The sequence below is a fragment of the Streptomyces sp. NPDC127084 genome (genome assembly GCF_042724175.1).
Taxonomy (GTDB): domain Bacteria; phylum Actinomycetota; class Actinomycetes; order Streptomycetales; family Streptomycetaceae; genus Streptomyces.
The window spans coordinates 1-44,082 of record NZ_JBHXFA010000049.1; the positions used below are offsets into that span (position 1 = coordinate 1).

The window sequence follows — 44,082 nt, forward strand, 5'->3', positions numbered from 1 at the left end:
GCACACAGATCGTGTGCGGCAGCCCGCGGCTTCGGTTCGTACGTGCCCCGTACGTGGTGATGCGTGCGCGTGCGCGGAAGTCCTCAGGCGGACTTCCGGCTGTCACGCGGGTGCACCGCGATGTTCATAGCCCCGGAGCGCAGGACCGCCAGCCGCTCGGCCAGCACCTCCTCCAGCTCCTCACGTGTACGCCGCTCCATCAGCATGTCCCAGTGCGTACGCGCGGGCTTGCCCTTCTTCTCCTCGGGGCCTTCCCCGTCCACCAGGAGTGCCTGGGCGCCACACGCCTTGCACTCCCACTCCGGCGGAATCTCCGCCTCAACCGAGAACGGCATCTCGAAACGATGTCCGTTCTGGCATGCGTACTCCACCGCCTGGCGCGGGGCCAGATCGATGCCGCGGTCGGTCTCGTAGCTGGTCACCACGAGGCGCGTGCCGCGAAGAGCTCGCTCACTCATGAATCGTGCCTCCCGGGCTTGTCGCCCACAGGACAGGTGTCGCTGTCGTCGTCATCCGGTCAACGTCCGGTCGGCGGTAAAGATTCCCGCGCATGTCCGTTCCGGTCCATGCATCGTTGCCCGTCGTGCCGCCCCTTGTTGTACCCACCAGTGCCCGGTTTGTCACATCTGGCAGAAAGTGTCACCCAGCGTTCTGGGGAATTCAGCGCGCAGTAACGGTCCGCCTGGCAGGCCAAAGGCGTACACTACCGGCCTTTCACTTCAACGTCTAAATCCGCTTCGGAACCGGGTTCCCCGCTTCGGCCACGGCGCGGCGCACCGGCACCCGCGCGAGCACGATGAATCCGAGCGCGAAGAAGATCACCAACGAGATGATCGAGTCGCGGTAGCTGCCCGTGATATGGAACGTCAGGCCGAACACCAGCGGCCCCAGCCAGCTCAGCCCCCGGTCGCTCATCTCGTACGCCGAGAAGTACTCGGCCTCCTTGCCGCGCGGCACCAGATGTGAGAACAGCGAGCGCGACAGCGCCTGTGTGCCGCCGAGTACCAGCCCGATCGCCGCCCCGAGCACGTAGAACCAGCCTGGGGTCCGCGCCGGCAGGAAGTAGCCGAGCCCGAGGATCAGCACCCAGACCACCAGCGAGGCGAGGATGGTGCGCTTGGCCCCATACGTCCTGGCGAGCCGCCCCATGCCCAGCGCCCCGACCACCGCCAGCACCTGCACCAGCAGTACTGCCGTGATCAGCGTCGTCTGGTCCAGGCGCAGCTCCTCGGAGCCGTAGATCGACGCCTGGGAGATCACGGTCTGCACACCGTCGTTGTAGAGGAGGTACGCGAGCAGGAACGCCAGAGTCAGCGGATGCCGGCGCATATCGCGCAGGGTCGCGATCAGCTGCCGCCAGCCGGAGCCCACCGCGCCTTCGGCCGGAGCGTCCCCCTCGGAGGGTGCCAGCGCCCGGTCCCGCAGCCGACGCAGCGGAATGACGGTGAACGCGCCCCACCACAGCCCCGCCGTGGCGAGGCAGACGCGCACCGCCTCCGACTCCGAGAGGCCGAACGACTCGTGCCCCGTGAACAGAGCCAGGTCCGCGACAAGGACGAACGCACCGGACGTGTAGCCGAAGGCCCAGCCGCGGGATGACACCGTGTCACGTTCGTCGGGCTCGGCGATCTGCGGCAGATATGCGTTGTAGAGCACCATCGAGACCGAGAGCGAGGCGTTGGCCACGATCAGCAGGACGGTACCCAGGAGATAGCGGTCGCCGTCCAGGAAGAACATCCCCGCCGTGGCCGTCGCGCCTATGTACGCGCAGGCGGCGAGCAGCGGCTTCTTGCGTCCCGTGCGGTCGGCGAGCGCACCGACCAGCGGCATGAGCAGCACGGAGATCACCACCGACGCCGAGATGGCGTAGGCGAAGAGCGATCCGGCCGGGACCGGGATGCCCAGCGGGTGGACACGGCCCTCCGCGTCCGCCGCAGCCTTGGCCACCGCGGTGAGGTAGGGGCCCAGGAAGACCGTCACCACGCTCGTCGAATAGACGGAGCAGGCGAAGTCGTAGAAGTACCACCCGCGCTGCTCGTACCGGCGGTCGCCGTTGCCTCTTCCGGCGGTCGGGTCCTCTGTCTCAAGGGCCACTGGGCACCTCCACGCTTGTGCTGACGGAGATGCGCCACAGCCCACGGCCGCTCAGTGCCAGACTCCTCGGTCGCTGAGCACCGTACGCAGGGTCTCCAGATCGTCGGTCATGATGCCATCCACTCCTGTGTCCAGAAGGGTGGCCATCCGGCCGGCGTCATTGACCGTCCAGACATGCACCTGGAGCCCGCGCGCATGGGCTTCCCTGACGAAGCGCCGGTCCACGATCCTTACACCGCTCTGCACTTCGGGGACCTGGACGCAGACCGCGCCGGTACGGACCGCGGCCGGGATCCCCAGGGAGCGCAGCCGCAGGCCCAGCACCCCTCGTACCCCGTACGAAGTCGCCAGCCGCGGTCCCGCGAGCCGGTACGCCAGAGCCACCCGGCGCTCCGAGAACGAACCGACGCAGATCCGGTCCCAGGCGTCCCTGCGGCGGACCAGCTCGATCAGCGGCTCCAGGGCTCCCTCGGCCTTGATGTCCACGTTCCAGCGGGCCTGGGGGAACTCGTCCAGCAGGTCCTCGAAGAGCGGCAGCGGCTCCTTGCCCGCGACCCTGGCCCGGCTCACCTCGCTCCAGGGCAGCTCCGCGATCCGGCCCCGGGTGTCCGTGACGCGGTCCAGTGTCGCGTCGTGGAAGGCCACCAGCTTTCCGTCGGCGGTCGTGTGCACATCCGTCTCGAAGTAGCGGTAGCCGGTCGCCGCGGCCCGGCGGAACGCGGCGGCGGTGTTCTCCAACCCGTCGGCGGTTCCGCCGCGATGCGCGAACGGAATGGGGGAGGGATGGTCCAGATACGGGTGCCCGGGCTGCTGTACGCGTGTCACCTGGGCAGTATGACCTGCTCAGCGACGTCCGCCGATGTCGTCTTGGCCACTACCCGGCCGGTCCTCCGTCCGCCGCTTCCCGCACCCGGTATCGCGAACACCCTCAGGAAGAACTGAGCGAGCGGTCCGATGGCCAGGGCGTAGACCAGGGTGCCGGCACCGACCGTTCCGCCGAGCAGGAAGCCGGTGCCGACCACCGTGATCTCGATGGCCGTGCGGACAAGGCGGATCGACCGGCCGGTGAGCCGGTGCAGACCGGTCATCAGCCCGTCGCGTGGTCCCGGCCCGAAGCGGGCGGAGATGTAGAGACCCGTCGCGGCACCGTTGAGGACGATCCCGGCGGCCGTCACCGGGACCCGCACCGCGAGCCCGTGCGCGTCGGGGACGACCGCCAGGGCGGCGTCCATGGCGATCCCGATGACGAAGACGTTGGAGACCGTGCCGAGTCCGGGCTTCTGGCGCATCGGGATCCACAGAAGCAGCACTACGGCCCCGAGGATGATCGTGACGACCCCGATGGTGAGCCCGGTCCGCTCGGCCACTCCCTGGTGCAGCACACCCCAGGGCTCCAGTCCCAAACCGCCCCGGATGAGCAGTGCGGAGCTCACGCCGTACAGCGTGAGCCCGGTGTAGAGCTGGATCAGCCGTCGCGGAATGCGCCGGGTGCCCGTGCTGCTGGTCGACATTTCCGTCCCTGGGTGGTGAGAGTGGACTGGCTCATGACACTCTGTGGCTGGGTATCCCAGGCCATCCATGGCCAATCGACGGAAGGTGGACTGACTTCCATGGCCCAGTGGACTTCGGCTGTAGGCGCGGCGCAGTTGGCTCGGCAGCTCAACGCGCAGCAGTCGCGCCCGACGGGCCCCGGCGCCCGAAAGCCGCCCGCCTATCGCGCGCTCGCTGACGGCATCCGGCTGCTGGTGCTCGAAGGCCGGGTGCCCGTGGCGGCCCGGCTCCCCGCCGAACGCGAGCTCGCGCTGTCGCTCGCCGTGAGCCGTACGACGGTGGCGGCGGCGTACGAGGAGCTGCGGACCGAGGGGTTCCTCGAATCCCGCAGGGGCGCGGGGAGCTGGACGGCCGTCCCCGCGGGCAACCCGCTGCCCGCACGAGGCCTGGAACCGCTGCCGCCCGAGTCGCTCGGATCGATGATCGACCTGGGCTGCGCCGCCCTGCCCGCGCCCGAGCCCTGGCTCACCCGGAGCGTCCAGGGGGCGCTGGAGGAACTGCCGCCGTACGCGCACACCCACGGTGACTATCCGGCGGGTCTGCCCGTGCTGCGTCAGACCATCGCGGACCGCTACACCGCAAGCGGTATCCCGACGATGCCCGAGCAGATCATGGTCACAACGGGTGCGATGGGCGCCATGGACGCGATCTGCCATCTGTTCGCGGGCCGCGGGGAGCGCGTCGCCGTCGAGTCACCCTCCTACGCCAACATCCTCCAGCTGATGCGCGAGGCCGGGGCCCGGCTGGTACCGGTCGCCATGGGCGAGGGCCTGGCAGGCTGGGACATGGCCCGCTGGCGCCAGGTGCTGCGGGACGCGGCACCACGGCTCGCCTACGTGGTCGCCGACTTCCACAACCCGACGGGGGCACTGGCCGACGAGGACCAGCGGCGCCGACTCGTGGACGCGGCGCGGTCGGCGGGGACGGTGCTGGTCGTGGACGAGACCATGGCCGAGCTCCGCCTCGACGCGGAGCTTGAACTGCCGAGGCCGGTCTGCGCCTTCGACGCGGCGGGTTCCACGGTGATCACGGTGGGCTCGGCCAGCAAGGCCTTCTGGGCGGGGATGCGCATCGGCTGGGTCCGGGCGGCTCCCGAGGTCATCCGCTCGCTGGTGGCGGCGCGCGCCTACGCTGACCTCGGCACCCCGGTACTGGAGCAGCTCGGCGTCAACTGGCTGATGCGGACCGGGGGCTGGGAGTCGGCGGTGGCGATCCGCCGCGCCCAGGCCAGGGAGAACCGCGACGCGCTGGTGGCCGCGGTGCGACGGGAGCTGCCGCACTGGGAGTTCGAGGTCCCCCGGGGCGGGCTGACCCTCTGGGCGCGCGCGGGCGGCCTGTCCGGCTCCAGGCTGGCGGAGGTCGGCGAACGTGTGGGTATCCGTGTGCCTTCGGGCCCGCGGTTCGGTGTCGACGGCGCCTTCGAGGGCTATGTCCGCCTCCCCTTCACGGTCGCCGGCCCTCTCGCCGACGAGGCGGCGGCACGCCTCGCGGCAGCCGCCCATCTGGTCGAAACGGGAGCCTCGGCCGGCACGGAGACCCCGAGGACGTTCGTGGCGTGAGGCCCCGTCGCACGGGGCACGGGGTGCCGGGGTGTCGCCCGCGCCCCGGAGAGTCCCGTTGCCCGGGGGGTGCCGGGGTGTCGCGGTGTTCCGCACCCCGTGCGGTGGGCCGGAGTGTCCGGCTTCAAACGCCGGCCGGGCTGGGTGGTCGGGGTTGCCCGTGCCGGGTGCGGAACACCGCGACACCTGGCCACCCCGTGCAACGCGGCACCACCGGGTGCGGCAACCCCGATCACCCAGCACCGGGCACCTCAGCGGGGTGCGGAACACCGGACACGCCGCGCCCAGTGCAACAGGGCACCACCGGGTGCCCGCACCCCGTGAAACGGGGCCTACCCTTGCGCGGTCTCCACGGCCGGGACGGGCACCTCGGGGGGCTCGGGGAGCCCGGGCTCCCCGGCCGCGGAGCCCTCGCGCTCCGGGAGCAAGGCGCGCACCGCCCGCCGCTCCCCCTCCCTCGCGGACTCGTCGAACGGATCCGGTGTCGCCGGTACCTGAAGCCGCAGTACCCCGCCCGTGCCCAGCCGGGCGTACCCCCGCCCCGGCGGCACCGAGTCGGTCGGAGTCGTATGCGCGGGCGCACCGAGCACGGATTCGATGAGCGCGGGTGCCATGGGTCCCAGGGCCACCCTGGCCCTGGTGTGACCGAGCACCGGTTCCGACAGGGCGCCGAGACCGCCGTCGGACTGCTCGGCCACCACCACAGTCACCGACGCCGCCCGCCCGTGCCGCAGCGGCACCTCAAGGAGTTGCTGGGGGTCCTGCCGCCCGTCCGCCGCCGCGAGATGGCCGAAGGCGCTCGGCCGGTCGACCAGGATCCACAGCGGCCTGCGGGTGTCCTCGGGGGCCTGGTGCCCCGACTGGCGGGCCCGGTTCGCGGAGATGAGCCGGCGCTCCGTCTCGTGCGCGGCCCACTCCAGGCTCGCCAGCGCCCCCGACAGCCCGCATTCGACGGCCAGTACGCCCCTGCGCCCGGCCAGGCAGGTGTATTCGCCGGTGCCGCTGCCGTCGACGATCAGCACGTCGCCGTGCGGCAGCGCTTGGAGCGCGATGGACCGCAGCAGTGTGGATGTGCCGCTGCCGGGCAGGCCGACGGCGAGCAGGTGGGGCTCCGTCGAGCGCGGTCCGGTGCGCCACACCACCGGCGGTGCGTTCCTCCGCCCGTCGCCGGTGGCGTCGCCGCCGGCGCCCGGTTCGGCTCCCGCGTCCACCACCGGCACCGTCCGCGGTACGGCGCCCGGGTCGGTGAAGCCCAGCACCGTCTCACCGGGTGCGGTGACGAAAGGCTGGGCGGCGATGGTGGTGGGGAGCGGCGGCAGCACGCTCATCACGAGGTGGTTGTTCTCCTCGTCCCAGACGAAGAGGTACTCGCGACCGCGCCCCGACTTGGCGTGCAGCAGCTGCTCGATCCGTTCGCGCGCCGCGGGCTCGCCATCGGGGAAATAGGCCGGGTAGCGCACCTTGAGCCGGGTCAGCCGACCGTTGGCGTCGAAGGCGTGGTCGCTGAACGCCTTCGACCACTCACCGCCGTGGGCGAACAGGGGGCTGGGGTCCTCCGGGACCGCGAAGTGCGGAACGAGTGCCTCGTAGAGCGCCTTCAGGCGCCCCAGCTCCGCCTCGTCCGGACCGGTCTTCACCGGGACGCGCTGACGTCCTGTCCACCCCGCCACGCCCATCACCGTGATCAGGCCGAGCAGGGGGCCGTAGGGGAGGAGCACCACCACGAGCAGGCAGGCCGCCGCCAGGAACAGGGTGGGGCCACGCCGGTCCTTGGGCGTGCCGGCCCACTTGCGCCGCCCGGCGACGGCCAGCAGCCGCAGACCGCGGCTGATCGTGATGAGGGGGTGGAGGACGTCGGTGGCGTTGTCGGCGGCCGTCCTCGCGAACTCTCGACTGCGGGCGATCCGATCGGCGCCGCCGAGTGGGATGCGGGGGAGTGGTCGCCGGGCCACGTGATTCTCCTGCTTCTTGAGCTGTCGGTGCGGTCGTGCGGGGAGGTCAGAACTTGATCCCGCCCAGGAGGCCGGCGAGGCTGGCGCCGCCCGCCGTGATGCTCGGCGCGATGGCCGTGCCCGCGAGATAGAAGCCGAAGAGTGCGGAAACCAGCATGTGGGACGCCTTCAGCCCGTCCTTCTTGAAGAAGAGGAAGACGATGATTCCCAGCAGTACGACGCCTGAGATGGAAAGGATCATGAGGTGCTCTCCTGGATGATGGGGACGGTCACCATGAGTTCTTCCAGCCTCACAGGAAGTATGCATGTGATAAAAGCTGCAAATGGGTGAAATCGAGCTTTTTTCACCCGAGTGGCTTACGCCGGGTGGTTGCCCGCAGCCTGTTGATCTTTGCCGTGCACGAGTGCAGCCATGCCGCGCCACGGGCAGTACCCTGACGATTCACTCGTTCGGAGACGATCCGGAGGCAGGAAGTCCGCCCATCGCGGTTACCGCGCGGAAGTTGGGGAAGAGAGCCTCATCGGAACCGTTCTCCGTCCGGTGAACAGGTACGGAAGCCCAGGTGAGAGCGTTGCCGTAAATGTGGTCGCGGTGGCGGAACGGCTGGGTCATCATGACGTCGGGCCCGCTGGGGGCCACCGACGAGAGGCAGAGGAAGATGGACTTCATCAAGCGGAAGACGACGGGTAGCCGATCATGTTGCCGCGCGGCCTAGGCGAACACACCCCCGGTTGCGTCGACAGCTTGATGTGAGGCACTTTCCCATGTTCGAACCAGTCATAGCGCCGAGCGGCACCCTCCTCGGCCTGCTCCAGAGAGGTCGCGGCGACGGCACACTGCACGCCCTCGCCGCGCCCCGCGCCGAGGCCCTCAAGGCCCTGAACCACTGTGTGCTGAGCGACCCCCGCCACGACTGGCAGGTGGAGAACCGCTCCCTGTACTACGCGCGCCTCTACCTGGACCTGGACGGCGGTCTCGAAGCCATCGAGGCCCATCTGCTCCAGGTGGACGACCACCTCGACACGGACGAGACGAGGACCGGGCTGGCCCTCGCGGTGCTCGGGCACCTGGCCTCGTACGGCCGGGACGACGCGCTGGACCTGCTGCGGCGCTATGCCGTATCGGGCTCCAACTGGGCCTGGGCGCTCGATGAGCTCGCCCTGCGCGACGACGACAGCGGACTGCGCTCGCTCGCCCTACCGGTCCTGGCTCGCTTCCCCGCCACTCCGGAGGGTGATGCCGAGCTGGCAGCCGCCGTGCGGGACGCCTTCGAGCCCCGTCCCTGGCGGTTGTGGGCGGAGGACCCGAGGGACGCCGTCGGCGCCCGGGTGAGGGCCGCGCGAGAACGTGGATCCTTCGACCGCTGGCAGCGCCAGCTCAGGCCCTCCGGACCGCGCCCCGGCTGGAGCGTGCAAGCCGTCTTCGAGTATGCCGAACAGGGCCTGGAGCGCGGGGTCCAACTGTTCCTGCCCGCGTCCCGCTGTCTTGGTGCGGTCGCCGGTTCCGAGGACCGCGATGTGATCATCGAGGCGGCGCGCAGCGGACCCGACGGGGCACGCTGCACCGCACTGCACTACCTGGCCGAGTCACGGGATCCCGCCGTGCTGGACCTTGTCGAGGCCGCGGCGGCTGATCCGTCCCGTACCGTCGCCGAGGCAGCCCTGCACGCCTTCGAGCGGATGTGCGGCGAGGCCGCCGTCGACCGTGCGCGCCGCTGGGTCCAACGGCCAGACGCGCTCGGAGACACAGCCGCAGGCGTGCTGGCTTGCCGCGGCGGCGCTCAGGATGCCGGGCTCGTCCTCGGCGCGCTCCGTGAAACGGTTCGCGCCCAGGGGCCCGACGCGCGTCTGCTCTGGACACTCGTCGACGGCGCCGGGCGGCTGGGCATCGACGCCGCGGCCCCCGTGCTGCGCCATGTCTACCGCGAGACCGCCTCATCCCATCTTCGCGGCCAGACGGCACGCGCCCTCGCCGCGACCGACCCCTCCTTCGCCACAGGCTTCGCCGTCGAATGCCTCTGGGACTGCGAGGAGACCACCAGGGAGATCGCCGCCCTGCACGCCGAGACCGGCGACGCCCGGGTCGCGGAGCGACTGCGCAGGCTTGCCGCGGATCCCGCGGAGGAGGCCGAAGTGCAGACCGCGGTCCGCAGCCGGATCGGGGACACCCCGCTGCTGTAGTGGCCCTAGTGCTGTGACCGGATAGGTTCACCGGCTCGCGACGTCCTGCACGGCACCTCGCTGCGTTGTCGAATCACCCGAGTACATCCAGTACGAGGGCGATCTCCCCCTGCCTTCGGCGGGGGGACCCCCACCGCCTTGCGATATACCGCACCGGACGCCGCGAGCTTCCCGGCAAACCTATCCGGCCACAGCACTGGGTGTATTGCTCACGAGTGTCAACAACGCTCGTGATCAATACACCTAGTGCCAGGCCGCAACGGGCGCGGACGGGCGAGCGGGCAGTCCGGGGCGGCCCGCCGGTCCGTCAGGCCGCCGGGCAGGGAACCTCGCGGGGAGGTCGCCGGCGCGTCCCACGGACGGCCTGCCTTCCGGGCGTGGCACAAAAGCTCATAGGACGTTCCCCGCACGGCAACATCCACGTTGGCCGCACCACCCCCGGTGCGACGACAACACCCTTATGCGTGTCGTCATCGTGACCGAATCCTTCCCGCCCGACGTCAACGGTGTGGCGCACTGCGCCCTGCAGACCGCCCGGCACCTCGCCGACCGCGGTCATGATCCCCTCGTCATCGCCCCGGCCGTCGCCGGGCCCGGCACCGACGCCCCGTGCCCGGTGGTGCGCGTGCCCTCCCTGCCGCTGCCCGGCTATCCGCAGGTCCGCGTGGCCCTGCCCAGCCGACGGCTGGCCGCCGCCCTCACCGCGCACAGGGCCGATGTCGTCCATCTCGCCAGCCCCTTCGTGCTCGGAGTCCGCGGAATGGGCGTGGCGGCGAGGCTCGGACTGCCCGCAGTCGCGGTCTACCAGACGGACCTCGCCGGCTACGCGCGCACATACATGGGTGCCGGCGAGAGCACCGCGTGGCGGCGCATCCGCACCGTGCACACCGCCGCCGACCGCACCCTCGCCCCGTCCACGGCCGCGCTGCGCGACCTGGAAGAGCACGGAGTTCCCCGCGTACGGCTGTGGCCGCGCGGGGTGGACACCGTGCGGTTCCGGCCCGAGCTGCGTGACGAGGCACTGCGCCGGGAAATCGCCCCGAACGGCGAGACCATCGTCGGATACGTCGGCCGTCTCGCCCCGGAGAAGTGCGTCGAACTTCTCGCCGGTACCTGCGGGCTGCCGGGAGTGCGCGTCGTGGTGGTCGGCGACGGCCCGAGTGGGCCTTCGCTGCGCGAAGCCCTCCCGGGCGCCCTGTTCATGGGCCGGCGCACCGGAGCCGACCTGGCGCGCATCTTCGCCTCCTTCGACGTGTTCGCACACACGGGACCGTACGAGACCTTCTGCCAGACCGTGCAGGAGGCCATGGCCAGCGGGGTGCCGGTGATCGCCCCGGCTGCCGGAGGACCCCTGGACCTGGTCGACCACGGCCGTACCGGGCTGCTCGTGCCGCCGCGCGACACGGGGGCGATGACCCGGGCGGTGGCGGTACTCGCCGCCGAGCCCGCGCGGCGGGAGGCCTACGGGCACGTCGCCAGGGCCGCCGTCGCAGGCCGCACCTGGGCCGCGGTCGGTGACCAGCTCATCGGGCATTACGACGAGGTGCTGCGCGAACGGACGGCGGTGGCGGCATGAGTGGAAGCAGACGCGCGGACGGCGTCGAGGGCCTGCGTATCGTCCGGCTCGCGAACTTCGTGACCCCCACCTCGGGCGGACTGCGGACCGCGCTCCGTGAGCTCGGCAGGGGCTATCTGGCCGCCGGGCACGAGCCCGTGCTCGTCATGCCCGGCGAGGCGCCGAGCGACACCATGACCTCGCAGGGCCGGGTCATCACGCTCCCCGGCCCTGAACTGCCCGGCACCGGCGGCTATCGCGTACTCGCGGGCCGCGCCCGACTCAGCGCCCTCCTGGACGAGCTCGCGCCCGACCGTCTTGAGGTCTCCGACCGGACCACCCTGCGGTGGACCGGGGAGTGGGCGCGCCGCCGCCGTATCCCGTCGGTGATGGTCTCCCACGAGACCGCCGACGGTGTGCTGCGCACCTGGGGCGTCCCGGGTGCGTTCGCCGTGCGGGCCGCGGACCGGCTCAACCGCCGCAGCGCCTGGTCGTACGCGCGGATCGTGTGCACGACCGAGTGGGCGGAGCGGGAGTTCGTCCGCGTCGGCGCCCGCAATGTGGTGCGCGCTCCGCTCGGTGTGGATCTGGACCGCTGCCGCCCGGCCCGGCACAGCGAGGTGCTGCGCGCACGTTACGCGGAGGGCGCCGGCGTCCTGCTGCTGATGTGCTCCCGACTGTCCGTCGAGAAGTGCCCGGGGCTGGCGCTGGACACCCTGGCCGCGCTGCGCGGACACGGGGTGCGGGCGGCACTGGTCGTGGCGGGGGAGGGGCCGCTGCGCGGCAGTCTGACCCGGCGCGCCGAGGAGTCACGGCTTCCGGTCCGCTTCCTGGGCCATGTCTCCGACCCGGAGGAGCTGGCCGATCTCCAGGCGGCTGCGGACATCTGCCTGGCCCCAGGGCCGGCCGAGACCTTCGGCCTGTCCGCCCTGGAGGCCCTGGCCTGCGGGACGCCGGTGGTCGCCAGTGCGTCCTCCGCCCTCCCCGAGGTCGTCGGCGACGCGGGCGCAGCGGCACCCGACACGGCCCGGGCCTTCGCCGGAGCGGTACGAGAGGTGCTGTCGCGCCCGGAGCCGACCCGTCGCGAGGCGGCCCGCGCCCGGGCGGAACTCTTCGGCTGGGATCGCGCGGTGACCGCGTTCCTGGAGGCCCATGACGCCCGCGCCACACCCATACCCGGTCATCCGGAGGTGGCGGTATGACCAGGCAGCCGCTGCGCCCGTCCCGCTTCGCCGCCCTCGGCGACTCGCTCACCGAGGGTGTCGGCGACCGGGTCGACGGGGCCTGGCGGGGCTGGGCCGCACTGCTGGCTCAGGGGCTCGGAGAGCCCGGCCGAACCGCCGAGTTCCACAACTTCGCCGTCAGCGGGGCCCTGACCCGCGATGTCGACGAACACCAGACACCCGTGGCTCTCGCCTGCGCGCCCGATATCGCCTCCGTCGTCGTCGGAGTCAACGACACCCTGCGCCACACCTTCGACATCCACGACATCGCCATGCGCTACGACAGGGTCTGCGCCGCGATCAGCGCACACGGCACCCGGATCCTGACGGCCTGTCTGCCGGATCCCGGGACGATGCTCGCACTGCCCGTCCCCCTCGCCCGCCCGCTCGCCCGGCGCCAGTGGGCCGTGAACGCCGTCGTGCACGCCCTTTCGGACCGCTACGGCGCCATACACCTCCATATCGCCGACAGCGCCTGGGTCGAGGACCGCACCCTGTGGAGCGCGGACCGGATACACCCCGGCGAACGCGGCCACCGGATGATCGCCCGCCGCTTCCACGAGCTGCTGGCAGCCGAGGGACTCGCCCTCGGCGCCCCGCCCGGAGCCGAGCCCGAGCAGCCCGCCCCCGGCGCCGCCGCCAAGGTCCTGTGGCTCGCCACAGCGGGCACCGCGTGGGTGGCACGCCGGTGCACCGACCTGCTGCCCGAGCTCCTGGGCCTGGCAGGTGCGGAGATGCGCCACTGGGCACGTGGCACCAGCGTCCGGCTCGACCAAGTCGCGGAAACGGCCCTGAGCTCGGCCCTCGCCTCCCTGTCCCCGGGCCCGCCGCTTGTCAGAATGAGGGAATGAGCGGGCGCTGGGAGTTCTGGGTCGACCGTGGCGGGACGTTCACCGACATCGTGGGCAAGCGGCCCGACGGGCATCTCGTCACCCGCAAGCTGCTCTCCCACAACCCCGGGCAGTACCGCGACGCCGCCGTGGCGGGCATCCGGATACTCCTCGGGCTCGGACCCGGCGACCCCGTACCCGCCGACCGCGTCAGCTCCGTCAAGATGGGCACCACCGTCGCCACCAACGCCCTGCTGGAGCGGCGCGGTGAGCCGACCGTACTCCTCGTCACCGAGGGCTTCCGGGACGCGCTGCGTATCGCGTACCAGAACCGCCCCCGGATCTTCGACCGCCGCATCCAGCTCCCCGAAGCGGTGTACGACCGGGTCATCGAGGTCCCCGAACGGATCGACGCACGCGGAAGCGTCGTGACACCGCTGAGCCTGGACCCGGTCGTCCGGGAGCTCGAAGCGGCCCGCCGTGATGGATTCACCAGTGCCGCAGTGGTCCTCATGCACGGCTACCGCAACCCCGTCCACGAGTCCGCCCTCGCCGACGCCGCCCACCGTGTCGGCTTCACCCAGGTCAGCTGCTCGCATGAGGTGAGCCCGCTCATCAAGCTGGTGCCGCGTGGTGACACCACCGTCGTGGACGCCTACCTCTCCCCGATCCTGCGGCGTTACATCGAGGAGGTCGCCACCGAACTCCGCGATGTCCGCCTGATGTTCATGCAGTCCAACGGCGGATTGCGCCAGGCGGCGCACTTCCGCGGCAAGGACGCCGTGCTGTCCGGACCCGCGGGCGGTGTCGTCGGTATGGCGCGCACCTCCGAACAGGCCGGATCCGGGCGGGTCATCGGCTTCGACATGGGGGGCACGTCCACCGATGTGTCGCACTACGCGGGGGAGTTCGAGCGCGAGCTCGGCACCCAGGTCGCCGGGGTGCGGATGCGGTCGCCGATGATGAGCATCCACACCGTCGCGGCGGGCGGCGGCTCGGTCCTCCACTTCGACGGCCGGCGCTACCGGGTCGGCCCCGACTCGGCGGGCGCCGTCCCCGGTCCCGCCTGCTACCGGCGCGGCGGGCCGCTCACCGTCACGGACGCCAATGTGATGCTCGGGCGTATCCAACCCGCCCACTTCCCCGCCGTGTTCGGCCCCGGTGGCGACCTGCCGCTGGACGAGCGGGTGGTCCGGGAGCGCTTCACCGCCCTGGCAGCCGAGGTATCCGAGGCCACCGGTACCGAGCGGACCGCCGAGGAGGTCGCTGCCGGATTCCTGGAGATCGCCGTACTCAACATGGCGAACGCCGTCAAGAAGATCTCCGTACAGCGCGGCCACGACGTCACCCGCTACGCCCTCACCAGCTTCGGTGGCGCCGGCGGCCAGCACGCCTGTGCTGTGGCCGACGCCCTGGGCATGGACACGGTGATCGTGCCGCCGCTGGCCGGGGTGCTGTCCGCGTACGGCATCGGCCTCGCAGACGCGACCGCCATGCGCGAGCAGTCCGTCGAAGCCCCGCTGGACGAGACCACCACCGGCCGTGTCACACGGCTGTGCGAGGAACTCGCCGACCGTACGAGGGCCGAGTTGCGCGCCGACGCCATCCCGGACGACGCGATCACCACCCGCGCCCGTGTACTGGTCCGCTACGCCGGAACGGACGCGGCTCTGCCCGTGCCGCTCGACACCGGCGCCGCGATGCGCGAGGCCTTCGAGTCGGGGCACCGGGCGCGCTACGCCTTCACCATGGACAAGCCGCTCGTCGTGGAAGCGGTGTCGGTGGAGGCGGTGGGCAGGGTAGGGCCCCATGGCACGGTGCTCGCCGACGAGGCGGCCGGTACCGGCGCGGAACCCGGGGCCACTGTGCGCATGTTCGCGGCGGGCCGCCACACCGGCACGCCGTTGTACCGCAGGGAGGACCTGGCTCCCGGGGACACCGTCGAAGGGCCCGCGATCATCGCCGAGGCCGACGCCACCACGGTCCTCGACCCCGGATGGGGGGCGGGCGTGGGCGAGCTCGGGCATCTGCTGCTCACCCGGGTGCGGCCCAGGACCGCCCGTACCGCGGTCGGCACCGATGTGGACCCGGTGCTGCTTGAGGTCTTCAACAACCTCTTCATGGCCATCGCCGAACAGATGGGCGTGCGGCTGGAGAACACCGCCCACTCCGTCAACATCAAGGAGCGCCTCGACTTCTCCTGCGCGCTCTTCGACGCCGAGGGCAACCTCATCGCCAACGCCCCGCACATCCCGGTCCACCTGGGCTCGATGGGGGAGTCCATCAAGGAGGTGCTGCGGCGCAACGAGGGCGCGCTCCGGCCGGGCGACGTGTACGCGATCAACGACCCGTATCACGGGGGCACCCATCTGCCCGATGTGACGGTGGTGACCCCGGTGTTCTCGGACCGTGGCGGCTCCGGCGGGCAGCAGCCCCCCGAACTGCTCTTCCTGGTGGCGTCCCGGGGCCACCACGCCGAGATCGGCGGGATCAGCCCCGGCTCCATGCCCGCCTTCAGCCGGACTATCGCCGAAGAGGGCGTCCTCTTCGACAACTGGCTCCTCGTACGCGACGGAGGGCTGCGCGAGACCGAGACCAGGGAACTGCTCACCGGCGCCGCCCATCCCTCCCGCGACCCGGAAACCAACCTCGCCGACCTGCGGGCCCAGATCGCCGCCAACGAGAAGGGCATCAGCGAACTCGGCCGCATGGTCGCCGAGTTCGGACTCGACGTGGTCCAGGCCTACATGCGGCACGTTCGGGACAACGCAGAGGAGTCGGTGCGCCGGATCGTCGCCGGGCTGAGTGACGGCTCGTACCGCTATGAGACCGACGCGGGAGCGGTCATCGAGGTCGCGCTGACCGTTGACCGCCGGGCCCGCAGCGCGGTCGTCGACTTCACCGGCACCTCACCCCAGCAGCCCGGTAACTTCAACGCCCCCACCTCCGTGGTGATGGCCGCCGTGCTGTACGTGTTCCGCACCCTCGTCGCCGACGACATCCCGTTGAACAGCGGCTGCCTCGAACCAATCGAAGTGCGGGTCCCTGAGGGCTCGATGCTCGCCCCGGTGTATCCGGCCGCGACCGTGGCCGGGAACGTCGAGACCTCACAGGCCGTCACCGGGGCGCTCTACGCCGCACTCGGAGTGCAGGCGGAGGGCTCGGGCACCATGAACAACGTCACTTTCGGCAACGACCGTGTGCAGTACTACGAGACCGTCGCGAGCGGTTCCGGCGCCGGCGACGGCTTCGACGGCGCCGACGCCGTCCAGACCCATATGACCAACTCCCGTCTCACCGACCCCGAGGTGCTGGAGTGGCGCTACCCGGTGCGCGTCGATGCCTTCGCGGTGCGCGAGGGCAGCGGCGGCGCGGGGCGCCGGCACGGTGGCTGCGGAGTGGTGCGGCGCATCCGCTTCCTGGAACCGATGACGGTGACGCTGCTGACCGGCCACCGCCGTGTCGCGCCGTACGGGATGGCTGGCGGTGAACCGGGGGAGCGGGGCGCGAACGCCGTGGAACGCGCCGACGGCACCGTGGAAGAGCTGCGCGGAGTGGACTCGGTCGAGGTCGGAGCCGGTGACGTGCTGGTGGTGCGGACACCGGGCGGTGGCGGCTACGGGACGCCCTGACCGCCCGCAAACCGTGCGAGTGACCCGGCAAGCCGGATGCGAGTAACAGGCGCGATGGGCGTCAGGGCGTGACGGATGCGATGAACCGGACCGGTGTGCCGGGCAGGGCCTGTGCCGCCGCCCCCAGATCCGCCTCATGGACCACCGCGACCGCCGGATAGCCACCGGTCGTCGGATGATCGGCGAGGAACACGACAGGGCGCCCGTCCGGCGGCACCTGGACCGCCCCCAAAACCATGCCCTCACTGGGCAGTTCGCCCGGGACGGCCCGATCGAGCGACGGACCGTCGGTCCGCAGCCCGATCCGGTTGCTCAAGGCCGACACCCGGTACGCGCGGCGCGTCAGCGTACGCAGCGCCGATGGGGTGAACCAGTCATCGCGGGGCCCGAACCGCACGCGCAGCACCAGCTCCGAAGGCGGACAGGGCCAAGGGGCGGCGTCCACCCGGCCCGGTGGCCCCGCCGGCGTCCCCAGCGGCAGCACCATGCCGTCCGCCAGCGGCGCCGGACCCAGGCCCGACAGCAGATCGGTCGCGCGGCTGCCCAGCACCGGAGGCACCGCGACACCCCCGGCGAACGCCACATAGCCGCGCACACCTCGTGCCGCGGCGCCCACCTCCAGCAGCGCGCCCGCCCCGACCCGTACCGGATTACCCCAGGCGACGGGCCGTCCGTCCACGCTGACCGGGCAGGGCGCGCCACCGACGGCCACGGTCACCGCGAGGCTCGGACGCACGGCACACCCGGTGAGCGTGGTCTCCAGAGCCGCCGACTGCTCAGGGTTGCCCACCAGCCGGTTCGCCAGCCGCAGCGCGGCCTGGTCAAGGGCACCCGAGCGCGGCACCCCGAGGTGCGCGTACCCGGGCCGCCCCAAGTCCTGCACGGTGGTCAGGGCGCCGGCCCGTACGACCGCGAGCGTCCCGCCGCTCATCGCGCGGCCCCGCCGGCCACAGGCACGAAACGCACTCGGGCCCCCGGGGACAGCAGGGCCGCAGGCTGACGTTCCGGGTCCCACAGGGTGAGCTCGGTCATCCCCACGATCTGCCAGCCGCCGGGCGAGGAACGCGGATACACCCCGGTGTACGCCCCAGCCAGCGCCACCGAGCCCGCGGGCACCGAGGTGCGCGGCGTCGTCCTGCGCGGCACCGTGAACCGCTCCCCGAGACCGGTCAGATAGCCGAAGCCCGGGGCGAACCCGCAGAACGCCACATGGAACTCGGTCCCCGAATGGATCGCCGCCACCTCGCGCACATCCACGCCCCACACCGACGCGACCTCGGCCAGGTCCGGCCCGTCATAGCGCACCGGGATCTCGACCACGGCGCCGGCCCCCGCGGTGAGCGGCCCGACGGCCCACCCGGGCAGCTCGGCGGCCAGCCGGTCCCGCGCGTCGCCGGCGCCGTCGCTCCCGCCGATACCGTCGATGAGCACCGTCCGCGCCGCGGGCACGATCTCCCGTACGACGGGCAGAGTGCCCGGGGGGGGGGGCCCCGCCCCGGCCCCCCCCCCCCCCCCCCGCCCCGCCCCCCCCCCCCCCCGCGCGCCGGGCCGCCCGCCCCCCCCCCCGCCGCCGCAGCAGTTCGGCGTGCAGAGCCGCCGCCTCGGTGCCGTCGTCCAACTCCACGAGCAGCGCCCGCTCGCCGACGGGAAGCAGCCTCATACGAAGGCCTCCACACGGACCCCGGACGCCTCAAGCGCCTCGCGCACCCGGCGGGCCAGGGCCACGGCCCCCGGAGTGTCGCCGTGCAGACACAGCGACCTGGCGCGGACTCCGACCGGCGCGCCGCACATCGAAGTGACCACCCCTGACCCGGCCATGGCGACGGATTGCGCCACCACGGTCTCCGGGTCGGTCAGCACGGCGCCCTCCTGGCCCCGTGGCACGAGGGTGCCCTCCGCCGTGTACGCCCGGTCCGCGAACGCCTCGGTGACCACCGGGAGTCCGGACCGCTCGGCCGCCGTGTGCAGCCGCGACCCGGGGAGCCCCAGCACGGGCAGCCGCTCACCGGTGAGCAGGATGCCCCCCACGACCGCCCCGGCCTGGCCCTCGTCGTGCACGACCCGGTTGTAGAGCGCCCCGTGCGGCTTGACGTACGAGACGCACCCACCGGCCGCCCGTGCGAACACCTGCAACGCGCCTATCTGGTAGGCGACCTCGGCGGTGAGCTCATCGGCGGGGACATCCATCGAGCGCCTGCCGAAACCGGCCAGGTCGCGATAGGAGACCTGCGCGCCGATCCGTACCCCGCGCTCGACCGCCAGCGCGCAGACCCGCCGCATGGTGGCCGCGTCGCCGGCGTGGAAGCCGCAGGCCACATTGGCGCTGGTGACGACAGAGAGCAACTGCTCGTCCTCGGTGAGCCGCCAGTGGCCGAAACCCTCGCCCAGGTCGGCGTTCAGGTCGATCGAGGCCCGGCTCATACAGCTGTCCGTGTTGTCTGCGCTATCGGCGATATCGGCTTTATGTGCTCTGTTCGCTTTGTTCTCATTCGTTCCTCGGGGCGGGGAGAGGGCGGCGGCGTGGGGATTGTCGAACGATCCACGGGCGCCCGTCCACCGCCGCCACGCTGTGGGCCGCCGTGAGGTGGCGGGGGCGTGGGCCGGGCCGGGCCACGGGTGCCGTCTGCGCTGTTTCGACCGTTGTCAGTGTGAGGACCTAGTCTGTGCACCGTGACTTCGCCTGCCTCGACGGAATTCGTTCCGCCCCAGCTCAGCGCGGGGCCGCGGCCCGCACTGGGCCCGGCCGCCGACGAAGGGCTGGCGCGGCGGCTCCGCGCGCTCGCGTGCACCGCGCCGCTGCACGACCTCGACGTCCGCAAGGCGAATCTGGCGGGGGAGTACTCGGTCTACGCGATGGCCGAAGTGGCCCTCGCCGCCATCGACCTCGTCACCCTCCACATGGACTTCGACACCGGTGCCGACCACGAGCAGATAGTGGCCAGACTGCTCCCGCGTATCGCCGCACAGGCTCCGGGGCGCCCCCCGGCGGAGCACGAACGGGTCGCGCGCTGGGTGCTGGAGAACCTGGTCAACGTCGGCAGCGTCGACCGGGGCTTCCGCGCCGTTTACGGCACTTTCGGCACTGACGGTGTCTACGTCAGGCGGGATTACGACTTCAAGCTCATCGAGGAAGTCCCCGGGTACGGCGGCAGCGTCTACCTCCGCACGACCGACGAAGCGGTCAACGTGCTCGTCGGTGCCCTGGACACGGACGTGACCAGCGCGCAGATCGCGGCCGAGGTGAAGCTGGAGGTCCTGATCAGCCGGGGCCGTCTGGCCGACGCCCAGCTCGCGGCCGAGCAGGCGCGCTACCGCACGGTGCAGTACGCCGAGACGCTCCGCCGGACCCTCGAGGCGACCCGGCGCAATGTGCGCGCGGTCGACTGGCTCAACGACGTCCCGGACATGATCGCCGAGGCGCTCGACCATGTCGCCGACCGGTACCGCCACGAGAACGCGATCCTGACGAACATCCGCAAGGCACGGGACGAAGCCGAGGACTCCGAGCACAAGCGCCGGGCGGCCGAGCTCGTCGACATCGTCAAGGACTGCATCCGCCGCCACACGCAGCTCCAGTCCCGGTTGCTGGAAGCGGGGCCGCTGTTCCGCGCCGAGCAGGACCGCCAGGCCTTCGCGACCCCCGCCGCACGGGCCGGGATCGATCTGTACGGGCATCTGGTGGCCCCGCTGCTCCCGCTGCCTGTCGCGCAGGCGGCCCGGGTCACCGACATGTTCTTCGCCCATGGCACCGGACTGCGCACCCCGGCGTCGGTGCGCGTCGGCGACCTTGTCGAGATGCTCCTCACCCCTCCGGTGGAGCGCGAGCACCTCGGCGCGGAGATGCCCGAACCCGATCTGATCGCCACCCCCGACGACAGCCGGTTCAGCGAGGAGCAGCTCGCCGGCGCGATGGAGCTGCTCGACCTGGAACATGACGCACCCCGCAGGCTGTCCGGTCTGCTCGCGGAGGCACGCCGCCGCGACCCCGACCTCCCCTATCTGGTCGCCCTCCTCGCCGTGCACGCGGCGAGCCCCCCGGTCGGCACCGCTTACCGCCAGGGCGAACAGCGGCTGCTGTTCGCCGTCGATGACGGCACCGAGCTGGACGACCCCGAATTCGGCGGCGCCGACCTGATAGTGGGCACGGCCCTGCTGGACGCCGCCGGAATGGCCGCGGACCGTTCGGAGGCGGCATGAGAGCCGCCGTCCACCCGGCGGGCTTCGCGCTGCCGGCGGACAGCGCCGTCTCCGGAACGAGCCCCGGGCCGGTGCACACCGAGGACCCGCGCCACTTCACCACACACGAGAGCAGCAAGGAGCGCCAGTCGTGAGCGACCAGCACGCGGGGCACACCACCGCGTGGAGCGAGCCGGGAGGAGCGCCGCAGGGCCCGCCGGCCGGGCCCATGTCGGCGGGCCCAGGAGTCACGCCCGCGGACGCGGCGGACGCGGCACGCCTCGTCTCCTTCGGCCTCCAGCCCAAACTGGTGCCCGCACGCGACGCCGAATACGCCGACCTGCTGCGCCGCTACCGCGAAGAACCCGCCTTCGGGCGCCTCGCCGACGCCATCGCCACCGGGCTCGGGCTCGTCGTCCTCGAAGTGTCCCCGCGCGCCGGCATGGCCGTGACCGCGGGCGAGGACTCCGTCTTCGCCGTCCGTATGGGCGACTACGCCCGCCGTGCCTCCACCGACTCCGCCGACCGCTTCCTGCACGGCCTCGCCCACCTCGCCGTCGCCGCCATGGCGTTCCCCCGCCCCGAGGACCTGGCCGACGACGGCTACATCGGCCGGATCACCGTCAACGGCGTCGACGCCTTCGTCCGCCAGGCGTGCCGCCGCCTGGAAGAGCGAGCCGAAGCACAGGGCGAGAACACCGACCCCGCCTCGGACGCCCCAGGGCTGGAAGCCGCCTGGCGGATCTATGCCCGCCGCAGCGCCACCGGGGCCACCAAGGACGCACGACGGCTCGCCGGGTCCACCACCGGGATCATCGGCAAGGCCGTCGCCTTCCTCACCGACTCCGGTTTCCTCCAGCGCACCGGTGACGACGCCGGCGGCGCGTACCGCACCACCGCCCGCTACCAGCTACAGGTCCGCGACATGGCGGGCAGCGCCGCCATGGCCGAGCTGCTGGACCTCGGCGTGGTCCCCGTCACCGACGGCACCGCCACGCTCGTGCCCGCGCCCGACGCCGACGACCTGGCGCTCGCCGCCGACGCCGGCCTGCCCTTCCACGCCTGACCGACACATCACCGGCGCCCGTGGGCGCCCGACCGACTCCCTGAGCACTCCGAGCATTCCGAGAAACGACGAGAGCCCTCCGCCATGTACGAGCTGTCCCGGGTACGCCTCTACTCCATCGGGCCTGCCGGTGCTCGCTACGCCGACACCGTGCTGGACCTGCGAGGGGTCGGCGAGCCGGTGCCCGACCCGGCCCCCACCCAGGCCGAGTTCTTCGAAGAGGAGCCGGTCGGCCCGCCGCGCCGACCCGCGCCGGCGGGCGTCCTCTTCCTGGAGAACGGCGGCGGCAAGTCCGTACTGCTCAAACTGATCTTCTCGGTGATGCTGCCCGGCCACCGCAACACCCTGGGCGGCGCCAGCTCCGGCGTGCTGCGCAAGTTCCTGCTCGCAGACGACTGCGGCCATGTCGCCCTGGAGTGGCAGCACACCCTCACCGGCGAGCTGGTCGTTGTCGGCAAGGTCAGCGAGTGGCGCGGACGCCAGGTCTCCAACGACCCCCGCAAGTTCGCCGAGGCCTGGTACTCCTTCCGGCCGGGGCCCGGCCTCAGCCTGGACTCCCTGCCCGTGGCCGAGGCCGGCACGGTCCGCCCGGTGGCCGAGGGAGCCTCGGGCGCCCGAGGCCGCCGCCGCACCATGAAGGGCTTCCGGGACGCGATCACCGACGCGGCCAAGGCGTACCCGAACCTCGACGTGTACTGGGAGGAGATCCACGACCGCTGGAACGAGCACCTGGGGGACATCGGGCTCGACCCGGAGCTCTTCCGCTACCAGCGCGAGATGAACGCCGACGAAGGCGAGGCGGCCGGTCTCTTCGCGGTGAAGAAGGACTCCGACTTCACGGATCTGCTGCTGCGCGCCGTCACCGACACCCGCGACACCGACGGGCTCGCCGACCTGGTGAGCGGCTTCGGCAACAAGCTGGGACGGCGTGCCGAGCTGACCGCCGAGCGCGACTTCACGGCGGGCTCCGTGGACCTGCTCGGACGGATCGTGGAGGCGGCCGAGGTCCGGGCCCGGGCCCGGGACATCCACACGGGCGCCGAGCGCCGCACCCGCACACTCGCCCGCAGGCTCTCCGCCCGCGCGGGCACCGAACGCGCCCGCGCGGCCGAGCTCGCCCGCCAGGTCACTGCCGCCGCCCACACGGTCACCGGGGCCGAGCGAGAGCGCGGCCGCAGCGCCCTCATCGCGGCCGAACTGGCCTACCGGCACGCTTCGCTGGCGCTCGCCGCGGCCGAGAAGGCCGCCGCCGCGCAACGCCGCGAGCTGACCGACGCCCGCACTTTGCACTCCGCATGGCAGGCTGCCGAGGCGGTACTGCGGCACCGGGCCGCCGCGGACCGCTCCGCACGGGTGGCCGCCGCCATCCGTGAGGCCGAGCGGGACGCAGCCCCCGCGCTGGCCGCCCGCGGCAAGGCCGCCGCCGACCTCGTCCGCGCCCTCCACACCGCCGCCGCAGACGGCGAACGCCTCGCCGACGAAGAGGAGGAGCGCTCCGCGGCCCTCCAGGCCGCCGGAGAATCCGCCCACCGCGACGCCACCGCGGCCGCCACCGAGGCCCAGCGCGCCCGCAGCGAGGCTGGCCATCTGCGCCAGCGCCTCAGCGAGGTGGAACAGGAGATGGCGGAGGCAGTCCGCGCGGGCTGGCTGGACGACACGGCCCCGGACGCGGATCCCGCCCGCGCAGCCCTCGCCGCGAGCGACGCGGAGAAGACCGCGGTCGCCGCGTGGGACACGGCCCGCGACGCAGCCAGGTCCGCTGCCGACCGCGCCCGCGAGGCCGCCGCCACCGAAGCCCGTGCCGAGCTGGCCGCCGCCCGCGCGGCGGACGCGGCCCAGGCCGCCGAGCGTGCCCACGCGTCCGAGCGCCGCGCCGCCGCCTCCATCGCCGAGTCGGTACGACTCGGGGAACTGCTCAGCCTGCCGCCGGCGCCCGCGACCGCCGCCGTCCCAGGCCCTCGGCGCGCCGACGGCACACCCGGCGACGTGGCCGGACCCTCGCCCGCGTCCTCAGCACCCACCGGCGAGGGCCCTGCCCCCGCCGACGCCGGTGCGGTTCCGGGTGAGCGGTCGCCGGACGGAACGGAGGACGCCGGTCACACCACCGGCACGGGCGGGGCGGCGGGCGGGGCCGGTCCGGGCGGCGCTACGGGGCCGCTTGGGACCTCTGATGCCGGCGCTGACGCTGACGGCGGCCTGTCCGTTTCGCGAGCGGGCTCCGGCGCCGCGGCGGGAGGTGCCCCAAGCGCCCAGGGCTCCGCGCCCGGCCGGGACGGGGACGACGGCGACCCCAGCGACCGGCACCCCAGCGCCGCGGGCGGGCCCGCGCCCGCGCCCGCGCGACGCGACGCACGGCGGCAGCCACTGCGGGCCGCCGAAGGGCCGCTCAGTGCCGAGGAGCTGGACCGGTACGCGGACGAACTGCGCGCGCTGCTCGAACAGAGCGTCACCACCGCCGAGCGGCATCTCTTCGACCTCAGGACCGCCGCCGCGGACGACGCGCGCATCCTCGGCGCGCTCGGTGACGGAGGACTGCTGCCGCCGGGCCCCGATGTGCTGGCGACCGTGGAGTTCCTCGGCGAGCACGGCATCCCGGCCCTGCCGGGCTGGCGCTATCTCGCCCAGGCCGTCGATCCGGCCGACCACTCCGCGGTGCTCGCCGCGCGCCCCGAACTGGTCGACGGCGTCGTGATCACCGACCCCCTCTCGTACGTGCGGGCATGCGAGACCCTCTCCGGAGCCGCACTCCTGCCGCGTTCCGCCGTCGCCGTCGGCACCGCCGCCGCCCTGCTCGCTCCCGTACCCGGCCCGGGCGCGGGAGTGGACAGCCAGGTGTTCCTCGTCCCGCCGAACCCGGCCATGCACGACGAGCACGCTGCGGACGAGGAGCGCCAGGCCCTGCGCGCCCGGGCGGCGGCGCGCGACGAGGAGATCCGCGAGCTCGCGGGCCGCCTCGCGGAGGACCGGGCGCTCGCCGCGCGTATCGCGTCCTGGCGTGCGGACTGCCCGGCCGGGATGCTCGCCGATCTCGACGAAGCCGCGCAGCGGGCCGCGCAGGCCGCGGAGGCCGCCGAGCAGGAGCTCGCCGAAGCCCGGGTAGCACGGACCGAGGCCGACGATGCCGCAGGCGAGACCGCAGTCGTACGCGATGAGCGCCAGGAGGCCGCACAGCGCGCCCGCCGTGCCGCCGATGCCCTGGCCGGGCTGGCGTTCCGGCTGCGGGAGCGGGCCGGCTGGCAGTCGAAGCTGCGGGAACTCGCCGACGATGCCACCGAATCCGAGGCGCGGGCCGCCACCTGGCTGGAGCGGGCCCGAGCCGCGGACGAGGACCGCAGGGCCGCACAGCGCGCCGCCGACGACGCCCACCGCACCGCACGGGCGCTGCGCGCCGAGCGCGCCGAGATCGCCGGTGCCCCCGAGCAGCTCCCCGAGGCGGACCCCGACGCACCACGCGTCCCGCTGCCCGCGCTGCGCGAGGCCTACCGTGCCGCGTCCCAGCTCTACGAGAAGGTCGGCGTCGGTGCGGATCTACGGGCCGAGCAGGCCCGCGCCGAGAGTGACGAGAGCGCGGCACTGGGCGAGCTGGACCGCCTCAGCAACAAGGTCCGCACCAGGGCCGCCCAGTTGCTGGAAGGCACCGACGGTGCCGATGGACCATCCCGGCAGGCTGCGGCCGCCCGCGCCGAGGCCCTGGTACAGATGCTGGAGACACGGGCCTCCGAGGCGAGCGAGAAGCTCGGCCGGCTGCGCGGTGAGGCCGAACGCCTGGCCCCGGTCGACGGCGACGTCCACACCGAACTGCCCGAAGAACTGGTACCCGCCGACGCCGAGCGGGCCCAGACGCTGCTGCGCGCCGCGACATCCGAACTCGCCGCCCGCACGGAGGCGCTGGACAGCGCACGCGACCAGCACAGCGAGCTGCTGCGCGCCCATCGCGCCGCCGAGGACGCCGCGGGCGGCTTTGACGAGACCGCCGCGCTGCTGCGCGATCTCCTCCGGGAGCACCCGGACGAGGAGCAGGACGAGCCCGAGCCCTACCCGGGTGGCCTGGACGAGGCCCGGCATTCGGCCGCCGAGGCACGTCGTTCGCTGCGCGGCTGCTCATCCGACCTGACGGCCGCCGAGTCCGCCGTACGTGAGGCGAGCGACGTGCTGGTACGGCACGCCAACTCCTCCCGCTACGAGGCGGTTCGCACGCCCGCCCGCCAGCAGATCCGGGAACTGCCGGCTTCGGCCCTGCCCGAGCACGCGGCCAAGTGGGCGGACGCGTTCGCGCCGCGGCTGCGGGTGCTCACCGACGAACTCGCCCAGCTTGAGCGCAACCGTGATTCCATCGTGGACCGGCTGCGCGGTCTGGTGGAGTCCGCCCTCACCACGCTCCGTTCGGCACAGCGGCTGTCCCGGCTGCCGGAGGGGCTGGGGGAGTGGTCCGGCCAGGAGTTCCTCCGTATCCGGTTCGAGGAGCCCGACCAGGCGACTCTCGTCGAACGGCTCGGCGAGGTCATCGACGAGGCCACCCGGGCGGCGCTGAAGAAGAACTCCGATCTGCGCCGAGACGGGATGTCACTGCTGCTTCGGGGTGTGCAGGCCGCGCTTCAGCCGAAGGGCGTCGCCGTGGAGATCCTCAAGCCGGACGCGGTGCTGCGTGCCGAGCGGGTGCCGGTCGGGCAGATGGGAGACGTGTTCTCGGGTGGGCAGCTGCTCACCGCGGCGATCGCGCTGTACTGCACCATGGCCGCGCTGCGCAGCAACGACCGTGGCCGGGACAAGCACCGGCACGCGGGCACACTGTTCCTGGACAACCCCATCGGCCGGGCCAACGCCACCTATCTGCTGGAGCTCCAGCGCGCTGTCTCGGATGCTCTCGGCGTCCAACTGCTCTACACCACGGGGCTGTTCGACACGACTGCCCTCGCGGAGTTCCCGCTTGTCATCCGGTTGCGCAATGACGCGGACCTGCGGGCGGGACTGAAGTACATCAGTGTCGAAGAGCATCTGCGACCCGGGCTGCCGCAGCAGCGTACCGACGGCGAGGCCGTGCACGGCGAGATCACGGCCACCCGCATGTTCCGGCGCACACCGGAACAACGGGCAGACGCCGACGAGTCGAGGCGAGCCGTCGACCGGTAACGGCTGGGCGCCGGTCAGCCGGTGGACGCGGACCGCCCGGAACAGCCGGACCGGCGCCGGTCAGGCCTGAGACAGCCTGCCGCCCGCGCGCCCGCGCCGCCGTATCCGCGCGGCGGCCCGGGCGGCGGCGCGGGCCGTCCGCCTGGCTTGGCGGCGCTCACGGCGCAACTGCCGTGCCGTGCTGCTCGGTGCTGAGACCACGCCGTACCGCTGGTGCCACACCTGCCGGGTGACCCAGACATCCAACACGGCCCAGGTCGCCACGACCGTGCTGCCCACGCTGCTCAGCACCAGCGGGAACGCCAGCCACGAGCCTGTGACACTGAACAGGAACGCCATCACCGCCTGGGTCAGCGTCACCGCCGTCACGATCATGGCGCGCACTGCCGCGATCCGCACCGGATCCGGCATCCTCCTGTGCGTCAGCGGCTCCTCGACCCAGATGCTCCGCGGCGCACCCGACCTGTTGCCTCCTGTATTCATCGTTCGCGCTCACTCCCCACGGCTGTCCGACTAGAGGGTGGCTGCCCGGATCCGGCTCGGTTAGGCACGGGCTCTTCGGGCCCGTGCACCGGAACGCTTCCTGCTCGGAAATCCCCCGCAACGCCTGTTCAACTCCTGTTCCCTGTACGGAATGACGTACGAGACGCCGGAAAGATTCCCCACAGAGGGGAGGATTCCAGTCATCCACCAAGTAGCGGAACATTGGGTTCTACCTGGTGTCCTAGGCCACATCCGGGCAGCCCAACTCCTCGAATACCAGGACAAGCCATGATCAACACATCGTCACGCGGCCGAAAAAGGTCCGGACGCATCTTCGAGTTGTCACTCTGTCAGTAGTAGGCTCGCGCCGTTTCGTGACGCAGATCCACGTGCAGGCACGCGTTCGGTTCATGTCGCGGAGGCGCGCGGAACCACGCGAACGCACCCTGTCGCGCACGGACGCACGCCGACGCAGGCAGCCGTACGCGGACACAAGCAGAACCACCACCCGCCCGTCATGGGCGCTGATCTGGGGGAGGCCATGCGCTTTCGCGGGACGTCCATCCGCAGGAAGATCGTGGCCTTGCTGCTGGTGCCGCTCTTGTCGCTCACCGCACTCTGGGGATTCGCGACCGTCATCACCGGCCAGGAAGCCAGACAGCTCCTGGACATGAGCCGTGTCATCGACGACCTCGACACCCCGGTCGAGGACACGGTCCGCGCCATCCAGAACGAACGCCGTCTGACCCTCGTCTACCTGGCCGATCCGCGCGCTTCCAACAGCCTGCTGACCCTGCGCCGCCACCGTGCGGCCACCGACGCCGCCGTCTCGGCGCTGCGCGAGAGCGCGCAGGACTCCGACGCGCGCGACGTGATGCGTCCGGATGCGGCGCAGCGACTGGATTCGCTGCTCGATGCGTTCGACGGTCTCGACTCGCTGCGCAGCCACGTCGAGCAGAACTCCATCACCCGGGCCGACGCACTCGACTTCTACGGCGGACTCGTCGACCCCTGCTACACCTTCCTCACCTCACTCCACGCCCTCGAGGACGTGGACCTGGAGAAGCAGGGCCGTGCCCTCGTCGGCGTCTCCCGCGCCCGTGAACTGCTGTCCCGCGAGGACGCGTTGGTGACCTCCGCGCTGATCACCCGCAAGATCACCGCTGACGAGATCCGCGCTGTCACGGACCTGGTCGCCAACCGCGCTCTCCACTACAAGATCAGCCTGGAGTTTCTCCCCCCGTCCGAGAGTGAAGGCCTCGCGCGTTACTGGAGCGATCCGAACGCCCAAGCCCTGCGCGAAGCCGAGGAACGGCTGATCGCCGAGGGTCCCGGCAAGAACCCCCGGGCCGTCGACGCGCAGCGCTGGGAGGAGCTGAGCGCCCCGGTTCTCGGCGACCTGGCGCGGCTGAACACGGAGGCGGGCGAGCGTTACCAGCAACGGGTCCAGCCCGCCGCCTACAACGTGCTCCTGAAGGCCGGCATCGCCGGTGTGGTCGGTTTCCTGGCCCTGCTGATCTCCGTCGTCGTCTCCGTCCGGATCGGCCGTGACCTGGTGCGCTCACTGTCCAGGTTGCGCAAGGAAGCCCACGAGGTCTCAGGAGTCCGGCTGCCCAGCGTGATGCGCCGGCTCGCCGCGGGCGAGAGTGTGGATGTCGAGGCCGAGGCACCGCGCCTTGAGTACGGCACGGAGGAGCAGGGCGCCAAGGGTGCGAAGGACGAGATCCGCCAGGTCGGGCAGGCCCTGAACACCCTTCAGCGGGCCGCCGTCGAAGCCGCGGTCAAGCAGGCCGACGTGCGCCGCGGTGTCTCCGAGGTCTTCGTCAACCTCGCCCGCCGCAACCAGGTGCTGCTGCACCGCCAACTCAACCTCCTCGACGCCATGGAACGGCGCACGGAGGACACCGATGAGCTCGCGGACCTCTTCCGTCTCGACCACCTCACGACGCGTATGCGCCGACACGCCGAGGGCCTGGTGATCCTCTCCGGCGCCGCGCCCTCCCGGCAGTGGCGCAAGCCGGTCCAGCTCATGGACGTGGTCAGGGCCGCGGTCTCCGAGGTCGAGGACTACGAGCGGGTCGAGGTGCGCAGGCTGCCGCGGATCGGCGTGGCCGGCCCGGCCGTCGCCGACGTCACCCACCTGATCGCCGAACTGCTGGAGAACGCCACCGTCTTCTCACCGCCGCACACCGGAGTCCAGGTGCACGGCGAGCGCGTCGCCAACGGCTTCACGCTGGAGATCCACGACCGGGGCCTCGGCATGACCCCGGAGGCACTGCTGGACGCGAACCTGCGGCTGGCGGAGACCCCGGAGTTCGAGCTCTCCGACACCGACCGCCTCGGGTTGTTCGTGGTGAGCCGGCTCGCGCAGCGGCAGAACGTGCGGGTGTCGCTCCAGCCGTCCCCGTACGGCGGGACCACGGCGGTGGTCTTCATCCCTGCCACCCTGCTCACCGATGCCCCGGACACCGAGGGCACCGGATTCCGCCTTGACCGCAGGAACGACCGCCAGCCCGCCGGCGCGGCCCGTAACGACGCACGCCGCCGTACCGACGGCGGCAAGGTCACGGCGCTCTCGCGGGGGACCGCGGGCCGCACCGGTCCCGCAGTGCTCGACGGACCCGTCGAACTCGAAGCGCCAGTGGGCACCCTGGGTGACGACGACCGTTCGGCCATCACCGGCGGCGGCACGCACACGGGAACCGGCGCGGGTATCGGCACCGGAAGCGGCGACATCGAGGACACCGAGAGCGAGCGCGGCGGGCTGTTCAGCGCCCGCGGCTTCCTGCGGCCGTCCACCGGCGAGCAGCACCAGCAGACCGCGGATCAGCTCCCGCAGCGCCATCGCGCCGGGGGCCGGCATCCGGGAGGCCCGACCCCGCTGCCCCGGCGCAAGCCGCCGACGCTCGTCGCCGACCACGGGCGCAGGGTGGACGAGCCGGGGCGTATCCATCCGCCGTCCGGGTGGCCCGGGGATACGACCCCGAACAGGACGAACGGTCCCGCGACAGACCGGGCCCCGCGTCTGGGCCCGGTGAGGGAACAGCGTCAACCGTCCCCCTCTCCGGCCTCCCTGGCCCCCCAGCATCCGCCGGCCCCGGCCCCGGCCCCGGCCCCGGCGCCGACTCCGGCGACGGACCAGAACACGGTGTCGCTCGGCGGACTGCCACGTCGGGTACGCCAGGCCAGCCTCGCCCCGCAACTGCGCCGCGAAGCGGAACCGGGCGGCGGCACCGGCAACGGAGGCACCAGGACCGGACCGTCCGAAGGGGCGGCGCCGGACGTCGAACGGGACGCCGAGGAAGTACGCGACCGCATGGCCTCGTTGCAACGCGGCTGGCAGCGCGGACGTCGCCAGAACGCCGAGGACGCCGCCAGCGGCGGGCCGGCACAGGGAACCACATCGGAGGGGAACGGTCGATGACCGCACCGAACGCCGCAGCGAACGACATCACCAGGAGCAGCCAGCTCAACTGGCTCCTGGACGAGCTGGTCGACAGGGTCGGATCCATCCGCAAGGCGCTTGTGCTCTCCGGAGACGGCCTCGCGACCGGTTCGTCCAGGGACCTCACCCGTGAGGACAGCGAGCATCTGGCGGCGGTCGCCTCAGGTTTCCACAGCCTCGCCAAGGGTGTCGGGCGGCACTTCGACGCCGGAGCGGTCCGGCAGACCGTTGTCGAACTGGACGAGGCCTTCCTCTTCGTCACGGCGGCCGGTGACGGCAGCTGTCTCGCCGTGCTGTCCGACGCCGATTCCGATGTCGGCCAGGTCGCCTACGAGATGACACTGATGGTGAAGAGGGTGGGCGCCCACCTCGCCACGGCACCAAGGAGCGGGCTGACCCCCGGAGGGTGAGTGGAAATGAGATGAACGACGCCGGACAGCACATTCAGGGGCTCGGGAGACCCAGACCGCCCGAGTCGACCGCGGCAGGCGCCGAAACCCCGGAAGCGCGGCAGCGGCACCACTGGTTCGATCACGAAGCCGGACCAGTGGTACGTCCGTACGCGATGACCCGGGGCCGCACCAGCAGTACGACCCGCCACCGGCTCGATCTGATCGCGCTCGTCGTTCCCGAGCCGGGCGCGAACGATCCGGGCACGGACCAGATGCTGTCGCCCGAGCACGTCGACATCATCGAACTCTGCGGCACCGTCCCCCAGTCGATCGCCGAGCTCGCGGCCGGTCTTGATCTGCCCGTGGGCGTGGTCAGGGTCCTCGTCGGCGATCTTGTCGAGGACGCGCTGGTCCATGTAACCCGTCCCGTTCCACCGGCCGAGCTGCCGGACGTGAGCATTCTCCGCGAGGTGATCGATGGTCTTCGGGCGCTCTAGCCGTGAAGAGATACGGCGGCCGGTAGAGCCGGTGACCCTCAAGCTCCTGGTAGCGGGCGGCTTCGGGGTCGGCAAGACGACTCTCGTCAGCGCGGTCAGCGAGATCAAACCGCTGCGCACCGAGGAGACCCTGAGCGAGGCGGGACGTCCCGTGGACGATCTGGAGGGGGTGGAGTCGAAGAGGACCACCACCGTCGCCATGGACTTCGGCCGGATCACCCTGCGCGATGACCTGGTGCTCTATCTCTTCGGCACACCCGGCCAGGACCGCTTCTGGTTCCTCTGGGACGAGCTGGCCCAGGGCGCGCTCGGTGCCGTCGTGCTGGTGGACACCCGCCGTCTGGAGGACTCGTTCGCCGCTATCGACTACTTCGAGCGCCGGGGGATTCCCTTCACCATCGGCGTCAACTGCTTCGAGGACGCCGACCGCTTCCCCGCGGAGACCGTACGGGCGGCGCTCGACCTCGATCCCGAGGTGCCGCTGACGATGTGCGACGCACGTGACCGGGAGTCGGTCAAGGCGGTGCTGGTGTCGGTGGTCGAGCATGCCCTGGTCTGGTCCACGAGCCGGCCCGAGGCAGCCACGACGTGAGCGCCACGGCCGTACCTCCGCTGCTCGCGGAGGTACGGGCCCGAGGCGCGCGCGTTCAGCGTACGGCGACGACCGCCGAGCCGTGTCCGAACAGTCCCTGGTTCGCGGTGATCCCGGCCCGGGCCCCGGCCACCTGCCGATCGCCCGCCGCACCGCGCAACTGCCAGGTCAGCTCGCATACCTGGGCGATCGCCTGGGCAGGCACCGCCTCGCCGAAGGACGCGAGGCCGCCGCTCGGGTTCACCGGGATGCGCCCGCCGATGGCCGTCGCGCCCTCCCGCACCAGCTTGGCGGCCTCCCCGGCCGCGCACAGCCCGATGTCCTCGTACCACTCCAGCTCCAGTGCGGTGGACAGGTCGTAGACCTCGGCCAGCGACAGCTCGTCGGGCCCGAGCCCCGCCTCCTCGTACGCGGCACGGGCGATCGAGGCACGGAAGCCGAGCGCGGGTGGATCGACCGCCACGGCCGAGTCGGTGGCGATGTCAGGCAGATCGATTACGGTCCGGGGATACACGGGCGTCACGGTCGAGACGGCGCGGATCCGCACCGGGTCGGCGACCCCGTGCCGTCGGGCGTAGTCGAGGCTCGACAGGACGAGGGCCGCCCCTCCGTCCGATGTGGCGCAGATGTCCAGCAGACGCAGCGGATCGGCGACGACGGCCGACGCGGCGACATCCTCCGCGCTCACGGCCGTCCGGTAGCGGGCCAGCGGATTGAGCGCTCCCGCAGCCGCGTTCTTCACTTTGACCTGCGCGAAGTCCTCGAGAGTGTCGCCGTACAGCGCCATGCGGCGGCGGGCGAAGAGCCCGAAGTACGCCGGGTTCGTCGCCCCCAGCACCCGGAAGCGCAGCCAGTCCGGATCGTCCGGACGGTCGCCACCGGCAGGGGCGAAGAACCCCTTCGGAGCGGAGTCGGCCCCCACGACCAGCACCACATCCGCGAGCCCAGCCAGGATCTGGGCCCGGGCCGCGCCGATCGCCTGCGCCCCGGAGGCACACGCGGCGTACACACTGGTCACCCTGGCGCCCTGCCACCCCAGCGCCTGGGCGAACGTGGCCCCCGCGACGTAACCCGGATACCCGGCCCGTACGGTGTCCGCCCCGACCACCGACTGGATCTGCCGCCAGTCGACATCCGCGTCCGCCAGGGCGGCCCTGGCCGCGGCACTTCCGTACTCCACGAAACTCCGGCCCCATTTCCCCCATGGGTGCATCCCAGCGCCGAGAACTGCGATATCGCCGGTCATCGGGTACCCACCGGGCGCCACCACCAGGTCGTCCACACGGTCCGCTCGTCCTCGTTCAGGATCCCGGGTACCACTTCGACCTCCGTTCCGACCGCGAGATCGGCGACCGTCACCCCCGGAGCGGCCTGGCCGAGCACGACCATGCGTTCCTCGGCGAGTTCGACGGCGACGAGTGTGTACGGCCACCACTCCACCGCCGGGTCGGAGACATACGGCGCGGGTGGGCGGTAGCGCCCGTCCGTGTACGACCAGACCCGGCCGCTCTTGGACAGCGGCACCTCCACCAAGTCGCCGCCCCGGCATCCCGGATTGCGGCACGCGGTGTCCTCGCGTGGGAAGAACACCGAGGAGCAGGCCGTGCATCGGGTGCCGAGCAGCCGGAACGAGCGCCCGGCGGCCTCCTCATCCGAGCCGCCGTCGCCGTCCCCGCTCGTGAACCATCCAGCCACCACAGGTGTGCGTGTGCGTGCCACGGCCCGGTCCCTCCCCATGGACGTCCGATCCCGCTTCAAATCTGATGATGCGTCAGAAGTCTGTCATGGAAAGCCGCCCGCGGACAGGGCCCGGTTCCTGGTGCCGGCCTGCCGTTGCTGGTAGACGGTGCTCATGCCAGGACCCGCCTCAGCGTTCCGTGCCCTCGCCATCGTCGCGGCGGCCCTTCCCGTCCTTGCCGCCGCTCTCCCGCCGTCAGCGGCCTCAGCGGCCCCGGAAACCCGCGGGCCCCGGACGTTCGTCGCGCTCAGCACGGTCGACCCGACGATCATCCAGGACCTGCGCTACCCGACGGGGCACAACTTCGTCGGCGAACCCGTCGACGGCTATGACCAGCCGCTGTGCATCCTCACCCGACCCGCCGCCCTGGCCCTGCGCGATGCCCAGCGCCGGCTGCTGCGCCGCGGACACTCCCTCAAGGTCTACGACTGCTACCGCCCGCAACGCGCTGTCGACCACTTCGTTCGCTGGGCCGGGGATCTCGCCGATGAGCGGATGAAGCGGGAGTTCTATCCCCGAATCGACAAGTCGAGGCTGTTCGCGGACGGATACATCGCCGGGAAGTCCGGCCACAGCCGAGGCAGCACCGTCGACGTCACCCTGGTGAGGATGCCCGCGCACACCACCCGGCCGTATGTCACCGGAGAGCCGCTCACGCCGTGCCACGCACCCGAGGACGCACGCTTTCCCGACAACTCCCTCGACATGGGCACCGGATTCGACTGCTTCGACACCCTGTCGCACACCGGCGACCCGCGTATCCAGGGCCCCCAGCGCGCCAACCGGCAGTTCCTCAAGGAAACCCTCGCCGCGGCTGGATTCGTCAACCTTCCCGAGGAATGGTGGCACTTCACCCTCGCGGCCGAACCGTTCCCGGACACCTACCACGACTTCCCGGTGTCATGGATGTCCCTGATCCAGCCCTGAGAGCCCAACCACGCGTTACAGTCCCGGATGTGACCGAGCCTCGCGAGCCCCGAACGGCCATGTCCCGCACCACGCAGGGCAGCGCCACGCCCGTCCGGGACTCGCACTGCGCGAGCTGCGGGACCGGCTACCCGCAAGGCACCACCGGCTGGCCCCGCGCCTGCGGCCACTGCGGTGACACCGCCTACCGCAACCCACTCCCGGTCGCCGTCGCCCTCCTTCCGGCGACCACGGCACACGGCTCCGGACTTGTCGTCATCACCCGCACCATCGAGCCCCGGTGCGGAGAGATCGCGTTGCCGGGCGGATTCATCGACTACGCCGAGGACTGGCAGCGCGCCGTCGTCCGCGAGCTGCGCGAAGAGACCGGCATCGAAGCCGACGAACAGGACGTCCGGCTGGCCGACGCGCTCAGCTCACCCGGCGGCCATCTGCTTCTGTTCGGGCTGCTCCCGGAGCGGCGCGCGGACCAGCTGCCGTACTCCGCACCGACCGACGAGACCGAAGGGTGGCATCTGCTCCGCACCCCGGCCGAGCTCGCCTTCCCGTTGCACACGCTCGCCGTACGCCGCTGGTTCGCCGGCGACTACGCGTAGCCGGAGCCAAGCCGCCCTCTCAGCCGCACCGGCCGGCTCGCCGTCACCACCCCTTGCGCCGTCACAAGCTCCACCACCACCCGGTCACCTTCCAGCCGGGACGTGTACCGCTCCACTTCAGGCAGCTCCGCCTCAGGTCGCTCCACCTCAGACCGCCCCGTCTGTCGTCCCTCGCCCTCAGGCCGTGCGCCCTCAGCCCACGCGGACACCCCGCCGCAGTCCCCGACCACCAGCCCGCCGCCGGGGCGCCCCACCACCGGCGCCCACACCTCCAGCTCGACGCCGCCGTCCGCGCCACGCACCGGAATCACCGCACCCGCACGTGCCAGCACCGGAATCCGCGACAACGGCGCATCCAGCAGCACCTGCCCCGGCCCCTCGTGAGCCTGCCCCGTCACCGTGTCGTACCAGCGCCCGCGCGGCAGCCGCACCGCCCGCCGGTCCGCACCCCGCTCCAGCACCGGGGCCACCAGCAGCGCATCGCCCAGCAGAAACGCGTCCTCGCAGTCCCGCAGCGCACGGTCCCGCGGCGCGTTCCACCACAAGGGCCGCACATACGGCGCGCCGGTCAGCCGGGCCAGCTGCGCCAGGGTGACGAAATACGGGTGCAGCCGCTCCCGTTCCAGCAGCGCCGCCCTCGCATGGCTCAGCACCTCAGGACCGAACTCCCACGGCTCCCTGCGGCCCGCGTCGATCGCCGCGTGCGTTCGGAACAACGGAAGATACGCACCCAGCTGAAACCAGCGCAGATACAGCTCAGCCGACGGGCTCCCGTCGAAACCGCCCACATCAGGACCCGAATACGGCACCCCGCACAGACCCAGTCCGATCACCAGGGACAGCGACGCCCGTAGCCCCGGCCAGCCGGTCGACACATCCCCGGACCATGTACCGCCGTATCGCTGCATCCCCACCCAGCCGGAGCGCGAGAACAGAAACGGCCGCTCATCTGGCCGCAGCCGCCGCAGTCCCTCGTAGCCCGCCCGCGCCATCGCCAGCCCGTACACATTGTGGGCCTCGCGGTGGTCGCCTCCCCGCCCCTCCAACGCGTGCCGGGCCGAACGGGGCAACGTCGTATCGCCGAAGGCCGCGAAGGACACGGGCTCGTTCATGTCATGCCACACCCCCGCGAAGCCCTGCGCCAGACGTTCCGCGTAAAGCCCGCCCCACCATGCGCGCACCCGCGGCTCCGTGAAGTCCGGATACACGCACTCACCCGGCCACACCACACCGCGCACCCGCCTGCCCCGGGCGTCCCGTACGAAGGCGTCAGCCGCGGAACCGCTGTCGTACACCGCGTTCCCCGGCTCCGCCTTGACCGCGGGATCGACGATCGACACCAGCCTCACCCCCTCCCCGTCCAGGTCACGCGCGAGACCCGGCAGATCCGGGAAACGCTCGCTGTCCACGGTGAAGACGCGGTGGCCGTCGAAGTGGTCGATGTCGAGATGCAGCGCGGACAGCGGCAGCCCGCGCTCCCGGTAGCCCGCCACCACCCGGCGCACCTCCCGCTCACTGCCGAAGCCCCAGCGGGCGTGCTGCGGACCGAGCGCCCACGACGGGGGCAGTACGGGCGCGCCCGTGAGCCCCGTCCAGGTGCGCAGCAGACGCGGCGGCGTCCCCACCACCACCCAGCAGCGCAGTGGACCGCCACTCGCCCGGACCTCCACCGTGCCCGGCCGGTCGTGTCCCGATCCCGCTCCCTCTTCGCCCTCCCGCAGCACGACGCCGCCGTCCCACGTGGTGTCGTAGAACGCCAGATGCGCGCCCGCGTCCGCCACCACCATCTGCACCGGCATCGTGATGTAGAGCGGATCGTCACCCGGCCCGAAACCGCCCCCGGGATCCGTGTTCCACAACCGGTACGTACCGTCCCGCAGCCGCGGCCCCGACGCCCGCCCGCCAAGACCGAAGAACCGCGCGTCCGCGCACACCTCGGCGCGCTGCGACCAGCGCGCCGGGCCCCCCGCCACCGGCTCCCACCAGCGCGGCGGCAGCTCCCTGCGCAGCACCACGCCACCCGGAGTGCGGACCTCGACCGCCCCTTGGCGCGACACCGCCACGGTCACCCGCTGCGAAACGACCCGCCAGCCGCCGTCCTTGTCCGGCTCCAGCTCGGCGCGCGGATCCGCGGCCGGCGGAGTACCTGCCAACGCGTACGAGGGCTCCGGCTCCGCGCCGTCCCAGCCCCAGAACACACTGCCGTCCACCGCCACCCGCACCCTCAGCCGAGAGCGCGCGAACCGCACCACCCCGCCGCCCGGCAGCGGCTCCGCACCGACGCCCATGCCCGGCACCCGCGCCCGCTCGGCACCCCGGGGCGGCAGACCCCACGCGTCCGTACGTCTGCGGCGCCACGCCGAACGCACCGCCCGCAGACCCCGCACCGCGCCGAACACCTTCACAGAGCGCACCAGCTCCCGACCGTCCATGCGCGTCACCCTGCCATCCGCCAGGGCACCGGCGAGGCAGGTTCAACTCCCGTTCACCCACGTCGGGAGCACGCCGGCGGCACGCCGGGAGCGCACCACGCCCCCGTCCGCCACAGGCCCGCCAAAGTCGGGGGACCCTGGTGCGGAAGACGATCACATGGCATCGTCCCTGTCAGAACCAGCCGCGTCACGCGCACACCCATGCCCGTGCGCGGGAGACACGCCCACCACGCGTACACGCACGACAGACACAGCCGCCGGGAGCCGCCCCATGACCGCAAGCCCTGCCCCGCTCTGGCAGCCCGACGCCGACCGCGTCGCCGCAGCCCGGATCACCCGGTTCCAGGCCTGGGCCGCGGAGCGGTACGGAGCCCCGGCCGACGGCGGCTACGCGGCACTGCACCGCTGGTCCGTCGACGAACTGGAGACCTTCTGGCGGGCGGTCGCGGACTGGTTCGACGTACGGTTCTCCACCCCGTACGAGCAGGCTCTCGGCGACCGCTCCATGCCGGGCGCCCAGTGGTTCACCGGTGCCACCCTCAACTACGCCGAGCACGCGCTGCGCGCCGCCGAAGACCCCGCCCGCGCCCATGAACCGGCGCTGATCCATGTGGACGAGACCCAGGAAACGTCCCCGACCAGCTGGTCCGAGCTGCGCCGCCAGGTCGGCGCGCTCGCCGCGGAACTGCGCGCCCTCGGCGTACGGCCGGGCGATCGCGTCAGCGGCTATCTGCCCAACATCCCGCAGGCGGTGGCAGCGCTACTCGCCACCGCCGCCGTCGGCGCGGTCTGGACCTCCTGCGCTCCCGACTTCGGCGCCCGCAGCGTCCTGGACCGCTTCCAGCAGGTCGAGCCCGTCGTCCTGTTCACCGTCGACGGCTACCGCTACGGCGGCAAGGAACACGACCGCCGCGACACCGTCGCCGAACTGCGCCGCGAACTTCCCACCCTGCGCGCCGTCGTCCACATCCCCCTGCTCGGCAGCCCCGCCCCCGAAGGCGCCCTGTCCTGGGCTGACCTGGTCTCCACAGACGCCGAAGCCGGCGAACCAGCCGAACCGGTCTTCGAGCAGGTCCCGTTCGACCATCCCCTGTGGGTCCTCTACTCCTCCGGGACCACCGGCCTCCCCAAGGCCATCGTCCAGTCCCAGGGCGGCATCCTGCTCGAACACTTCAAGCAGCTCGGCCTGCACTGCGACCTCGGCCCCGAAGACCGCTTCTTCTGGTACACCTCCACCGGCTGGATGATGTGGAACTTCCTCGTCTCCGGCCTGCTCACCGGCACCACCGTCATCCTGTACGACGGCAGCCCCGGCTACCCCGACACCGGCGCCCAGTGGGGCATCGCCGAACGCACCGGCGCCACCCTCTTCGGCACATCGGCCGCCTATGTGATGGCCTGCCGCAAGGCCGGGGTACACCCGGGACGCGACCACGACCTCTCCCGCGTCCAGTGCGTCGCCACCACCGGCTCCCCCCTGCCCCCCGACGGCTTCCGCTGGCTCCACGACGAAGTCCGCGAAGACCTGTGGATCGCCTCCGTCAGCGGCGGCACCGACGTGTGCAGCTGCTTCGCCGGAGCCGTACCCACCCTCCCCGTCCACATCGGCGAACTCCAGGCCGCCTGCCTCGGCACCGACCTCCAGTCCTGGGACCCGCAGGGCAAACCCCTCACCGGCGAAGTCGGCGAGCTCGTCGTCACCAGCCCCATGCCCTCCATGCCGATCCACTTCTGGAACGACCCGGACGGCAGCCGGTACCGCGACAGCTACTTCGAGATGTACCCCGGTGTCTGGCGCCACGGCGACTGGATCACCATCACCGAGCACGGCTCTGTCGTCATCCACGGCCGCTCCGACTCCACCCTCAACCGCCAGGGCGTCCGCATGGGCTCCGCCGACATCTACGAAGCCGTCGAACGCCTCCCCGAGATCCGCGAGTCCCTCGTGATCGGCCTCGAAGAACCGAACGGCGGCTACTGGATGCCGCTATTCGTCCATCTCGCCCCCGGCGCCGCCCTGGACGACGACCTGCGCGAGCGCGTCAAGCGCACCATCCGCGAACAGCTCTCCCCGCGCCACGTCCCCGACGACATCATCGAAGTCCCCGCCATCCCGCACACCCTCACCGGCAAGCGGATCGAAGTCCCCGTCAAGCGCCTCCTCCAGGGCACACCCCTCGCCAAGGCGGTCAACCCCGGCTCAGTCGACGACATCGACCTCCTCCGGTTCTACGAGGAACTGGCCCGCACCCGCGCCTGACCACGGGTTCGGCCCGGTCCCACCCCGTTTGTCAGTGCTCGCGATTACGGTGAGTGAGCACTGATCAACGGATCTCACGGGGACCAGGGGGAACCATGCCCAGCACCGGACATCACCGGACCCAGAAGCGCCGCAGCCGCCACACGACCAAACCGCGCTCACCGCGGTCGCCGCGCCACGCACTGCGGCGCGACGTGCCGGCCACCGTCGGCCTGCTCGTGGACGAGCGGGACTTCACCGCCATGCGCCGCTACCGCAGTTTCACCTTCGCCGACCATCCCGACTATCTGCACCACGTCGAAGGCCTGCTCAGAGCACTCTCCCAGCAGGGCGGCCACACCTCCGTGGCACTCTTCGACCCGGAGGAGTTCGCCCACTACTGCACCGAGAGCGGCCTCGACCCGGACAGCTCCGCCAGCCGCAGCCGCTTCACGGCGGAGGTCGCCGCCATGGGACCCACCATCGCCTACACCGGACAGTCCATCGACCACCTCGTGCCCCTGCTCATCAACCACTCCGCCCGGCAGGCCACCTGGGAGTACGCGACCTCCCTGCTGAACGACCTGGGAGCCTGCGCGAGCTGCGGCGAGGACATCGGACGCGCCGCCTTCGACCAGGCCTCCGAGCTGCTGCTGAGAGTCCTCGAGTACGCGGGCCCCGGAGCGCACCACCTGGTGTGCAGTGTGCCCGTCGACGGCGAACAACTCGTGGCAGCCCTCGACGCCTTGACCGAACGTGCGAGTACGGCCGTATTCGACTCCTCCCAAGGAGCGGAGTTCGTCGCCGTACTCGCCGCGGGCCTCGCACTCGAAGGACCCGGCGGAGTGGTACTGCGGACCTGCACCGACGACGCCCCTGACCAGCTGCAGGGCTGGCGACTCCGGAGCGGCGAACTGCTCCCGCTGACCGCAAGCGAGGTCTTCAGCGCCTACTGCACGGACGCCCACACGGGGGAGCCGATCTCCCCGGATCCGGGAGCCGAGTACCGCGCAGGCTTCGACCTCGGCGACCCGCCAGGCAGCAGCCCACACGACTGAGGCGGAGAGGCAACGACACCCAGGGGCTCTCCGCCGACTGGCACGGGAGGCCCCTGGCCACCGCAGGACAGCCCGGCTACTCCCCGGACAGCACTCCCTGAGCCGCCGCCCGGGCCTCATCGGCACCATCCGCAGCCCTGGCCGCCGCCGCCGCACGCTCACACTGCGCCAGCGTGTACTTCGCCAGCGCCGCACGCACATAGGGGATCGACGCCGCGCCCATCGACAGAGAGGAGACACCCAGACCCGTGAGCACACACGCGAGCAGCGGATCCGACGCCGCCTCACCACACACCCCGCAGCTCTTGCCCTCGGCCCGGGCCGCCTCCGCCGCGACCGAGACCAGGTCGAGCAGCGCGGGCTGCCACGGGTCCTGGAGCCGCGACACCGCACCCACCTGCCGGTCAGCGGCGAACGTGTACTGCGCCAGGTCGTTGGTACCCAAGGACAGGAACTCCACTTCCCTGAGCACCGACCGCGCCCGCAAGGCAGCCGACGGGATCTCGACCATCACGCCGTACTTCGCCTCCAACCCCGCCTCACGGCACGCCCGCGCGAACGCCCGCGCATCGGCACGGTCCGCCACCATCGGCGCCATGACCTCCAGGTACACCGGCAGTCCCTCGGCAGCCTTGGACAGCGCCCTCAGCTGCGTCCGCAGCACCTCGGGGTGATCAAGCAGCGCGCGCAGCCCGCGCACGCCCAGCGCCGGATTCGGTTCATCGGACGGCGTCAGGAAGTCGAGCGGCTTGTCCGCGCCGGCATCCAGCACCCGCACGACCACCCGGCGCTCGGGGAACGCCTCCAACACCTGGCGGTACGCCTCGACCTGCCTCGCCTCCGACGGCGCCTCGGTGCTGTCGTCCAGGAACAGGAACTCCGTCCGGAACAGACCGACGCCCTCGGCCCCGGCCGCGACAGCCGCCGGCACATCGGCCGGTCCGCCGATATTGGCCAGCAGCGGCACCTTGTGCCCGTCGGAGGTCGCACCCGGGCCTGACGCCGCCCCCAGCGCCGCTTTGCGCTCGGCCGCCACCCGTGCCAGCTCCGCACGCTCGTCGGCACCGGGCTCCACGAAGACCTCGCCCGTGCTGCCGTCGACCGCGATGACCGTGCCCTCTCCCAACTCACAGGCCCCAGGCAGCGCCACCACCGCCGGCACCCCGAGTGCTCGCGCCAGAATCGCGCTGTGACTCGTCGGACCGCCTTCCTCGGTGACGAACCCCAGCACCAGACCGGGATCGAGCAGCGCCGTGTCAGCCGGCGCGAGATCCCGCGCGATCAGCACATACGGTTCGTCACTGTCCGGCACCCCCGGCATGGGCACACCCAGCAGTCGCGCCACGATCCGGTTGCGCACGTCATCGAGGTCAGCCACCCGTCCGGCCAGATACTCCCCGGCCCCGGCGAGCAGGGCCCGGTAGGCGGCGAGCGCGTCGTACACCGCCCGCTCGGCCGTACTGCCGACCGCGATCCGGCGTTCCACATCGGCCATCAGCTCGGGGTCCTGCGCCATCAGCGCCTGTGCCTCAAGCACGTGCTGAGCCTCGCCCCCGGCCAGATGCCCACGCGCGTTGAGGTCGGCAGCCACCGCCCTGACGGCCTGACGAGCCCGCCCCTGCTCGCGCTGCGCCTCCGCCACCGGAATCTGCTTCGCCGGCGGCTCCAGCACGGCTGTCCCCATATGCCGCACCTGCCCGATGGCCACCCCGTGGCTCACGCCGAGTCCCCGCAGCGTTGTCTCCATCTCAGCTCCAGCTGAACAATTCGTCGCCGATCTTCACGTCCCCATCCTCGCGGAGCCCGTCCAGGGACCCGGCGGCACCCTCAAGCGCCACCACGGGGCAGATGGGCGACTTGCCGGCCTGTTCGACCGCCTGCGGGTTCCAGCGGATGACCGCCTGGCCCCGGGCCACCGTGTCGCCCTTGTTGATGAGGAGCTCGAAGCCCGCTCCGTTGAGCTGCACGGTGTCGATGCCCAGATGGATCAGCACTCCGTGCCCTTCAGGGTCCACGACGACGAACGCGTGTGGGTGAAGGGATACGACGATGCCGTCCACGGGGGACACGACCTCGGAAAGCTCACGCGGGGGATCGATCGCCATTCCAGGACCGACCATCGCTCCGGAGAACACCGGATCGGGCACGGCGGCCAGGCCGATCGCCCGGCCGGGTAGCGGCGACGTCACGACTGTCATGGGGGCCTCCCAAGGTGGACGCGTGCTGCCTCCGAGCGTATGCCACCGGAAGTTCAGGTTCCGCCTGAGCGCCGGTAGTTGACGGTACCGATCGCACGTCGCAGGTCGATTTGCCTCACCCTCGGGCGGCATGTACTGTCGTAGATCTGCCTGGCCGCGAGCGCCACTACGAGCCCGTCGGTCGGCAGCACCTTTGAAGCTTGATCCTCGATGATCGAAACCACTGATCTGAAGCAGGTCGTACTTTGGTGCGCCCGCTTACTGATGAGTGTGGATGGTCAAAGGCCGGGGAAAAGGCTGATATGGTTTTGAACGCCGGAAAGGGAAATCGCGAAAGCGAAAGAACAGGAAGGCGGCCCGCTCCAGCGGGTGGCAGAAACGGAAAACGGATCTGCTAAGCTGGAAACACCGAAGGGAAGCGCCCGGAGGAAAGCCTCAGAGAATGTTCTGCGGGTGAGTACGAAGGAAGCGTCCGTTCCTTGAGAACTCAACAGCGTGCCAAAAATCAACGCCAGATTAGTTGATACCCCGTCCAT

34 protein-coding genes and 1 pseudogene are annotated in these 44,082 nt (G+C 71.8%); 18 read left to right on the plus strand and 17 right to left on the minus strand.

What is annotated here, in order from left to right; all coding sequences use genetic code 11:
- Positions 1 to 83: 83 nt before the first annotated feature.
- From ACFWI9_RS14215 to ACFWI9_RS14230, 4 genes are all read right to left on the minus strand, one after another.
- A complete protein-coding gene (locus ACFWI9_RS14215) occupies positions 84 to 458 on the minus strand; it encodes an RNA polymerase-binding protein RbpA (RefSeq protein WP_030757047.1) in 375 nt (124 codons plus the stop codon).
- 268 nt (positions 459 to 726) lie between these two features.
- Positions 727 to 2,094, minus strand: coding sequence for an MFS transporter (locus tag ACFWI9_RS14220; protein ID WP_387161785.1), 1,368 nt, complete (start codon positions 2,092 to 2,094; stop codon positions 727 to 729).
- A 51-nt stretch (positions 2,095 to 2,145) separates the two neighbouring features.
- Positions 2,146 to 2,919, minus strand: coding sequence for a glycerophosphodiester phosphodiesterase (locus ACFWI9_RS14225; RefSeq protein WP_387161786.1), 774 nt, complete (start codon positions 2,917 to 2,919; stop codon positions 2,146 to 2,148).
- On the minus strand, positions 2,916 to 3,605 hold the full coding sequence (locus ACFWI9_RS14230) for a YitT family protein (protein ID WP_387161787.1): 690 nt from the start codon (positions 3,603 to 3,605) through the stop codon (positions 2,916 to 2,918). Before ACFWI9_RS14230 ends, ACFWI9_RS14225 begins: the two co-directional genes overlap by 4 nt.
- A gap of 99 nt (positions 3,606 to 3,704) precedes the next feature.
- On the opposite strand from ACFWI9_RS14230, the gene ACFWI9_RS14235 reads away from it, so the two are divergent.
- Complete coding sequence (locus tag ACFWI9_RS14235; RefSeq protein ID WP_387161789.1) at positions 3,705 to 5,204, plus strand: PLP-dependent aminotransferase family protein; 1,500 nt, start codon at positions 3,705 to 3,707, stop codon at positions 5,202 to 5,204.
- 332 nt (positions 5,205 to 5,536) lie between these two features.
- On the opposite strand, the gene ACFWI9_RS14240 is transcribed toward ACFWI9_RS14235, so the two are convergent.
- From ACFWI9_RS14240 to ACFWI9_RS14250, 3 genes are all read right to left on the minus strand, one after another.
- The gene (locus ACFWI9_RS14240; protein ID WP_387161790.1) at positions 5,537 to 7,156 is read right to left on the minus strand and encodes a hypothetical protein; all 1,620 of its coding nucleotides are present in this window, start codon (positions 7,154 to 7,156) and stop codon (positions 5,537 to 5,539) included.
- Positions 7,157 to 7,202: 46 nt separating this feature from the next.
- Positions 7,203 to 7,397, minus strand: a complete 195-nt coding sequence (locus ACFWI9_RS14245) for a hypothetical protein (RefSeq protein ID WP_387161792.1) — start codon at positions 7,395 to 7,397, stop codon at positions 7,203 to 7,205.
- 201 nt (positions 7,398 to 7,598) lie between these two features.
- Positions 7,599 to 7,826, minus strand: a complete 228-nt coding sequence (locus ACFWI9_RS14250) for a hypothetical protein (RefSeq protein ID WP_387161793.1) — start codon at positions 7,824 to 7,826, stop codon at positions 7,599 to 7,601.
- Positions 7,827 to 7,921: 95 nt separating this feature from the next.
- On the opposite strand from ACFWI9_RS14250, the gene ACFWI9_RS14255 reads away from it, so the two are divergent.
- From ACFWI9_RS14255 to ACFWI9_RS14275, 5 genes are all read left to right on the plus strand, one after another.
- Complete coding sequence (locus ACFWI9_RS14255) at positions 7,922 to 9,337, plus strand: HEAT repeat domain-containing protein (protein ID WP_387161794.1); 1,416 nt, start codon at positions 7,922 to 7,924, stop codon at positions 9,335 to 9,337.
- 460 nt (positions 9,338 to 9,797) lie between these two features.
- Positions 9,798 to 10,913, plus strand: coding sequence for a glycosyltransferase family 4 protein (locus tag ACFWI9_RS14260; protein WP_387161796.1), 1,116 nt, complete (start codon positions 9,798 to 9,800; stop codon positions 10,911 to 10,913).
- A complete protein-coding gene (locus ACFWI9_RS14265; RefSeq protein ID WP_387161797.1) occupies positions 10,910 to 12,094 on the plus strand; it encodes a glycosyltransferase in 1,185 nt (394 codons plus the stop codon). Before ACFWI9_RS14260 ends, ACFWI9_RS14265 begins: the two co-directional genes overlap by 4 nt.
- Positions 12,091 to 12,966, plus strand: a complete 876-nt coding sequence (locus ACFWI9_RS14270; protein ID WP_387161799.1) for an SGNH/GDSL hydrolase family protein — start codon at positions 12,091 to 12,093, stop codon at positions 12,964 to 12,966. Before ACFWI9_RS14265 ends, ACFWI9_RS14270 begins: the two co-directional genes overlap by 4 nt.
- The gene (locus ACFWI9_RS14275; RefSeq protein WP_387161800.1) at positions 12,963 to 16,577 is read left to right on the plus strand and encodes a hydantoinase B/oxoprolinase family protein; all 3,615 of its coding nucleotides are present in this window, start codon (positions 12,963 to 12,965) and stop codon (positions 16,575 to 16,577) included. The genes ACFWI9_RS14270 and ACFWI9_RS14275 overlap by 4 nt, the downstream gene beginning before the upstream one ends.
- A 61-nt stretch (positions 16,578 to 16,638) precedes the next feature.
- On the opposite strand, the gene ACFWI9_RS14280 is transcribed toward ACFWI9_RS14275, so the two are convergent.
- From ACFWI9_RS14280 to ACFWI9_RS14290, 3 genes and pseudogenes are all read right to left on the minus strand, one after another.
- The gene (locus tag ACFWI9_RS14280; RefSeq protein WP_387161803.1) at positions 16,639 to 17,508 is read right to left on the minus strand and encodes a biotin-dependent carboxyltransferase family protein; all 870 of its coding nucleotides are present in this window, start codon (positions 17,506 to 17,508) and stop codon (positions 16,639 to 16,641) included.
- Positions 17,505 to 18,237 (minus strand): annotated as a pseudogene (locus tag ACFWI9_RS14285) (allophanate hydrolase subunit 1). The gene ACFWI9_RS14280 and the pseudogene ACFWI9_RS14285 overlap by 4 nt, the downstream one beginning before the upstream one ends.
- A complete protein-coding gene (locus ACFWI9_RS14290) occupies positions 18,234 to 18,998 on the minus strand; it encodes a LamB/YcsF family protein (RefSeq protein ID WP_387161805.1) in 765 nt (254 codons plus the stop codon). The pseudogene ACFWI9_RS14285 and the gene ACFWI9_RS14290 overlap by 4 nt, the downstream one beginning before the upstream one ends.
- 249 nt (positions 18,999 to 19,247) lie before the next feature.
- Here ACFWI9_RS14290 and ACFWI9_RS14295 point away from each other — a divergent pair, with 249 nt between their 5' ends.
- The 4 genes from ACFWI9_RS14295 (at position 19,248) to ACFWI9_RS14310 (ending at position 26,949) form a co-directional block, all read left to right on the plus strand.
- Positions 19,248 to 20,774, plus strand: coding sequence for a hypothetical protein (locus ACFWI9_RS14295; protein WP_387161806.1), 1,527 nt, complete (start codon positions 19,248 to 19,250; stop codon positions 20,772 to 20,774).
- Positions 20,771 to 20,908, plus strand: a complete 138-nt coding sequence (locus ACFWI9_RS14300) for a hypothetical protein (protein WP_387161808.1) — start codon at positions 20,771 to 20,773, stop codon at positions 20,906 to 20,908. Before ACFWI9_RS14295 ends, ACFWI9_RS14300 begins: the two co-directional genes overlap by 4 nt.
- Positions 20,905 to 21,819, plus strand: coding sequence for a hypothetical protein (locus ACFWI9_RS14305; protein ID WP_387161809.1), 915 nt, complete (start codon positions 20,905 to 20,907; stop codon positions 21,817 to 21,819). Before ACFWI9_RS14300 ends, ACFWI9_RS14305 begins: the two co-directional genes overlap by 4 nt.
- An 84-nt stretch (positions 21,820 to 21,903) precedes the next feature.
- Positions 21,904 to 26,949 carry a hypothetical protein gene (locus tag ACFWI9_RS14310; protein WP_387161811.1) on the plus strand — a complete coding sequence of 1,682 codons (5,046 nt, stop codon included), beginning with the start codon at positions 21,904 to 21,906 and terminating at the stop codon, positions 26,947 to 26,949.
- 60 nt (positions 26,950 to 27,009) lie between these two features.
- Here ACFWI9_RS14310 and ACFWI9_RS14315 read toward each other — a convergent pair whose 3' ends face one another.
- Positions 27,010 to 27,432: a hypothetical protein gene (locus ACFWI9_RS14315; RefSeq protein ID WP_387161813.1), complete on the minus strand. Its 423-nt coding sequence runs from the start codon at positions 27,430 to 27,432 to the stop codon at positions 27,010 to 27,012.
- A 541-nt stretch (positions 27,433 to 27,973) separates the two neighbouring features.
- Here ACFWI9_RS14315 and ACFWI9_RS14320 point away from each other — a divergent pair.
- The 4 genes from ACFWI9_RS14320 to ACFWI9_RS14335 are packed head-to-tail and all read left to right on the plus strand — an operon-like array spanning position 27,974 to position 32,358.
- Positions 27,974 to 30,856, plus strand: coding sequence for a nitrate- and nitrite sensing domain-containing protein (locus ACFWI9_RS14320; RefSeq protein ID WP_387161836.1), 2,883 nt, complete (start codon positions 27,974 to 27,976; stop codon positions 30,854 to 30,856).
- Positions 30,853 to 31,287, plus strand: coding sequence for a roadblock/LC7 domain-containing protein (locus ACFWI9_RS14325; RefSeq protein ID WP_387161815.1), 435 nt, complete (start codon positions 30,853 to 30,855; stop codon positions 31,285 to 31,287). The genes ACFWI9_RS14320 and ACFWI9_RS14325 overlap by 4 nt, the downstream gene beginning before the upstream one ends.
- An 11-nt stretch (positions 31,288 to 31,298) precedes the next feature.
- Positions 31,299 to 31,766: a DUF742 domain-containing protein gene (locus ACFWI9_RS14330; protein WP_387161816.1), complete on the plus strand. Its 468-nt coding sequence runs from the start codon at positions 31,299 to 31,301 to the stop codon at positions 31,764 to 31,766.
- Entirely contained in the window at positions 31,747 to 32,358 is a 612-nt protein-coding gene (locus ACFWI9_RS14335) for an ATP/GTP-binding protein (RefSeq protein WP_387161818.1), read from the plus strand. The genes ACFWI9_RS14330 and ACFWI9_RS14335 overlap by 20 nt, the downstream gene beginning before the upstream one ends.
- Before the next feature lie 55 nt (positions 32,359 to 32,413).
- On the opposite strand, the gene ACFWI9_RS14340 is transcribed toward ACFWI9_RS14335, so the two are convergent.
- Positions 32,414 to 33,604: a lipid-transfer protein gene (locus ACFWI9_RS14340; protein WP_387161837.1), complete on the minus strand. Its 1,191-nt coding sequence runs from the start codon at positions 33,602 to 33,604 to the stop codon at positions 32,414 to 32,416.
- The gene (locus ACFWI9_RS14345) at positions 33,601 to 34,077 is read right to left on the minus strand and encodes a Zn-ribbon domain-containing OB-fold protein (RefSeq protein ID WP_387161820.1); all 477 of its coding nucleotides are present in this window, start codon (positions 34,075 to 34,077) and stop codon (positions 33,601 to 33,603) included. Before ACFWI9_RS14345 ends, ACFWI9_RS14340 begins: the two co-directional genes overlap by 4 nt.
- Positions 34,078 to 34,210: 133 nt before the next feature.
- Between ACFWI9_RS14345 and ACFWI9_RS14350 the strand changes: the two genes are divergently transcribed.
- A complete protein-coding gene (locus ACFWI9_RS14350) occupies positions 34,211 to 35,023 on the plus strand; it encodes a M15 family metallopeptidase (RefSeq protein WP_387161822.1) in 813 nt (270 codons plus the stop codon).
- 59 nt (positions 35,024 to 35,082) lie between these two features.
- Positions 35,083 to 35,619 (plus strand): NUDIX domain-containing protein, encoded by a 537-nt coding sequence (locus ACFWI9_RS14355; protein WP_387161840.1) that lies wholly within the window; start codon positions 35,083 to 35,085, stop codon positions 35,617 to 35,619.
- Here ACFWI9_RS14355 and ACFWI9_RS14360 read toward each other — a convergent pair.
- Positions 35,610 to 38,051, minus strand: a complete 2,442-nt coding sequence (locus ACFWI9_RS14360; protein ID WP_387161824.1) for a TIM-barrel domain-containing protein — start codon at positions 38,049 to 38,051, stop codon at positions 35,610 to 35,612. The two genes, ACFWI9_RS14355 and ACFWI9_RS14360, sit on opposite strands and share 10 nt — an antisense overlap.
- Positions 38,052 to 38,322: 271 nt before the next feature.
- Here ACFWI9_RS14360 and ACFWI9_RS14365 point away from each other — a divergent pair, with 271 nt between their 5' ends.
- Together ACFWI9_RS14365 and ACFWI9_RS14370 are read left to right on the plus strand one after the other, a co-directional pair.
- Positions 38,323 to 40,311, plus strand: a complete 1,989-nt coding sequence (locus ACFWI9_RS14365; protein ID WP_387161827.1) for an acetoacetate--CoA ligase — start codon at positions 38,323 to 38,325, stop codon at positions 40,309 to 40,311.
- A 95-nt stretch (positions 40,312 to 40,406) separates the two neighbouring features.
- Complete coding sequence (locus ACFWI9_RS14370) at positions 40,407 to 41,348, plus strand: hypothetical protein (RefSeq protein ID WP_387161829.1); 942 nt, start codon at positions 40,407 to 40,409, stop codon at positions 41,346 to 41,348.
- 76 nt (positions 41,349 to 41,424) lie between these two features.
- On the opposite strand, the gene ptsP is transcribed toward ACFWI9_RS14370, so the two are convergent.
- From ptsP to ACFWI9_RS14385, 3 genes are all read right to left on the minus strand, one after another.
- A complete protein-coding gene (gene ptsP, locus ACFWI9_RS14375) occupies positions 41,425 to 43,095 on the minus strand; it encodes a phosphoenolpyruvate--protein phosphotransferase (RefSeq protein ID WP_387161831.1) in 1,671 nt (556 codons plus the stop codon).
- Between the two features lies 1 nt (position 43,096).
- On the minus strand, positions 43,097 to 43,546 hold the full coding sequence (locus ACFWI9_RS14380; protein WP_387161834.1) for a PTS glucose transporter subunit IIA: 450 nt from the start codon (positions 43,544 to 43,546) through the stop codon (positions 43,097 to 43,099).
- A gap of 278 nt (positions 43,547 to 43,824) precedes the next feature.
- Positions 43,825 to 44,082: hypothetical protein (locus ACFWI9_RS14385; RefSeq protein WP_387161835.1), on the minus strand; the 258-nt coding region annotated here is incomplete at its 5' end.

Bases quoted from the DNA above. Each gene is read 5' to 3' on its own strand.
- ACFWI9_RS14215 (WP_030757047.1), bottom strand. From the start codon at position 458: ATGAGTGAGCGAGCTCTTCGCGGCACGCGCCTCGTGGTGACCAGCTAC.
- ACFWI9_RS14230 (WP_387161787.1), bottom strand. From the start codon at position 3,605: ATGTCGACCAGCAGCACGGGCACCCGGCGCATTCCGCGACGGCTGATC.
- ACFWI9_RS14235 (WP_387161789.1), top strand. From the start codon at position 3,705: ATGGCCCAGTGGACTTCGGCTGTAGGCGCGGCGCAGTTGGCTCGGCAG.
- ACFWI9_RS14245 (WP_387161792.1), bottom strand. From the start codon at position 7,397: ATGATCCTTTCCATCTCAGGCGTCGTACTGCTGGGAATCATCGTCTTC.
- ACFWI9_RS14250 (WP_387161793.1), bottom strand. From the start codon at position 7,826: ATGAAGTCCATCTTCCTCTGCCTCTCGTCGGTGGCCCCCAGCGGGCCC.
- ACFWI9_RS14255 (WP_387161794.1), top strand. From the start codon at position 7,922: ATGTTCGAACCAGTCATAGCGCCGAGCGGCACCCTCCTCGGCCTGCTC.
- ACFWI9_RS14260 (WP_387161796.1), top strand. From the start codon at position 9,798: ATGCGTGTCGTCATCGTGACCGAATCCTTCCCGCCCGACGTCAACGGT.
- ACFWI9_RS14265 (WP_387161797.1), top strand. From the start codon at position 10,910: ATGAGTGGAAGCAGACGCGCGGACGGCGTCGAGGGCCTGCGTATCGTC.
- ACFWI9_RS14270 (WP_387161799.1), top strand. From the start codon at position 12,091: ATGACCAGGCAGCCGCTGCGCCCGTCCCGCTTCGCCGCCCTCGGCGAC.
- ACFWI9_RS14275 (WP_387161800.1), top strand. From the start codon at position 12,963: ATGAGCGGGCGCTGGGAGTTCTGGGTCGACCGTGGCGGGACGTTCACC.
- ACFWI9_RS14280 (WP_387161803.1), bottom strand. From the start codon at position 17,508: ATGAGCGGCGGGACGCTCGCGGTCGTACGGGCCGGCGCCCTGACCACC.
- ACFWI9_RS14290 (WP_387161805.1), bottom strand. From the start codon at position 18,998: ATGAGCCGGGCCTCGATCGACCTGAACGCCGACCTGGGCGAGGGTTTC.
- ACFWI9_RS14300 (WP_387161808.1), top strand. From the start codon at position 20,771: ATGAGAGCCGCCGTCCACCCGGCGGGCTTCGCGCTGCCGGCGGACAGC.
- ACFWI9_RS14310 (WP_387161811.1), top strand. From the start codon at position 21,904: ATGTACGAGCTGTCCCGGGTACGCCTCTACTCCATCGGGCCTGCCGGT.
- ACFWI9_RS14315 (WP_387161813.1), bottom strand. From the start codon at position 27,432: ATGAATACAGGAGGCAACAGGTCGGGTGCGCCGCGGAGCATCTGGGTC.
- ACFWI9_RS14320 (WP_387161836.1), top strand. From the start codon at position 27,974: ATGCGCTTTCGCGGGACGTCCATCCGCAGGAAGATCGTGGCCTTGCTG.
- ACFWI9_RS14325 (WP_387161815.1), top strand. From the start codon at position 30,853: ATGACCGCACCGAACGCCGCAGCGAACGACATCACCAGGAGCAGCCAG.
- ACFWI9_RS14330 (WP_387161816.1), top strand. From the start codon at position 31,299: ATGAACGACGCCGGACAGCACATTCAGGGGCTCGGGAGACCCAGACCG.
- ACFWI9_RS14335 (WP_387161818.1), top strand. From the start codon at position 31,747: ATGGTCTTCGGGCGCTCTAGCCGTGAAGAGATACGGCGGCCGGTAGAG.
- ACFWI9_RS14340 (WP_387161837.1), bottom strand. From the start codon at position 33,604: ATGACCGGCGATATCGCAGTTCTCGGCGCTGGGATGCACCCATGGGGG.
- ACFWI9_RS14350 (WP_387161822.1), top strand. From the start codon at position 34,211: ATGCCAGGACCCGCCTCAGCGTTCCGTGCCCTCGCCATCGTCGCGGCG.
- ACFWI9_RS14355 (WP_387161840.1), top strand. From the start codon at position 35,083: ATGTCCCGCACCACGCAGGGCAGCGCCACGCCCGTCCGGGACTCGCAC.
- ACFWI9_RS14360 (WP_387161824.1), bottom strand. From the start codon at position 38,051: ATGGACGGTCGGGAGCTGGTGCGCTCTGTGAAGGTGTTCGGCGCGGTG.
- ACFWI9_RS14365 (WP_387161827.1), top strand. From the start codon at position 38,323: ATGACCGCAAGCCCTGCCCCGCTCTGGCAGCCCGACGCCGACCGCGTC.
- ACFWI9_RS14370 (WP_387161829.1), top strand. From the start codon at position 40,407: ATGCCCAGCACCGGACATCACCGGACCCAGAAGCGCCGCAGCCGCCAC.
- ptsP (WP_387161831.1), bottom strand. From the start codon at position 43,095: ATGGAGACAACGCTGCGGGGACTCGGCGTGAGCCACGGGGTGGCCATC.
- ACFWI9_RS14380 (WP_387161834.1), bottom strand. From the start codon at position 43,546: ATGACAGTCGTGACGTCGCCGCTACCCGGCCGGGCGATCGGCCTGGCC.